Origin of the sequence: Microbacterium sp. ZW CA_36 (assembly GCF_044987475.1) — a bacterium.
Taxonomy (GTDB): Bacteria; Actinomycetota; Actinomycetes; order Actinomycetales; family Microbacteriaceae; genus Microbacterium.
The window spans coordinates 1-56,637 of record NZ_JBJDRL010000016.1; the positions used below are offsets into that span (position 1 = coordinate 1).

The 56,637-nt window shown below is 71.5% G+C and carries 52 protein-coding genes; 16 read left to right on the forward strand and 36 right to left on the reverse strand.

Features of this window, described 5'->3' with window-relative positions; all coding sequences use genetic code 11:
• From ACI3KX_RS09100 to purL, 4 genes are all read right to left on the reverse strand, one after another.
• On the reverse strand, positions 1–790 hold a 790-nt coding region (locus tag ACI3KX_RS09100; RefSeq protein ID WP_404909475.1), incomplete at its 3' end, for a hypothetical protein.
• A 39-nt stretch (positions 791–829) separates the two neighbouring features.
• Positions 830–1,636 (reverse strand): hypothetical protein, encoded by an 807-nt coding sequence (locus ACI3KX_RS09105; RefSeq protein WP_404909476.1) that lies wholly within the window; start codon positions 1,634–1,636, stop codon positions 830–832.
• 156 nt (positions 1,637–1,792) lie between these two features.
• On the reverse strand, positions 1,793–1,930 hold the full coding sequence (locus tag ACI3KX_RS09110) for a hypothetical protein (RefSeq protein WP_204260058.1): 138 nt from the start codon (positions 1,928–1,930) through the stop codon (positions 1,793–1,795).
• A 105-nt stretch (positions 1,931–2,035) separates the two neighbouring features.
• Positions 2,036–4,369 (reverse strand): phosphoribosylformylglycinamidine synthase subunit PurL, encoded by a 2,334-nt coding sequence (gene purL / locus ACI3KX_RS09115; protein WP_404909477.1) that lies wholly within the window; start codon positions 4,367–4,369, stop codon positions 2,036–2,038.
• A gap of 172 nt (positions 4,370–4,541) precedes the next feature.
• Between purL and ACI3KX_RS09120 the strand changes: the two genes are divergently transcribed.
• The 3 genes from ACI3KX_RS09120 to ACI3KX_RS09130 are packed head-to-tail and all read left to right on the forward strand — an operon-like array spanning position 4,542 to position 6,824.
• Complete coding sequence (locus ACI3KX_RS09120; protein WP_404909478.1) at positions 4,542–4,943, forward strand: ArsR/SmtB family transcription factor; 402 nt, start codon at positions 4,542–4,544, stop codon at positions 4,941–4,943.
• Position 4,944: 1 nt separating this feature from the next.
• Positions 4,945–5,925 (forward strand): SRPBCC domain-containing protein, encoded by a 981-nt coding sequence (locus ACI3KX_RS09125; RefSeq protein WP_404909479.1) that lies wholly within the window; start codon positions 4,945–4,947, stop codon positions 5,923–5,925.
• Between the two features lie 20 nt (positions 5,926–5,945).
• Positions 5,946–6,824 (forward strand): alpha/beta fold hydrolase, encoded by an 879-nt coding sequence (locus ACI3KX_RS09130; RefSeq protein WP_404909480.1) that lies wholly within the window; start codon positions 5,946–5,948, stop codon positions 6,822–6,824.
• Positions 6,825–6,897: 73 nt separating this feature from the next.
• Here the strand turns inward: ACI3KX_RS09130 and ACI3KX_RS09135 are convergent, their stop codons facing one another.
• Positions 6,898–8,019 carry a fatty acid desaturase family protein gene (locus ACI3KX_RS09135; RefSeq protein WP_404909523.1) on the reverse strand — a complete coding sequence of 374 codons (1,122 nt, stop codon included), beginning with the start codon at positions 8,017–8,019 and terminating at the stop codon, positions 6,898–6,900.
• A gap of 190 nt (positions 8,020–8,209) precedes the next feature.
• On the opposite strand from ACI3KX_RS09135, the gene ACI3KX_RS09140 reads away from it, so the two are divergent.
• Positions 8,210–9,112, forward strand: a complete 903-nt coding sequence (locus tag ACI3KX_RS09140) for a TerC family protein (protein ID WP_349425798.1) — start codon at positions 8,210–8,212, stop codon at positions 9,110–9,112.
• Positions 9,113–9,223: 111 nt separating this feature from the next.
• Here ACI3KX_RS09140 and ACI3KX_RS09145 read toward each other — a convergent pair whose 3' ends face one another.
• The 8 genes from ACI3KX_RS09145 to ACI3KX_RS09180 form a co-directional block, all read right to left on the reverse strand.
• On the reverse strand, positions 9,224–10,186 hold the full coding sequence (locus ACI3KX_RS09145) for a hypothetical protein (RefSeq protein ID WP_404909481.1): 963 nt from the start codon (positions 10,184–10,186) through the stop codon (positions 9,224–9,226).
• Positions 10,187–10,388: 202 nt separating this feature from the next.
• Positions 10,389–11,078 carry a response regulator gene (locus ACI3KX_RS09150; protein ID WP_363356245.1) on the reverse strand — a complete coding sequence of 230 codons (690 nt, stop codon included), beginning with the start codon at positions 11,076–11,078 and terminating at the stop codon, positions 10,389–10,391.
• A 10-nt stretch (positions 11,079–11,088) separates the two neighbouring features.
• The gene (locus tag ACI3KX_RS09155; protein ID WP_404909482.1) at positions 11,089–13,614 is read right to left on the reverse strand and encodes a DUF4118 domain-containing protein; all 2,526 of its coding nucleotides are present in this window, start codon (positions 13,612–13,614) and stop codon (positions 11,089–11,091) included.
• A gap of 89 nt (positions 13,615–13,703) precedes the next feature.
• A complete protein-coding gene (kdpC, locus tag ACI3KX_RS09160; RefSeq protein ID WP_404909483.1) occupies positions 13,704–14,315 on the reverse strand; it encodes a potassium-transporting ATPase subunit KdpC in 612 nt (203 codons plus the stop codon).
• A gap of 26 nt (positions 14,316–14,341) precedes the next feature.
• Entirely contained in the window at positions 14,342–16,516 is a 2,175-nt protein-coding gene (gene kdpB / locus ACI3KX_RS09165; protein WP_404909484.1) for a potassium-transporting ATPase subunit KdpB, read from the reverse strand.
• A gap of 3 nt (positions 16,517–16,519) precedes the next feature.
• Positions 16,520–18,202, reverse strand: a complete 1,683-nt coding sequence (gene kdpA, locus ACI3KX_RS09170) for a potassium-transporting ATPase subunit KdpA (protein WP_404909485.1) — start codon at positions 18,200–18,202, stop codon at positions 16,520–16,522.
• Positions 18,202–18,291 carry a potassium-transporting ATPase subunit F gene (locus ACI3KX_RS09175; protein ID WP_404909486.1) on the reverse strand — a complete coding sequence of 30 codons (90 nt, stop codon included), beginning with the start codon at positions 18,289–18,291 and terminating at the stop codon, positions 18,202–18,204. Before ACI3KX_RS09175 ends, kdpA begins: the two co-directional genes overlap by 1 nt.
• Positions 18,288–18,413 (reverse strand): hypothetical protein, encoded by a 126-nt coding sequence (locus tag ACI3KX_RS09180; RefSeq protein ID WP_349425805.1) that lies wholly within the window; start codon positions 18,411–18,413, stop codon positions 18,288–18,290. Before ACI3KX_RS09180 ends, ACI3KX_RS09175 begins: the two co-directional genes overlap by 4 nt.
• A gap of 164 nt (positions 18,414–18,577) precedes the next feature.
• On the opposite strand from ACI3KX_RS09180, the gene ACI3KX_RS09185 reads away from it, so the two are divergent.
• On the forward strand, positions 18,578–19,039 hold the full coding sequence (locus ACI3KX_RS09185; protein ID WP_404909487.1) for a histidine kinase: 462 nt from the start codon (positions 18,578–18,580) through the stop codon (positions 19,037–19,039).
• Between the two features lie 16 nt (positions 19,040–19,055).
• Positions 19,056–19,910 carry a DUF4097 family beta strand repeat-containing protein gene (locus ACI3KX_RS09190; protein WP_363356258.1) on the forward strand — a complete coding sequence of 285 codons (855 nt, stop codon included), beginning with the start codon at positions 19,056–19,058 and terminating at the stop codon, positions 19,908–19,910.
• 15 nt (positions 19,911–19,925) lie between these two features.
• Here ACI3KX_RS09190 and sufU read toward each other — a convergent pair whose 3' ends face one another.
• The 3 genes from sufU to ACI3KX_RS09205 all read right to left on the reverse strand — a co-directional run bounded on the left by sufU (position 19,926) and on the right by ACI3KX_RS09205 (position 23,774).
• Positions 19,926–20,399, reverse strand: a complete 474-nt coding sequence (gene sufU / locus ACI3KX_RS09195) for a Fe-S cluster assembly sulfur transfer protein SufU (protein WP_363356260.1) — start codon at positions 20,397–20,399, stop codon at positions 19,926–19,928.
• Positions 20,396–21,697, reverse strand: coding sequence for a cysteine desulfurase (locus ACI3KX_RS09200; RefSeq protein WP_404909488.1), 1,302 nt, complete (start codon positions 21,695–21,697; stop codon positions 20,396–20,398). The genes sufU and ACI3KX_RS09200 overlap by 4 nt, the downstream gene beginning before the upstream one ends.
• A 61-nt stretch (positions 21,698–21,758) precedes the next feature.
• Positions 21,759–23,774, reverse strand: a complete 2,016-nt coding sequence (locus ACI3KX_RS09205) for an APC family permease (RefSeq protein ID WP_363357037.1) — start codon at positions 23,772–23,774, stop codon at positions 21,759–21,761.
• Between the two features lie 209 nt (positions 23,775–23,983).
• Here ACI3KX_RS09205 and ACI3KX_RS09210 point away from each other — a divergent pair, with 209 nt between their 5' ends.
• Positions 23,984–25,081 (forward strand): VanZ family protein, encoded by a 1,098-nt coding sequence (locus ACI3KX_RS09210; RefSeq protein ID WP_363356264.1) that lies wholly within the window; start codon positions 23,984–23,986, stop codon positions 25,079–25,081.
• Positions 25,082–25,097: 16 nt separating this feature from the next.
• On the opposite strand, the gene ACI3KX_RS09215 is transcribed toward ACI3KX_RS09210, so the two are convergent.
• The 3 genes from ACI3KX_RS09215 to ACI3KX_RS09225 form a co-directional block, all read right to left on the reverse strand.
• Positions 25,098–26,324 (reverse strand): amidohydrolase, encoded by a 1,227-nt coding sequence (locus ACI3KX_RS09215; protein ID WP_404909489.1) that lies wholly within the window; start codon positions 26,322–26,324, stop codon positions 25,098–25,100.
• A 286-nt stretch (positions 26,325–26,610) separates the two neighbouring features.
• Positions 26,611–27,630, reverse strand: coding sequence for a LacI family DNA-binding transcriptional regulator (locus ACI3KX_RS09220; RefSeq protein ID WP_349425812.1), 1,020 nt, complete (start codon positions 27,628–27,630; stop codon positions 26,611–26,613).
• A gap of 74 nt (positions 27,631–27,704) precedes the next feature.
• Positions 27,705–29,387 (reverse strand): alpha-amylase family glycosyl hydrolase, encoded by a 1,683-nt coding sequence (locus tag ACI3KX_RS09225; RefSeq protein ID WP_404909490.1) that lies wholly within the window; start codon positions 29,385–29,387, stop codon positions 27,705–27,707.
• 242 nt (positions 29,388–29,629) lie between these two features.
• Between ACI3KX_RS09225 and ACI3KX_RS09230 the strand changes: the two genes are divergently transcribed.
• Complete coding sequence (locus ACI3KX_RS09230) at positions 29,630–30,148, forward strand: adenine phosphoribosyltransferase (protein WP_404909491.1); 519 nt, start codon at positions 29,630–29,632, stop codon at positions 30,146–30,148.
• Positions 30,149–30,420: 272 nt separating this feature from the next.
• On the opposite strand, the gene pucL is transcribed toward ACI3KX_RS09230, so the two are convergent.
• From pucL to ACI3KX_RS09260, 6 genes are all read right to left on the reverse strand, one after another.
• Positions 30,421–31,332: a factor-independent urate hydroxylase gene (gene pucL, locus ACI3KX_RS09235; RefSeq protein WP_404909492.1), complete on the reverse strand. Its 912-nt coding sequence runs from the start codon at positions 31,330–31,332 to the stop codon at positions 30,421–30,423.
• Positions 31,333–31,334: 2 nt separating this feature from the next.
• Positions 31,335–31,673, reverse strand: coding sequence for a hydroxyisourate hydrolase (uraH, locus tag ACI3KX_RS09240; RefSeq protein WP_404909493.1), 339 nt, complete (start codon positions 31,671–31,673; stop codon positions 31,335–31,337).
• 4 nt (positions 31,674–31,677) lie between these two features.
• The gene (uraD, locus tag ACI3KX_RS09245; protein ID WP_404909494.1) at positions 31,678–32,178 is read right to left on the reverse strand and encodes a 2-oxo-4-hydroxy-4-carboxy-5-ureidoimidazoline decarboxylase; all 501 of its coding nucleotides are present in this window, start codon (positions 32,176–32,178) and stop codon (positions 31,678–31,680) included.
• A gap of 57 nt (positions 32,179–32,235) precedes the next feature.
• On the reverse strand, positions 32,236–33,027 hold the full coding sequence (locus ACI3KX_RS09250; protein ID WP_363356279.1) for an ABC transporter ATP-binding protein: 792 nt from the start codon (positions 33,025–33,027) through the stop codon (positions 32,236–32,238).
• An 11-nt stretch (positions 33,028–33,038) separates the two neighbouring features.
• Entirely contained in the window at positions 33,039–33,926 is an 888-nt protein-coding gene (locus ACI3KX_RS09255) for an ABC transporter permease (protein WP_363356281.1), read from the reverse strand.
• A gap of 110 nt (positions 33,927–34,036) precedes the next feature.
• Positions 34,037–35,002 (reverse strand): ABC transporter substrate-binding protein, encoded by a 966-nt coding sequence (locus tag ACI3KX_RS09260; protein WP_363356283.1) that lies wholly within the window; start codon positions 35,000–35,002, stop codon positions 34,037–34,039.
• A gap of 229 nt (positions 35,003–35,231) precedes the next feature.
• On the opposite strand from ACI3KX_RS09260, the gene ACI3KX_RS09265 reads away from it, so the two are divergent.
• From ACI3KX_RS09265 to ACI3KX_RS09290, 6 genes are all read left to right on the forward strand, one after another.
• A complete protein-coding gene (locus ACI3KX_RS09265) occupies positions 35,232–35,861 on the forward strand; it encodes a cupin domain-containing protein (protein WP_363356285.1) in 630 nt (209 codons plus the stop codon).
• A gap of 153 nt (positions 35,862–36,014) precedes the next feature.
• The gene (gene allB / locus ACI3KX_RS09270) at positions 36,015–37,397 is read left to right on the forward strand and encodes an allantoinase AllB (protein WP_404909495.1); all 1,383 of its coding nucleotides are present in this window, start codon (positions 36,015–36,017) and stop codon (positions 37,395–37,397) included.
• A gap of 41 nt (positions 37,398–37,438) precedes the next feature.
• Positions 37,439–38,578: an acetamidase/formamidase family protein gene (locus ACI3KX_RS09275; RefSeq protein ID WP_404909524.1), complete on the forward strand. Its 1,140-nt coding sequence runs from the start codon at positions 37,439–37,441 to the stop codon at positions 38,576–38,578.
• Positions 38,571–40,199: an AtzH-like domain-containing protein gene (locus ACI3KX_RS09280; RefSeq protein WP_404909496.1), complete on the forward strand. Its 1,629-nt coding sequence runs from the start codon at positions 38,571–38,573 to the stop codon at positions 40,197–40,199. Before ACI3KX_RS09275 ends, ACI3KX_RS09280 begins: the two co-directional genes overlap by 8 nt.
• A complete protein-coding gene (locus ACI3KX_RS09285; protein ID WP_404909497.1) occupies positions 40,196–41,422 on the forward strand; it encodes a pyridoxal-phosphate-dependent aminotransferase family protein in 1,227 nt (408 codons plus the stop codon). The genes ACI3KX_RS09280 and ACI3KX_RS09285 overlap by 4 nt, the downstream gene beginning before the upstream one ends.
• Positions 41,419–42,732: an allantoate amidohydrolase gene (locus ACI3KX_RS09290; protein WP_404909498.1), complete on the forward strand. Its 1,314-nt coding sequence runs from the start codon at positions 41,419–41,421 to the stop codon at positions 42,730–42,732. Before ACI3KX_RS09285 ends, ACI3KX_RS09290 begins: the two co-directional genes overlap by 4 nt.
• 24 nt (positions 42,733–42,756) lie before the next feature.
• Here the strand turns inward: ACI3KX_RS09290 and ACI3KX_RS09295 are convergent, their stop codons facing one another.
• From ACI3KX_RS09295 to ACI3KX_RS09330, 8 genes are all read right to left on the reverse strand, one after another.
• On the reverse strand, positions 42,757–43,644 hold the full coding sequence (locus tag ACI3KX_RS09295; RefSeq protein WP_404909499.1) for an ABC transporter permease: 888 nt from the start codon (positions 43,642–43,644) through the stop codon (positions 42,757–42,759).
• The gene (locus ACI3KX_RS09300; RefSeq protein ID WP_404909500.1) at positions 43,641–44,450 is read right to left on the reverse strand and encodes an ABC transporter permease; all 810 of its coding nucleotides are present in this window, start codon (positions 44,448–44,450) and stop codon (positions 43,641–43,643) included. Before ACI3KX_RS09300 ends, ACI3KX_RS09295 begins: the two co-directional genes overlap by 4 nt.
• Positions 44,450–45,325 (reverse strand): ABC transporter ATP-binding protein, encoded by an 876-nt coding sequence (locus ACI3KX_RS09305; protein ID WP_404909501.1) that lies wholly within the window; start codon positions 45,323–45,325, stop codon positions 44,450–44,452. The genes ACI3KX_RS09300 and ACI3KX_RS09305 overlap by 1 nt, the downstream gene beginning before the upstream one ends.
• A 23-nt stretch (positions 45,326–45,348) precedes the next feature.
• The gene (locus tag ACI3KX_RS09310; RefSeq protein ID WP_404909502.1) at positions 45,349–46,464 is read right to left on the reverse strand and encodes an ABC transporter substrate-binding protein; all 1,116 of its coding nucleotides are present in this window, start codon (positions 46,462–46,464) and stop codon (positions 45,349–45,351) included.
• 133 nt (positions 46,465–46,597) lie between these two features.
• Positions 46,598–49,384, reverse strand: coding sequence for a molybdopterin-dependent oxidoreductase (locus tag ACI3KX_RS09315; protein ID WP_404909503.1), 2,787 nt, complete (start codon positions 49,382–49,384; stop codon positions 46,598–46,600).
• A complete protein-coding gene (locus ACI3KX_RS09320) occupies positions 49,381–50,220 on the reverse strand; it encodes an FAD binding domain-containing protein (RefSeq protein WP_404909504.1) in 840 nt (279 codons plus the stop codon). Before ACI3KX_RS09320 ends, ACI3KX_RS09315 begins: the two co-directional genes overlap by 4 nt.
• 160 nt (positions 50,221–50,380) lie before the next feature.
• On the reverse strand, positions 50,381–51,739 hold the full coding sequence (locus ACI3KX_RS09325) for an 8-oxoguanine deaminase (protein ID WP_404909505.1): 1,359 nt from the start codon (positions 51,737–51,739) through the stop codon (positions 50,381–50,383).
• Entirely contained in the window at positions 51,736–52,932 is a 1,197-nt protein-coding gene (locus ACI3KX_RS09330) for an XdhC family protein (RefSeq protein WP_404909506.1), read from the reverse strand. Before ACI3KX_RS09330 ends, ACI3KX_RS09325 begins: the two co-directional genes overlap by 4 nt.
• Positions 52,933–53,025: 93 nt before the next feature.
• Between ACI3KX_RS09330 and ACI3KX_RS09335 the strand changes: the two genes are divergently transcribed.
• Complete coding sequence (locus tag ACI3KX_RS09335) at positions 53,026–53,634, forward strand: NTP transferase domain-containing protein (RefSeq protein ID WP_363356311.1); 609 nt, start codon at positions 53,026–53,028, stop codon at positions 53,632–53,634.
• Between the two features lie 336 nt (positions 53,635–53,970).
• Here ACI3KX_RS09335 and ACI3KX_RS09340 read toward each other — a convergent pair whose 3' ends face one another.
• Entirely contained in the window at positions 53,971–54,915 is a 945-nt protein-coding gene (locus tag ACI3KX_RS09340) for a 2-hydroxyacid dehydrogenase (RefSeq protein ID WP_404909507.1), read from the reverse strand.
• Between the two features lie 108 nt (positions 54,916–55,023).
• On the opposite strand from ACI3KX_RS09340, the gene ACI3KX_RS09345 reads away from it, so the two are divergent.
• A complete protein-coding gene (locus tag ACI3KX_RS09345) occupies positions 55,024–55,455 on the forward strand; it encodes a DUF1761 domain-containing protein (protein WP_404909508.1) in 432 nt (143 codons plus the stop codon).
• A 39-nt stretch (positions 55,456–55,494) separates the two neighbouring features.
• On the opposite strand, the gene purQ is transcribed toward ACI3KX_RS09345, so the two are convergent.
• Positions 55,495–56,202 (reverse strand): phosphoribosylformylglycinamidine synthase subunit PurQ, encoded by a 708-nt coding sequence (gene purQ / locus ACI3KX_RS09350; RefSeq protein ID WP_404909509.1) that lies wholly within the window; start codon positions 56,200–56,202, stop codon positions 55,495–55,497.
• Entirely contained in the window at positions 56,199–56,447 is a 249-nt protein-coding gene (gene purS / locus ACI3KX_RS09355) for a phosphoribosylformylglycinamidine synthase subunit PurS (protein ID WP_194412072.1), read from the reverse strand. Before purS ends, purQ begins: the two co-directional genes overlap by 4 nt.
• Between the last annotated feature and the right edge of the window lie 190 nt (positions 56,448–56,637).

Here is a 56,637-nt window from a genome sequence, read left to right on the forward strand (position 1 = left end):
CCGTCGTGGTGGTCGCGGAGGGGGTGCCCGTCGTCGTGGACGTGGTCGGTCCGAGTTCGAGCATCACCTTGTTCTCGAGCACCTCGATCGCCTCGTCCGAGATCGAGAGGAGTCCGTCGAGCTCCTCGCGCACGCGCCGGTACGCGAGCTGGCGCTCCGCCGGCGTGGCTGCTTCGTCGATCGCGACGGTGAGGAGCTTCTTCGCGGTGTCGAGCCGCTTGCGCTCGACCTCGGTGAAGCTCGAGTCGCGCAGGCGCCGGGCATCGCGCTCGGCGACGTCGAAGGCCACCTCGAAGTCGGCCACCGCGTTGCGGTACTCGGCCAGCTGCTCCTTCGACAGGCGCGCCTTCGGCGATGGCGGGCGCAGGCCGTCGGCGATGCGCTTGGCACGGAGGAACGCTGCGGTGAGGGGCTGACGGCCATCGCTCATCGCCGGGAAGGCGATGATCTTCGCCACATCGAGCTCGTACTCGAGCCAGCGCGCGGTGACGCCGTCATGGGTCGCGAACAGCCGCTCGAGCTGCGTGACCTGGGTCTCGCGCGGAGCCGCCGTGGGCTCGGGCACCGCCGTCTGGCCGGTGATCGGTGGGAGGGATGCCGCGGCCACGGCCTTGCCGCGCGCCGCCGCCTGTGCGGCCTTGAGCTCGGCCTTCGCGTGCATGACTTCGATGCGGCGCTGGTGGCGCCGGCGGGCACCACGCTCCCAGGCGTTGCCGACCATGCCGACAACGCCGATCAGAGGAAAGACCAGCCACCAGAAGTCGCCGAGAAAATCGAGGATCGGCTGCACTCTGTCATGCTAACCGCCTGGTGCGCCGCTGTGTCGGGCTCAGGGCACCCTGTCAGCGCGCGGATCGCCGGCGCGCGGAGGCGGCATGCGTGCGATCAGCGTCGGCAGCCGGTCGGCGATCTCGGCGATGACCGCGGCCGCGGCGGTGAGCCCGGCGGCGGCCGGCGCCGCGGGCGACGCGGGGCGCGCCGCTCCGGCGACTCCGGCCTGGCGCTCGGCCTCGTCGAACGTGGACTCGAGATGGCGCACCGCCACGCGGTATTCGAGGTACTGCTGGGGCGTCGCGCGCTCGCGCAGCGTCGGGCGCTTGGCGAGAGCCTCGCGCTGCGCGCGCAGGAACGCGAGGGTCGCGGGATGCCGCACGTCGGTCATCTGCGGATACGCCAGCGCCTTGTCGACATCGGTCTCGTAGGCGAGCCAGCGGGTGTTGATCGCGTCGTGCGCGGCGTACAGCACGTCGATGGGGAGGGGATCGTGCGACGTCGCCGCGCGGTACTGGGAGTACCCCGCCTTCACGCGGGACCGGCTGGCCCGAAGGGCGAGCGAGGCCGCCTTCTCGGCCTGCTTGGCGGCCAGCAGCTCGCGGCGCGCATCGCCCGTCTGGAACGAGGGGGCGCCGGCGCGGGACTTCGCGGTCAGCATGTCGGCGCTCGCGGTACGCACGCGCGCTTTCGCGGCGACGAGCTCGCGGTAGGCGAGGGATTCCTCCTGGCGCGCGGCATCGAGCTCGAGCCTTCGGGCTCGGCGGCTGCGCGTCGTCAGGCCGGCATAGGTCGCCGCTCCGGCGCCGGCGGCGGCCGGAGCGATCCACCACCAGCTCGCCATGATCAGGAGGATCGGCTCCACGGTGCCATGGTAATCGCGATATAGCGCGGTTGTCGCCGGGAATCTCCTGACACCTTCACCGGCGTCGCCGAATCGCGCGAACCTCGCGGGATCGCGGGCGGAGGCTGCGGCATCCGCGATGTCCTGCGAACTCCGTGCAGGGCGACCCGCTACGGATCAGCCGAAGAGGAGCGCGAAGACCGTGGCGCCGCCGCCGACGAGGATGAGGGCGACGATCGTCACCCACGCGATGATCTTGACGCGCCGCTGCCGGGTGTCGTTGAAACCGCTGTACTCGTCGTCTTCCGGCGCCATGCGCTCAGTCTAGTGGGCGGGTTTGGGGCGTACCGCGCCCGTTCGGGGCGCACATCGCGCGCCCCGAACGGACGTCATGCGCCCCGAACAGCAGGTTCGGATCGGTCAGGCGGTGTGCTCGGTGATGATCGGGCCGAAGGCGTCGGGGAGGGTCGACGTCGACAGGCGGCGCAGCTCGGCGAGCGGCAGCGTGAACAGCCCCTGCACCTCGAGCGCCGGCTCGTCGCCGTCCGCGGCAGAGTCGGTCACGCCGATGCGCAGCACCGGGTAGCCCCGGCCTTCGCACAGGCCGCGGAACTTCACGTCGTCCTCACGCGGCACGGTCACGATGACGCGGCCCGTCGACTCCGAGAACAGGGCGGTCGCGGCATCCACTCCGTCCCGCTCCTGGATCTCGTTCAGCCACACCCGTGCGCCGACGCCGAAGCGCATGACGGCCTCCGCGAGGGTCTGCGCGAGGCCGCCCGACGACAGGTCGTGCGCCGACGACACGAGCGACTGCTGACCGGCCGCGTGCAGCAGCTCGGCGAGCTTCTTCTCCTGACCGAGGTCCACCGCCGGCGGGCGACCGCCGAGGTGGTCGTGGATCGTGCCGGCCCACTGCGAGCCCGAGAGCTCGGTCGAGGTGACGCCGAGCAGGTAGATGTTCTCGCCCGCGTCCTGCCACCCCGACGGGATGCGGCGCGCGACGTCGTCGATGATCCCGAGCACGCCCACGACAGGCGTCGGGAAGATCGGCTGGTCGCCGGTCTGGTTGTAGAACGAGACGTTGCCGCCGGTGACGGGGACGCCGAGCTCGAGACATCCGTCCGACAGACCGTCCACGGTCTGCGAGAACTGCCACATGACCTCGGGGTTCTCGGGCGAGCCGAAGTTGAGGCAGTCGGTGACCGCCGTCGGCACGGCGCCGCTGACGGCGACGTTGCGATACGCCTCGGCGAGGGCGAGCTTCGCGCCCTGGTACGGGTCGAGCTGGCAGTAGCGGCCGTTGCAGTCGGTGGCGATCGCGAAGCCGAGGCCCGAGTGCTCGTCGACGCGGATCATGCCGGCGTCGTCGGGGAACGACAGCGCCGTGTTGCCCATGACGTAGTAGTCGTACTGGTTCGTCACCCACGACGTGTCGGCGAGGTTGGGGCTCGCGACGAGGCGCGTGAACTGGTCGCGGAGGGTCCCGGCGTCGGTGGGGCGGGGGAGAGCGGATGCCGAGTCGTCGCGCAGCGCGTCGATCCACGTCGGGTACGCCACCGGGCGCTCGTACACGGGCCCGTCGACGGCGACCGTAGACGGGTCGACGTTCACGATCTCCTCGCCGTGCCAGAAGATCTGCAGGCGTCCGTCGCCGGTCACCTCGCCGAGCACCGAGGTCTCGACGTCCCACTTGCCGACGACCTCGAGGAAGGCGTCGAGCTTCTCGGGCGCGACGATCGCCATCATGCGCTCCTGGCTCTCGCTCATGAGGATCTCCTCCGGCGTGAGCGAGGGGTCGCGCAGCAGCACGTTCTCGAGGTCGACGCGCATGCCCGAGCCGCCGTTCGCGGCGAGCTCCGACGTGGCGCACGAGATGCCGGCCGCGCCCAGGTCCTGGATGGCCTCGACCAGCTCGTCCCGGTAGAGCTCGAGGCAGCACTCGATGAGCACCTTCTCGGCGAACGGGTCGCCGACCTGCACCGCGGGGCGCTTGGTCGGGCCGCCGTCGGCGAACGTGTCGGAGGCGAGGATGGATGCCCCGCCGATGCCGTCGCCGCCGGTGCGGGCGCCGAAGAGGACGACCTTGTTGCCGGCGCCGGTGGCGTTGGCGAGCTTGAGGTCCTCGTGGCGCAGCACGCCGACCGCCAGCGCGTTGACGAGCGGGTTGCCCTGGTAGACCGCGTCGAACACGGTCTCCCCGCCGATGTTCGGCAGGCCCAGGCAGTTGCCGTAGAACGAGATGCCGCTCACGACCCCGTGCACCACGCGCGCCGTGTCGGGGTTGTCGATGGCGCCGAAGCGCAGCTGGTCCATCACGGCGACCGGACGCGCCCCCATCGAGATGATGTCGCGGACGATGCCGCCGACGCCGGTCGCGGCGCCCTGGAACGGCTCGATGTAGCTCGGGTGGTTGTGCGACTCGACCTTGAAGGTCACCGCCCAGCCCTCGCCGATGTCGACGACCCCGGCGTTCTGGCCCATGCCCACCATGAGGCGGGTCTTCATCTCGTCGGAGACCTTCTCGCCGAACTTGCGGAGGTAGATCTTCGAGGACTTGTAGGAGCAGTGCTCCGACCACATGACGGAGTACATCGCCAGCTCGCCCGACGTCGGGCGGCGGCCGAGGATCTCGCGGATGCGGTCGTACTCATCGGGCTTGAGACCGAGCGCCGCGTACGGCTGCTCCTTCTCCGGCGTGGCGGTGGCGTTCTCGACGGTATCGGCGACAGCGGTCGAAGAGGGGGTGGTCACGCGGCTCAGCTCCAGAAATTTCGGGGGATGCCGGACCCGTCCAGTCTAGTTCGCCGCGAGAGCCTCCTCGCTGCTCGCCCGTCACCATGTGTGCTCTCGGCCCACCGCTCTGCGACAGGCGAACGGAGGAGGGGGTTGACGGATGCCGGCATCCGTCGTAACCTACAACCAAATGGTTGTAGGAATTGAGCTCAGCGATGATGACATCGACCGCGTGTTCCACGCACTCGCCGCGTCCACGCGGCGCGACATCCTGCGCCGCACGATCGAGGGCGAACTCTCGGTTTCGGCGCTGGCGCGCGACTACGACATGTCGTTCGCGGCGGTGCAGAAGCACGTGGCCGTTCTCGAGGCCGCAGGCCTCATCATCAAGCGCGCCGAGGGCCGCGAGCGTCTCGTCCGAGCGGATCCCACGATGATCGCCCGGGCACGGGCGCTCCTCGCCCGCTACGAAGAGCTCTGGCGATCGCGCATCGACCGGCTCGACGCCCTGCTCGCCGGACCGGCCGCAGCCCCGGAAGCACCCACCGATGACCCCGACAGCACTGATAAGACCGACACGCAAGGAGTATGAGATGCCCGTCACCGATGTCACCACCGACCCCGAAGCGCTCACCATGACGCTCACGGCGCAGTTCGCCGCGCCCGTCGAGCGGGTCTGGGACGCCTTCACCGATCCGCGCCAGCTCGAGCGCTTCTGGGGACCTCCCGGGTGGCCCGCCACCTTCACCTCGTTCGACTTCGCGCCGGGCGGGCGCGCGATCTACCACATGACCAGTCCGCGCGGCGAGAAGGCCTACGGCTCGTGGGAGTTCCTCTCCGTCGCCGAGCCGCGCTCGTTCGAGGTGCTCGACGCCTTCGCCGACGAGAACGGCACGCCGAACACCGATCTCCCGGTCTCGCGCATGGTGTTCAGCTTCGACGGCACCGAGCAGGGGTCCGAGCTGCGCAACGTCACCTACTTCACCTCCGCCGAGGCGCTGGAGCAGGTCGTCGGCATGGGCATGATCGAGGGCGCCACGATGGCGGTCAACCAGCTCGACCGCGTGCTCGAAGGACTGCGGGCGTACGCCGCCGGCAGGGGCACGCAGACCGAGATCCTCGACGACACCCACGTGCGGATCACGCGGCTCATCGAAGGCCCGATCGATCTCGTGTGGCGCGCCCACCAGGAGCCCGAGCTGCTCGAGAAGTGGATGCTCGGACCCGACGGCTGGCGGATGTCGGTGTGCGAGGTCGACCCGAAGGTCGGCGGTCGCTACCGCTACCAGTGGGAGCCCGTCGAGGGCGGCGAGGGCGAGGCCTTCGGATTCGACGGCGAGACCCTGCTGTCGGACGCGCCGCGCCGCGCGGTCACCACTGAGCACATGACCGGCACGGACTACCCGTCGACGCTCAACGACCTCAACCTGTACGAGGAGGACGGCGCGACCCTCATCACGCTGCTGATCGAGTACCCCGACAAGGAGACGCGCGACATCGTGCTCGCCACCGGCATGACCGACGGCATGGAGGCCAGCTACGCCCGCCTGGAGGGCGTGCTCGCCGGGGTGTGAGCGGAGCCTGGGAGACGAAGATGACAGAGAACACCGTCGCGCGCACCGTGTCCACCCACGTCGTGGGCGCCGGAGATGACGCGATCACCTACGACATCCACGGCGACCTGACCGAGGCGACCGTCGATCGGCCGGCGCTGTTCCTCTTCGCCGCACCGATGGACGCGAGCGGACTCGCACTCCTCGCCGCGCGCATCACGGATAGACCGGTGGTGACGTACGACCCGCGCGGCGCCGGGCGCAACCCCGTCGGCACCGCCGACATCACGGTCGAGCAGCACGCGTCCGACCTGCATCGCGTCATCGCGGCGCTGGGCGTCGGCCGCGTCGATGCCTTCGGAACCAGTGGTGGGGCGGTGAACCTGCTCGCGCTCGCCGCGGCCCACCCGGACGACGTGCGCATCGCCGTCGCGCACGAGCCGCCACTCGCCGAGCATCTCCCCGACCGCGACCTGGTGCTCGCCGTGGTCGCCGACATGAAGCGCACCTACGCCGAGCAGGGCGATGGCGCCGCGATGGCGAAGTTCATCCCCTTCGTGATGCTCGACGGACCGGTGCCTGACGGCTACCTCGACGGACCCGCGCCCGACCCCGCGATGTTCGGGATGTCGGCCGAGGATGACGGCGCCCGTACGAATCCGCTGCTGCGGAACATGCCGGCGACCCTCGCGTACCGCATCGACGTCGGCGCGCTGCGAGACCTGGGCGACCGACTCGTCATCGCGGCGGGCGTCGAGTCGGGTGACACACTCCCCGCGCGGGGCGCCCGCGCGGTCGCGGCGGCGCTCGACGTGGAGGTGACCGAATTCCCCAGCCACCACGCAGGCTTCACCGATCAGCCGGGGTACCCCGGTGATCCGGCGGGCTTCGCCGCCCGCCTTCGCGACGTCCTCGACTGATCGCCACTGCGGCCCGCAAAGAAGCGGGGGACGGATGCCGCAGCATCCGTCCCCCGCTTTCATGCATGTCTGCTCAGACGGTGCGGAAGCGGTTCACCATCGGGCAGTCGAACGGGTCGCGGGCCGAGAGGCCGACGCGGTTCAGGTATGCGATGACGATGCCGTACGACTGGATCAGGCTGGTCTCGGTGTAGGGCACGCCTCGCGTGCGGCACTGCTCCATGACGATCTCGCGGGTCTTCGCGAGGTACGGCCGTGCCATGCTCGGGAAGAGGTGGTGCTCGACCTGGTAGTTGAGGCCCCCCATGAGGGCGGTCGCCCACCAGCCGCCGCGGATGTTGCGCGAGGTGCGCACCTGCTTCGAGAAGAAGTCGAGCTTCGCGTCGGCCGCGATGATCGGCATCCCCTTGTGGTTCGGTGCGAACGAGGCGCCCATGTAGACCCCGAAGACGGCCAGCTGCACGCCGAGGAAGGCGAAGGCCATGCCGATCGGCAGGAAGAGGAAGAGCGGGGTGAGGTACAGCGAGAAGCGCAGTGCGATCAGCGAGAGCTCGATCCAGCGGCCCTTGACCTCGCCGCGCGAGAAGAGGTGCTTGAGGCCCAGCGCGTGAAGGTTCAGTCCCTCGAGCGTCAACAGCGGGAAGAAGAGCCATCCCTGCTTGCGCGTGATCAGCGCGCCGAGGCGGCTCACCTTCGCGGCATCCTCTTCGAGGAACCGGATGGTGTCGACCTCGATGTCGGGGTCCTTGCCAACGCGGTTGGGGTTGGCGTGGTGGCGATTGTGCTTGTTGTTCCACCAGGAGAGGCTGATGCCCACGATCCCCGCGGCTAGGAAGCGGCCGAGACGGTCGTTCGACGGTCCTGACACCAGGATCTGCCGGTGCGCGGCCTCGTGGGCGAGGAATGCCACCTGGGTGAAGATGATTCCGAGCGCGGCGGCGATCAGGAGCTGGTACCAGGTGTCGCCGAGCAGGATGAAGCCGGTGATCGCCCCGCCGAGCGCGAGCACCAGTGCCCCGCCGACGATCGCGTAGAACCAGCGCGCCCTCTGCAGCAGACCGGTCTCGCGCACGACCTGGGAGACCTCGGTGTAGGCCCGCGCGACAGGCGGGAAGGTCTCGGTCCCGGCATAGGTCTGGCGGACCGGGCCCAGACGGGCAGCCTCGGGTGCGACAGCGGTGATGGTGGCGATGATGGCACCTGCTCTGGTCGGATGCCGACCCTGGTCGACGCGGAGAGACAGGCGGATGCCGATCGCTAGGGCCCACACTACGCAGGTGCATATGGCCGCGGGGGAATAGGGTGACGATCCCCAGCATGTTCGGGGGCCATCCCCAGGAGCACCGTCTCAGCAGCCGGTGGACACGGCCGCATACGATAGCCGCGTGGACTTCTCCTTCGCTTTCACGCCCGATCTGATCGCGGTGTTCGTCACATTGTTCGTCCTCGAGGTGGTTCTCGGCGTCGACAACGTCATCTTCATCTCGATCCTCGCGTCGAAGCTGCCGAAGGAGCAGCAGGCGAAGGCCCGCAACCTCGGTCTGACGCTGGCGATGGTGATCCGCGTGATCCTGGTGCTCTTCGCCGGATGGATCATCACGCTCAAGGATGAGATCTTCGTGCTGTGGGGGCTCGGGTTCTCGTGGAAGGACCTCATCCTCATCGCGGGAGGCCTCTTCCTGGTCTACAAGGCCGTGACCGAGATCCACCACAAGCTCGAGGGCGCCGAAGAGGAGCACGGCGGCTCCGGGCGCAAGGCTGTCACCTTCGGGGCGGTGCTCGCGCAGATCCTCGCGCTCGACATCGTCTTCTCGCTCGACTCGGTGATCACCGCCGTCGGCATGACCGAGAACCTCGTCGTGATCATCACCGTCGTCGTGCTCTCGTTCGGAATCATGCTGTTCGCCGCCCGCTTCATCTTCTCGTTCGTCAACAAGCACCCCACGGTGAAGATGCTGGCGCTGTCGTTCCTCCTCCTCATCGGCGTGTTCCTGGTGGCCGAGGGCTTCGGCGTGCACATCGACAAGGCCTTCATCTACGCGCCGATGGCTTTCGCGATCCTCGTCGAGGCGCTGAACCTCACCTACGCGGCCCGCAGGGCCAAGCGCGAGCAGAAGCGCCAGTCCGCCGTGCAGCTGCGACCGCAGTACCCCGACGCCGACGAGTCGGTCGCCGTGGCGGCCGCGCTGTCGAAGGACCCGCACGCCGGCTCGGTGGGCCTGTCGTCCAAGCCCGTGGCGGGGGATGCCGCTCCCGGCGCCGACGAGGAGCGCCAGGGACTCGGCTGACCCGGGGCTCCGGGCTGCGGCGCTCGCGCTCGCGACCGCGGCAGTTTCCGGCGAGCGCGCTGTCGCGTGGCGCCGCGCTCGCAGGGAACTGCAGCGCCCGCGTGCCGGGGGCTAGCGTCCTGGGCGAGGCCGTGATGTCGGCAGACCGGCGCCGTGCAGGATGTCGTAGAGCATCCTCGGCGACCGCAGCGCGGGCAGCCGCCAGCGCGAGAATGCGGTGACCTGGCGGCGGAGCTCGTCCTCCCGATCCTTCTCCGCCAACAAGACCTCCTCCGGAGTCCGACCCTTCAGAAGCGCCGGATCGCGATACTTCCCCGCACCGTCGAACTCGCCGATGTGGCGACGCTGCGGCCAGAAGAAGTCGGTGAACGCCTCGCGGCCGTCCGCGAGCACGAACCGAGCCTGCAGTTCCGGTTCCGGGAAGCCCAGCAATGCGATCAGCACACGGCTCTGCGACTCGCGCACGCTGTCGGCGAGACTCGTCGCGAAGTCGGCGGCCCGGGGTGCGCGAGCCGAGCCGCGGCCTGTGACGCTGTGTGCGCGGTCCCGCAGCGCGGCGGCCTCGACCAGCGGCCCGCCCGGGCGTCTGCTCCACAGGGCCTGGTCCGCTGCCACGACGCCCTCGACGAATCGTGTGGACGCCAAGAGGTCGACCGCAGTCTGCAGCGGAGTCGTCACGCCATGCCGTTCCCACGGACTGGTCTCGATCTCCGACAGCGGTCGACCGTGGCGGCGGAACGCGCCGCTCGACCTCCCGCCCGAGGCGGCGTCGATGCTCACGTCGACCGTCGCCGGCCATCTCCCGAGCATGTCGATGCCATGGAGCGCTGCCGCAGCCCAGTGCGACACGACGAAGGGACTCGCCCCTCGGGCGCCGGCTTCCCACACCCGCTGTGCGTGCCGAGCCATCGGCGTCAGACGGTCCCATTCGGCGCGTTCGACGTAGGCACCCCGCGCGATGCGGACGATCTCACCGCCCGCCAGGCGTGCGCGCAGTCTCCGGTCGTTCACGGGCTCGCCGTCGTTCTCGCGTCGGCGGAAGACGGTGGTCAGCGGAGGTCTGTCGATCCACACCCCTCAAGGCTGCGCGCCCTGTGCGCTGAGCATCGCCGCGCAGATCCCATCGGTGGATGGAAGCGTCAGCGGCTGCCCGTGGGGAGGAGGCGCGATCGCGGCGGTTTCCGGCGAGCGCGCTGTCGTGGGGCGCCGCGTTCGCAGGGAACTGCAGCGCTCGCTTCGGTGGAGCGAGCGTCGCGGCCGGGTCGCTGCGGGGACGTCAGGCGGCGTCGGGAGTGTCGGTGAGCAGCCGGTAGCCCATCCCGGACTCCGTCAGCAGGTGCGCGGGACGGGCGGGGTCGGCCTCGAGCTTCTTGCGCAGCTGCGAGATGTACAGCCGCAGATAGCCGGTGTCGGCGACCTGCTCGGTGCCCCAGATGTCCTTGAGCAGCGCCTGCCGCGTCACGAGCGAACCGGGGTTGCGAGCGAGGAACTCGAGGATGCGCCATTCCGTCGGCGTCAGGTGCACGCGCTCGCCGCTGCGGGTGACGGTCTTCGTCGAGAGGTCGACGACGACGTCGCCGAAGGTCACGACGGGGACTCCGGATGCCGCGCCCAGGCGCCGCGACAGCGCGCGCAGACGCGCGAGCAGCTCATCGATCTGGAACGGCTTGGTGACGTAATCGTCCGCGCCGGCATCCAGCGCCTCCACCTTGTCGGCCGAGCCCGTGCGCCCGGACACCACGATGATGGGCGCAGTAGTCCAGCCTCGCAGCGCCTCGATGACCTGGACGCCGTCGAGCCGCGGCATCCCGAGATCCACCATCACGATCTCAGGGTGCTCCTTCGCCGCCAGCGCGACCGCCGCGGCGCCATCGGGCGCCGCCACCACCTCGTAGCCGTGGGCGGCGAGGGTGATGCGGAGGGCCCGGACGAGCTGCGGATCATCGTCGGCGATGAGGACCTTCACGACAGGAACTTCATGAGAGCGGCCTCTCTTCGGCGGGGATCGGGTCGGCCACGGGGAGCGCGATGACCATCGTCAGGCCTCCTCCGGGCGTGTCCTCGGGGGTGAGCGTACCGCCCATGCCCTCGGTGAAGCCCCTGGACAGGGCGAGTCCGAGACCGAGACCTGCGGTGTTGTCGGTGTCGCCGAGTCGCTGGAACGGAGTGAACATGTCGTCGCGGCGCTCGGGCGACACGCCGCTGCCGTGGTCCACGACGCGGATCTCGGCCGTGTGTCCGAGACGACTGGTCGCCACGCGGACGCGGGTGCCCCCGGGCGCGTGACGCGCAGCGTTCGACAGCACGTTCACGAGCACGCGCTGCAGCAGCACGGGATCCGCCGCCAGCGGCGGAAGGTCGGGATCCAGGGCGAGCTCGAACCTGTCGGGTCCCGCACCCAGTTCGTCGAGCGCGGCGAGCACGACGCCGGCGCTGTCCACGGACTGGAGCGAGACCGCGAGCACTCCCGCCTGCACGCGGCTGACGTCGAGCAGGTCGGTGACCAGCGCCGACAAGGTGGCGAGGGACTCGTCGGCGGTGGCGATCAGCTCGGCGCGGTCGTCGGGCGAGAGGTTCGGCTCCGCAGCGCGCAGGCCGCCGACGGCGGCCACCGCGGCGGCGAGCGGGCGGCGGAGGTCATGGCTCACCGCCGACAGGAGGGCGCTGCGCACCTGGTCGGTCTCGGCCAGGGCGCCGGCCGCGCGCGCGGTCGCGGTGAGATCGCTGTGCTCGAGGGCTGCCGAGAGCTGCGCGGCCACGGCATCGATGAGGCGGCGTGCGGAGGCGTCGAGCGTGTGGCCGTGCAGCTCGAGCATGGCGGGCGGGCCGCCGTTGCGTCGGGCCACCGTGACCGCGTCGTAGCGTCCGTCGCGCACGGGTTCGCCGTCGGTGGCGACGACGGTGCCGTCGGCGTCGACGAGTCGCACCCCGGCGAGCCCGAGCGATTCGCGGGTGCGGCTGATGAGTGCGGGCACCGCCGACTCGCCCCGCAGCACACTGCCGGCGACGTTCGCGAGCAGCTCCGCCTCGGCCTCCGCACGCCGTGCGGCGCGAGCGGCACGTGCGGCACGGTCGACGATGAAGCTCACGAGCACGGCGATCAGGACGTAGAGGATCAGGGCCCAGACGTTCCGCGTGTCCGCGATGGTGACGGTGTAGTACGGCTCGACGAAGAAGTAGTTGAGCGTGAACGCCGACATCACGGCGGCGAACACGGCGGGCCAGATGCCGCCGACGAGCGATACGAGCACGACGAGCAGCTGGTAGGCGAGCACGTCGCTGGTGATCGTGTCCTCGTTGCGGATCGAGACCAGCAGCCACGTCAGCAGCGGCCCGCCGACGAGCGCGAGCAGGAAGCCGAGCAGGCGGCGCTTGACGCTCAGGGCGCCGCCGGTGATGCGCGGCAGCCGGAACCGGTCGCCCGCGGCGGCGTGGGTCACCATGTGCACGTCGATGTCGCCGGACTCGCGGATCACCGTCGCCCCGATGCCGGGACCGGTCAATGCCGCCATCAGCCGGCCGCGGCGGCTCACGCCGATGACGAGCTGCGTCGCATTCACGGAGCGCGCGAAGTCGACGAGCGCACGGGGGACGTCGTCGCCGATGACCTGGTGGTACGTGCCCCCGAGGGACTCGACCAGCGCCCGCTGCACGGCGAGGGCGCCCGGATCGCCCGAGCGCAGGCCGTCCTGGCTCGAGACGTGCACCGCGAGCAGCTCGCCGCCCGCCGACCGCGCTGCGATGCGGGCGCCGCGTCGCAGCAGCGTCTCGCCCTCCGAACCGCCGGTGAGGGCGACGACCACTCGTTCGCGCGCCTGCCATGCGCCTTCGATGCCGTGCTCGGCGCGGTACGACCGCAGTGCGCTGTCGACCTCGTCGGCGAGCCACAGCAGCGCGAGTTCGCGCAGCGCGGTCAGGTTGCCCAGCCGGAAGTAGTTCGACAGCGCGGCGTCGATCCGTTCCGCCGGATAGACGAGCCCCGCCGACAGGCGGTCGCGCAGCGACTGCGGCGAGAGGTCGACGACCTCGACCTGGTCGGCGGCCCGGACGACGGCATCCGGAACCGTCTCCTGCTGGGCGACGCCCGTGATCTGCTCGACCACGCCGCCGAGCGACTCGATGTGCTGCACGTTGACGGTCGTGATGACGTCGATGCCGGCGTCGAGGAGGGCGTCGACGTCCTGCCACCGCTTGTGGTGCGGCAGCCCGGGGGCGTTGGTGTGGGCGAGCTCGTCGACCAGCGCGATCTCGGGATGCCGCTCCAGCACGCCCTCGAGATCCATGTCGGTCAGCTCCACCCCGCGGTGCGAGACGATGGCGCGAGGGACGACGGGGAGGCCGTCGACCAGCGCGGCGGTGGCGGCGCGACCGTGCGTCTCGACGACGGCGACGACGACATCCCGGCCGCCGTCCGCGAGACGGCGGCCCTCTTCGAGCATCTCGTACGTCTTGCCGACGCCGGGCGCCGCCCCGAGCAGCACCCGCAGCTTGCCGCGCTTCATGTGGTCACCTTATGTCCGCCGTCCTGCCCGATGTCCGCTCGCCTGTCACGATCTGTGCCCGCGGCCCGCCATCTGTGACAGGGGAGCGGTCACTGCGCCAGCGCATCGAGGGCGAGGTTGAGCTCGACGACGTTCACGCGGGGCTCGCCGAGGAAGCCGAGGTCGCGCTGCTGGATGTGCGACTCGACCACGCTGCGCACCTCGTTCTCGTCGATTCCGCGCGCGGCGGCGACGCGCGGCACCTGCAGCAGGGCGTACGCCGGGCTGATGTGCGGGTCCAGGCCCGAGGCCGATGCGGTGACGGCATCGGCCGGGACCTCCGACACGTCGACGCCCTCGAGCTCGGCGATCGCGGCCTTGCGCTCCTCGATCGCGGCGACGAGGTCCGCGTTCTCCGGACCCAGGTTGGAGCCGCTCGAGGCTCCGCCGTCGTAGCCGTCGCCGGCCGCCGAGGGGCGGGACTGGAAGTACTCCGGCAGCGCGTTGCCGTCGGCATCCGTGAACGACTGCCCGATGAGCGCGGAGCCGACCGGCTCGTCGCCGGCAGTCACGACCGAGCCGTTGGCCTGCCAGGGCAGCGCCAGCTGCCCGATGCCGGTGACCAGCAGTGTGTAGCCGACCCCCAGCGCGAGGGTGAACACGAGCATGGCGCGCAGCGCCACGCCCGTCGTGCGAACGGTGGTGCGGGTGGTGATGGACATGTGCGTCTCCTGTCGGGCTCGAAGGCTCAGAAGCCCGGGATGAGGCTCACGACGAGGTCGATGGCCTTGATGCCGATGAAGGGGGCGATCACGCCTCCCAGGCCGTAGACGAGCAGGTTGCGGCTGAGGATCTGCGAGGCGCTCGCCGGGCGGTATTTCACGCCGCGCAGCGCCAGCGGGATGAGGATCACGATGACGATCGCGTTGAAGATGATGGCGCTCGTGACGGCGGATGCCGGAGAGCTGAGCTGCATGATGTTCAGCGCGGCGAGCCCGGGGAAGATCCCCATGAACATCGCGGGGATGATCGCGAAGTACTTGGCGATGTCGTTGGCCAGCGAGAACGTCGTCAGCGCGCCGCGCGTGATGAGCAGCTGCTTGCCGATGCGCACGATGTCGATGAGCTTCGTCGGGTCGGAGTCGAGGTCGACCATGTTGCCGGCCTCCTTCGCGGCCGACGTGCCCGTGTTCATCGCCACCCCGACGTCGGCCTGCGCGAGCGCGGGAGCGTCGTTGGTGCCGTCGCCGGTCATCGCGACGAGGTTGCCACCCTCCTGCTCGCGCCTGATGAGCGCGAGCTTGTCTTCGGGCGTGGCCTCGGCGAGGTAATCGTCCACACCGGCCTCCTTGGCGATCGCGCGTGCCGTCAGCGGGTTGTCACCGGTGATCATGACCGTGCGGATGCCCATCTCGCGCAGCTCGGCGAATCGTGCGCGCAGGCCGTCCTTGACGATGTCCTTGAGGTGCACGACGCCGAGCACACGCCCGGTGCCGTCGGCCCCGAGCATCGCGACCACCAGAGGGGTCCCTCCTGACTCGGCGATGGCGTCGGTCTCGCTGATCAGCTGTGCGCGGGTCGCGGGCACCACGGGGGATCCGGATGCCTCCAGCCACGCGAGCACCGCCGAACCGGCGCCCTTGCGCACCTGCGTGCCGTCTGCCAGGTCGACGCCGCTCATGCGGGTCTGCGCTGTGAAGGGCACGCTGGTGGCGCCGTCGGGCGCGGTGACATGGATGCTGCGGACCGCGGCGAGCTCCACCACCGAGACGCCCTCGGGGGTCGGGTCGGCCAGCGACGAGAGTGCGGCGGCGCGGGCGAGTTCCTCGTCTGACGCGCCGGGCATCGTGACGAAGTCCGATGCCCGGCGGTTGCCGTATGTGATGGTCCCCGTCTTGTCGAGCAGGAGGGTCGTGACGTCTCCGGCGGCCTCGACGGCGCGGCCCGACATCGCGAGGACGTTGCGCTGTACGAGACGGTCCATGCCGGCGATGCCGATCGCCGACAGCAGCGCGCCGATCGTGGTGGGGATGAGGCACACGAGCAGCGCGACGAGCACCGGGATGCTGACGGGCGCCGCCGCGTACGACGCGATCGGGTTGAGCGTGAGCACCACGATCACGAACACGATCGACAGGCTCGCGAGCAGGATGTTCAGGGCGATCTCGTTGGGCGTCTTCTGGCGGCTCGCGCCCTCGACGAGGGCGATCATGCGATCGACGAAGGTCTCGCCGGGCTTCGACGTGATGCGCACCACGATGCGGTCCGACAGGACGCGGGTGCCGCCGGTGACGGCGCTGCGGTCGCCGCCGGACTCCCGCACGACCGGTGCGGACTCGCCTGTGATGGCCGATTCGTCGACCGTGGCGATGCCGTGCACGATGTCGCCGTCACCCGGGATCAGCTCTCCGGCGGTGACGATGACGATGTCGCCGAGCGTCAGGTCGGAGGACGCGGCCTCGACCGTCTCGGCATAGTCGGCCGCGGCATCCGTCTTCTCGTCGTAGGCGGTCACTCGGCGCGCCATGGTGGAGGTGCGGGTCTTGCGCAGCGTCGCCGCCTGCGCCTTGCCGCGCCCCTCGGCCACGGACTCGGCGAGATTCGCGAACAGCACGGTGAGCCACAGCCACACCGCGATGCCCCAGGTGAACCCGAAGGGGACGGCGGTGCCGCCCGAGGACTCGGGCCCCCCGAGGAACGGCTCGGCGATCGCGATCACCGTCGTCAGCGCCGCACCGACCCACACCAGGAACATGACGGGGTTGCGCCACAGCGCGGCCGGGTTCAGCTTGCGCAGCGCGCCCGGCAGGGCGGCCCACAGCTGCGCCCAGCTGAAGGCTCGAGCGCGGGAGGGCTTGGGGACGATGGTGCCCGGGATCGGGCCGGTGCCGGTGGAGGTTCCGGGAGTGATGGTGGTGGACATGAGTCAGACGAGCCCTTCCGCCAGGGGACCCAGCGTGAGAACGGGGAAATACGTGAGTGCGGTGATGACGACCGCGACGACGGCCAGCAGGCCGACGAACTGCGGACGATGGGTGGGGAGTGTGCCCATGGTGGAGGGCACGGACTTCTGGGCGGCGAGCGAGCCGGCCAGCGCCAGCACCAGCACGATCGGGATGAACCGCCCGAGCAGCATCGCGACGCCGAGCGCGGTGTTCAGCCACGGCGTGTTCGCCGTGAGCCCCGCGAAGGCCGACCCGTTGTTGTTGGCCGCCGAGGTGAACGCGTAGAGCACCTCTCCGAGCCCGTGCACGCCCGGGTTCCAGATCGACGTCGACTCGACGTCGTCGCGGATCCCGGGGATCGCGAAGCTCAGCGCGGTGCCGGTCAGCACGAGCGTCGGCGTGACCAGGATGTACAGGCTCGCGAGCTTGATCTGGGTCGGGCCGATCTTCTTGCCCAGGTACTCGGGCGTGCGTCCGACGAGCAGGCCCCCGACGAACACGGCGATGACGGCGAGCACGAGCATGCCGTAGAGGCCCGATCCGACGCCGCCGGGGGCGATCTCGCCGAGCATCATGTTGATCATCGGGATCATGCCGCCGAGGGCCGTGTACGAGTCGTGCATCGAGTTGACGGCACCCGTCGAGGTCAGTGTGGTGGCGCCGGCGAACAGCGTCGAGCCGAAGATGCCGAAGCGGACCTCCTTGCCTTCCATCGCCGAGCCCGCGAGCTGCGGTGCGGTGCCGAGGCCCAGCGACTCGAGCCAGGTCACCGCGGCGATCGACACGACCGCGATCGAGCCCATGGCGGCGAGGATCGCGTAGCCCTGCCGGTTGTCGCCCACCATGCGGCCGAACGCGCGCGGGAGGGCGACAGGGATCGCCAGGAGCAGCAGGATCTCGAGCACGCTCGACCAGGGAGTCGGGTTCTCGAACGGGTGCGCGGAGTTGGCGTTGAAGAAGCCGCCGCCGTTCGTGCCGAGCTCCTTGATCGCCTCCTGCGACGCGACCGGTCCGCCGGGGATCAGCTGCGTGCCGCCGGTGATCGTTCCCACCTCGGTGAAGCCGTTGAAGTTCTGGACCACTCCCGCGATCATCAGCGCGATAGCCGAGAGCAGGGCGAGTGGCAGCAGCAGCCGGGTGATGCCGCGCGTGAGGTCGACCCAGAAGTTGCCGATGGTCGCCGATCCGCGGCGTGAGAACCCGCGCACGAGCGCGATCGCGACCGAGATGCCGACGGCGGCCGAGACGAAGTTCTGCACCGCCAGTCCTGCGAGCTGCACCGTGTACCCCAGCGTCAGCTCGGGGGAGTACGACTGCCAGTTGGTGTTGGTGACGAACGACACCGCGGTGTTGAAGGCGAGACCCTCGGGCACGGCGGGCAGGCCGAGGGAGTAGGGCAGCACGCCCTGGAAGCGCTGCAGCGCGTACACGAAGAGCACGCCGACCGCCGAGAAGGCCAGGACGCCGCGGACGTAGGCCTGCCACGTCTGCTCGGACCCCGGGTCCACGCCCATCAGTCGATACGCGCCGCGCTCGACGCGCCAGTTCTTGTCGGCGGTGTAGATGCGGGCGATCCCGTCGCCGAGCGGGCGGTACAGGAGCGCGAGGATGAGGAAGACCGTGGCGATCTGGAGGATGCCGGTCCATACGGTGGCGGAGTCCATCAGAACCTCTCGGGCATCACGAGCGCGACGACGAGGTAGATGATCGCGGCGATGCCCAGGACGGCCCCCACGAGCGAGAAGACGATCACAGTCTCTCCGCTCCCTTCGCGATCAGGCCGACGAGCGCGAACAGCGCGAGCGTCGCGACGAGGTAGATGACATCGAGCACAGGGACTCCCCGGGTGGGTGCGATCCGGCGGCGACGCCGCACGGCGGTCCGCGGTGCAGCGGACCCGGATTCGATGCAACTCCCTCGCCCGCGTCGCGGGCGCCGTCCTCACGGAATCCGAACGTCCTGCGTGCGGGCCCTCACGATCCCCTGACACGGCGAGCATCGACGTTGACGTGACGTCAGAGTGGTGTCAGCATGACGTCATGCAGATCACTCCGCACGTCGAGGAGCTCCAGCGTCAGCTCGCCGCTGCCGCGTCCGCCGGCGGCGCCGAGACCGCCGAGATCGCGGAGCGACTCGCGGCGGCACTGGGGCCGGCGGCCCGCCTGGCCATCCTCGAAGCGCTGTCCGAGGCGGCGGGCGAGGTCACCCGCCAGCTCGCGCCCGGATCTGTCGACGTGCGCCTGCGCGGCCGCGAGGTCGACTTCATCGTCTCGCGCCCCGAAGCGGAATCGGCCGTCGAGACGGCCGTGGCCACCAGCGGACCCATCGCGCTGGCGACGGGTGCCACCGCGGGGCAGGCCGACGACGCCGATGACGCCACGGCGCGCGTCTTGAGCGAGTCCGGCAGGCGCAGCGTCGTGCGCGCCGTGATGACGTCGCTCGATCCCGCGCCCGGCGCTCTGGTGCACGCGAGCTCGTCGTACACCGGCTGGGTGCGCTGATGAAGGGGGTGCGCTGATGAGGACGTTCCCTGCGCCGGGTCCGGCGGCCCTGCGCATCGAGCTGCAGATGGGGCGCATCGACGTCATCGCGGAGTCGCGTCGTGACCTCGCCGTCGAGATCGGCCCCGCCAACCCGCACCGGGGCGGGGACCGCAGCGCCGCCGACGCCGTGCGGGTGATCCACTCCGGCTCCGACCTGCGCATCGTCGGGCCGACGCGCTTCACCCTCTTCGGCTCGGGCGATTCCGTCGACGTCTCCGTGCGCGTGCCCACCGGCTCCGACGTGTCGCTGGCGCTCAAGTACGGCTCGATCCGCGTCGCGGGGGCGGTCGGCACCGCGCGCATCGCCCTCGACTACGGCGACGCCACCCTCGAACGCACCGGTCGCGCCGACCTCGGTCTCGGCCACGGCGAGCTGCGCGTCGAGCACGTGCGCGGCGACGCCGATGTGAGCATCAGCTCCGGGCGTGCCCGGATCGGCATCGTGGACGGGGCCCTCCGCCTGAAGGGGTCGGATGCCGGCATCGACGTCGGATCCGTGTCGGGGGTCGCCGACATCGCGACGTCGAGCGGCGTCGTCCATCTCGGCGATCCCGGGCCGGCGCTGACCGTCCGCTCGGCCTACGGACCGGTGCGTATCGGCGACCTCAACGGCGGGACGGCGCGGGTCGAGGCGTCGTACGGCGCCGTGACGCTCGGCATCCGCTCGGGCACCGCCGTCTGGCTCGACGCGTCGAGCCGGCACGCGTCGGTGCGCAACGAGCTGGCCGCCGCCACCGGCCCGGTCGAGGGCGAGGCCTCGCTGGAGCTGTACGCGCGCACCGGCTACGGCGACATCACCGTGCACCGCACGCACCCGGTCGCCGGCTGAGGCCGGAACAGCCGGTCAGGCGCGCGAGACGGCGTCCTCGAACGCCACCCACGCGAGCATCGCGCACTTCACCCTCGCCGTGAACTTCGAGACGCCCGAGAGCGCGGCGGCGTCGCCGAAGACCTCCTCGTCGAGCGGGATCTCGCCGCGCGATCGCAGCGCCTCGCGGAAGCCTTCGACGAGCGCGGATGCCTCGGCCCGCGGCATCCTCTCCTCCTCCTCGATCAGCGCGGCGAGCATCGATGCCGACGCCTGCGAGATGGAGCAGCCGGCGCCGTCCCACGTCACCTCGTCGACGGTGGTGCCGTCGTCGGACAGACGCACGCGGAGTGTGATCTCGTCACCGCAGATCGGGTTGCGCTGATACGAGGTCGCGACGCGGCTGCCGGGAGCAGTGCCCTCGGCGGCTTCGTCGGCGAGTCCCTTGCCGTGCGGGCGCTTGGAGTGGTCGAGGATCAGCTCCTGGTACAGCGACTCCAGCCCGCTCATGCGCCGGCCCCGAAGAACGAGCGCACGCCCGACAGGGCGTCGAGGAACACGTCCACGTCGTCGGCGGTGTTGTACAGCGCCGTCGATGCGCGGACGGAGGCGGTGAGCCCGAACCGGCGGTGCAGCGGCTGCGCGCAGTGGTGCCCGACGCGCACCGCGACGCCGCGCGCGTCGAGGAACTGCCCGACGTCGTGCGCGTGCACACCGTCGACGTCGAACGACCACAGCCCGACCCGATCCGCGCCGGGCGCGTCGCCGAGCAGGCGGATGCCGGGGATCGACCGCAGCCCCTCGCCCATGCGGGCTTCCAGCTGCTTCTCGTGCGCGTGCACCGCGCGCATCCCGACGCCGTCGAGGTAGCGGACCGCGGCCGCCAGGCCGATCGCCTGCGACACCGGCTGCGTGCCGGCCTCGAACCGCTGCGGCGGCGGCAGGTACGCAGCCTCGTCGAGCGTCACCGTCGTGATCATCGAGCCGCCGGTGAGGAACGGCGGCAGCGCTTCGAGCACCTCGGCGCGCCCGTAGAGGCCCCCGATGCCGTACGGGCCGAGCATCTTGTGGCCCGAGAAGACGGCGACGTCGACATCGAGTGCCGGGAGGTCGAGCGGCAGGTGGGGAGCCGACTGGCAGGCGTCGAGCACGGTCACCGCATCGACGGCGCGGGCGAGGGCGACGAGCTCGTCCACCGGATTCACGATGCCCAGCACGTTCGAGACGTGCGTGAAGGAGACGACGCGCGTGCGCTCGCCGATGACGTCGGCGGCGGCATCCATGTCCAGCGTCCCGTCGTCGTGGACCGGGATGTGACGCAGCACCGCGCCGGTGCGGGCGGCCAGCTCCTGCCACGGGATGAGGTTGGCGTGGTGCTCGCTCTCGGTCACCACGATCTCGTCGCCCGGGCGCAGCGCGAACCGGGCGCTCTGCGGGGCGCCGCGACCCACCGAGGCGTTGCCGATCGCGTAGGCGACGAGGTTGAGCCCGGCGGTGGCGCCGCTCGTCCAGACGAGCTGCTCGGGCCGCGCGCCGACGAACCCGGCGACGGCGGTGCGGGCGTCCTCGAACAGCTCCGTCGCCTCGGCGGCGAGCGTGTGCGCGCCGCGATGGACGGCGGAGTTCGCGCGCGTCAGGAAGTCGACCTCGGCGTCGATGACCGCCCGGGGCTTCTGGCTCGTCGCGCCGGAGTCGAGGTAGACCAGGCGTTCGCCGTTGACGCGCTCGCCGAGCAGCGGGAAGTCCTCGCGGAGCGCCGAGGCGTCCGGGAGCACGGCCGGCGAGGGTGCAGGTGCGGGAGTGGTCACCCTTCAAGGCTACGCGGGATGCCGCCTCTCGGCGCCGGGGTCGCGCGGCGGCCTCCCGCGGTCAGGGTGTGGCGGCGGGCACCGACGGCTCGTCGGCGTCCGCCCTCTCGGGCGGCCCGGCCGGGCGGATGGCGCGCCGGGCCGCGCGGTGCACCTCGGGCACCGCCAGCCGTCCTGCGCGGTCGTCGCCGGGAAGCGCGCGGGAGCGCCGGCCGTAGATGAGCTCGGACGAGTCCAGCAGCCAGGGCACGAGCGTGATCGAGACGCCGTGCACGAGCATGAGCTGCTGTGCGATGCGCCGCGCCCGCCGGTTGTGCAGGAGCGACTCCCACCAGTGGCCGACGATGTACTGCGGCAGGTAGACGGTGATCACCGCCGATCCGTGCTGCTCGCGGTACTTCTTGACGAACTCGGCGATCGGGCTCGCGTAGGTGCGATACGGCGACTCGACGATCTTCAGCGGGATCGGCATGCGGTGCGCCCGCCATTCCGCCTCGAGGGCCGCCGCGTCCTCCTTCGTCACCGAGATGTGCACGGCGAACGTCTTGTCGTGCTTCGCGGCCAGCGCGTAGTCGACCGCCTTCACGACCGGCTTCTGCAGCTTGTTGACCAGGATCAGGGCGACATCGCCGGTCGAGCCGAAGTGGGTGCGGTCGTCCATGGCGATCTCGTGGTCGACGTCGCGGTAGTAGCGGTGCACGCCGATCATGAGGAACGACAGGATCGGGATCGCGAGGAAGATCAGCCACGCCCCGTGCGTGAACTTCGTGATGGTCACGATGATGAGGACGGATGCCGTCATCGTGGCGCCGAGCGAGTTGATGAAGAGGCCCTTGCGCAGCCCGAACAGCTCGGTGCGGACCGCCTTGCCGCTGCGCTCATCGGCGGGGAGGCTGCGGATGGCTTTCAGGCCGCGTCGCCAGTGCCGGATCATGCCGATCTGACCGAGCGTGAACGAGACGAAGACGCCGATGATGTACAGCTGGATCAGGTTGGTGAGGTTCGCCTGGTAGACGATGAGCACGCCGATGGCGACGAGACCCAGGATGATCATGCCGTTGGAGTACACCAGGCGGTCGCCCCGGGTGTTCAGGGCCTTCGGTGCATAGCCGTCGCGCGAGAGGACGGATCCCAGCAGGGGGAAGCCGTTGAACGCCGTGTTCGCGGCGAGCAGGAGGACGATCGCGGTCGCCGCCTGGATGACGAAGAACGGGACCGAGTTCATGCCGAACACCGCCGACGAGACCTGCGCCATGAGGCTCGGCTGCGGGTTCGAGCAGTCGAAGCCGATGAGGTCGCACGGGTTCTCTGCATAGTGCACGCCCGACACCAGGGCGATCGCGGTGAGGCCCGCGAAGAGCAGGATGGCGATCCCGCCCATGAGCGCGAGGGTGGTCTGCGCATTGCGCACCTTCGGCGTGCGGAACGCCGGCACGCCGTTCGAGACGGCCTCGACACCCGTCAGGGCCGAGCAGCCGCTCGAGAACGCCCGCAGCACGAGCAGGATGACCGCCGCCTGCGTGAGGTCCTGGGTCTCGACCGCGTAGTGGGCGCTCGAGGCCACGGGCGGGTTGCCCATCACGACCTGGAACAGCCCCACGACGATCATGACGCCGACCGACCCGATGAAGATGTACGTCGGGATCGCGAACGCCCGGGAGGCCTCGCGGACGCCCCGCAGGTTCATCACGACGATGAGGATGACGAAGCCCACTGCCAGCTCGACGCGGAACGGGTTGAGGCCCGGAAGCGCCGAGATGATGTTGTCGACGCCCGAGGCGACCGACACCGCCACGGTGAGGGCGTAGTCGACCGCGAGGGCGGAGGCCACGATCACGCCGGGGATCTCGCCGAGGTTCTTGCGGGCGACCTCGTAGTCGCCGCCGCCCGAAGGATAGGCCTTGATCAGCTGCCGGTAGCTGATCACGACGACGATCAGCAGCACCACGACCGCGGCCGCGATCCAGGGGGCGAACGCGAGGAACGCGAGGCCTCCGGTCAGCAGGATGAGCAGGAGCTCCTGAGGCGCGTATGCGACGGACGACAGCGCGTCGGAGGCGAAGATCGGCAGCGCCATCTTCTTGGGGAGCAGGTGCTCGTCGGTGTCGGTGGACGCCAGAGGGTCGCCCAGGATGAGGCGCTTCGCCTTCGGCGCCTCGTCCACCGACGGCTCGCGGCTTTCGTTCGTCACGGCGGGCCAGGTTACTCGTGAGGAGTTCGTGAGGACGCATCAGGACGGGCATCCTCACGAAATCCATGCAGCGGCCTCTCTGGGACACTCGAGGGGTGGAGGACCGGATCATCCTCGCCGTGCTCGCGATCACCCTCGGGGTGGTCGTCGGGGTGCTGGTGTTCGTGCCCTTCGTCGCGCTCAGCTTCCGCCGGCGCGGCGGCTTCGGCGTAGGACGGTTCCTGCTCTGGGGCGCCGCACTGGTCGCCGTGCTGGCGATCTGGACCTACACGCTGCTGCCGCTGCCCGACCCCGACGCGATCCGCTGCGCGGGCGTCAACGTCGATGTGACGGCGCTCGCGGCGGAGGTGCGGGGAGCTCTCGCCCGCAGGGGCGCCGCGGCGGCCACCGATCCCGCTGTCGCGCAGCTGCTGCTGAACGTGCTGCTGTTCGTGCCGCTGGGCTTCTTCATCCGCGTGCTCAGCGATCGCGGCGTCGGCACAGCCGTCGTCGTGGGCTTCGCGCTGTCGGCCTTCGTCGAGGTCACGCAGCTCACGGGCGTCTGGGGCCTCTATCCGTGCGCCTACCGGGTGTTCGACGTCGGCGATCTGCTCACCAACACCCTCGGCGCCGTCCTCGGCTCACTGCTCGCGCTGGCCGTGCCGCGCCGCCTGCGGGGATCGCCGCGACTGCCGGACGCCGGCGAGCCGCAGCCGGTCACGCGCGGCCGGCGTCTGCTCGGCATGGTGTGCGACGGGCTCGCCGCCTGGCTGCTCAGCCTGTCGGTCGTCGTGGTGGTGCAGCTGACGCTGTATCTGCTCGGCGCGGAGGCGGCCGTGCAGGACGGGTCGGCCGCGAGTCTGGTCGGCGGCGCGACGCCGATCGCGGTGTGGCTCGTCGTCACGCTCGCGACCGGAGGCACCGTGGGCGACCACGCGGTCCAGCTGCGCTTCGCGGGCGGGCCGCTGCCCGTCGGGCTCGCCCGCTTCCTCCGCTTCCTCGGCGGGATCGGCGGCTGGCTCGTGCTCATCGCCCTGCCGGGCGCGTGGACGTTCGTGGCCACCGTGTTCGCGGGCCTCTCGGTGGTGCTGGTGTTCACCACCGGCGGTCGCGGGCTGCCCGGCCTCGTCTCGGGTCAGCGTGTCGTCGACGCCCGCGAGCCCGAGGAGCCGGATGCCGGGCCGCCGGGCGCGGCGTCCGCATCCGGTGTCTGAGGAACAGCCGGCAGGATCAGTCCGCGGGCGTGTCCAGGAACTCGCGCGCGGCGACCACGAGAGCGTCGACGCCGCGGCTGAGCGTCGGCTGCAGCACCGGTGCGAAGAACGGCGAGTGGTTCGTGGGGATGTCGCGCTCGACGGTCCCGGCGGCGAACGCCTCGGCGAACGCGACCGGGTCGGCGCCGCCCCAGAACCAGAACACCAGCGGCACGCCGGCCTCGCGCGCGAACCACGACACGTCCTCGCTGCCGGTGAACATGCCGGGGTCGATGACCGTTCCCTCGCCGAACGCGGCATCGAACGCGAGCACGAGGCGTGCGGTGGCGTGGACGTCGTTGATGGTCGGCGGGAGGGTGTGGTCGGTGACGATGACCGGAGGCTCCTCGGCACCCGACGCCTGCGCCTCGGCGCGCACGATGCGCTCGACCTTCTCGAGCACCCGGGCGCGGGCCTCGTCGTCGGGGTAGCGCAGGCTCAGCTCGAGCTTCGCCTCGGCCGGGATGATGTTGTTCTTCAGCCCCGCGTGGATCGAGCCGACGGTGACGACCGCGACGTCGCGCGGGTCGACCTCGCGCGAGACGATCGTCTGCAGCCGCATGACGGTGGCAGCTGCCATCACGACCGGGTCGATGGTCGCCTGGGGCCGCGAGCCGTGGCCGCCACGGCCCAGCAGGGTCACCGTCAGCCCGTCGGATGCCGCCATCTGCGTGCCGCTGCGCACGCCGATGGTTCCCGCGGGAAGCGGCGTGACGTGCTGGCCGAGCACGATGTCGGGCCTCGGGAACCGGTCGAGCACGCCGTCGGCGATCATCGCCTGCGAGCCGGCGCCGTACTCCTCGGCGGGCTGGAAGACGGCGACGATCGTGCCCGACCACTCGTCCTTCGTGGCGACCAGGCGCTCCAGTGCGCCGAGCAGCGCGGTGATGTGCATGTCGTGGCCGCAGGCGTGCATCACCGGCACGTCGTTGCCGGACGGGTCGGTGCCGCGCGCGGTGCTGGCGTACTCGAGGCCGGTCTGCTCGGGCACGGGGAGGGCGTCCATGTCGGCGCGCAGCCACACCACGGGGCCCTCGCCGTTGCGGATGACGGACGCGATGCCGGTCTTGCCGATGCCCTCCTCGAACTCGACGCCGAGCTCCGTGAGGTGCTGCGTGATCACCCCCGCCGTGCGGGTCTCCTGGAAGGACAGCTCCGGATGCCGGTGCAGATCGATGTAGAGCGCTTCGAGGTCGAGGGTCATGGGGTCGAGCCTATCCGCGGGCACGACGCGGGCACCGCCCGGGACGTCCCGGGACGTCCGTGGACGTCCCGCCGAAACCGCGGGTACCGCCGCAACCGCGGGAACCGCGGGAACCGCGGGAACCGCCGCACATCGCGCACAACCGTTCACTTGCGCTGAACGTACGCCGAGAGCGGGCCCGGGCGTACGTTCAGCGCAAGTGAACGAAGGAGATGGGCGTGGATCGGCGCGCAGCCAGGAGGGCGAGACGTCGGGGCCGGGGAGTAAGGCGTCAGGAGGGGAGGCGTCAGGAGGGGAGGCGGGCGGTCGTGCCGCGCACGATGAGCTCGAACGGCAGCTCGCCCGGGCGGTGCGTCGGCGTTTCGGCATCCGTCGACTCCAGCGCCTCGAGGATCGCGTCCGCGGCGCGTTCGCCCTGCCCGAGGGGGAACTGGTCGACCGTCGTGAGGCGGAAGAACTCGCCGAGTTCGTGGCCGTCGATGCCGATCACCGACAGGTCCTCGGGCACGCGGTAACCGAGTTCCCGCGCGGCCAGGAGCGCGCCGATCGCCATCTCGTCCGAGGCCGCGAAGATCGCCGTGGGCCGGCCGCCGGGCTTGCCGAGCAGCTGCTTGGCGGCGCGGAAGCCGCCCTCGATGGTGAAGTCGGCGGGCTCGAACAGCGACGGGCTGACGGTGATGCCGGCATCCGCCAGCGCCTGCTCGAAGCCCTGCCGGCGCTGCGTGGGGATGTGGAAGTCGATGTCGAACTCGGGGCTCGCGCCGATGTGCGCGATCGCACGGTGTCCGAGGGCGAGCAGGTGCTCGGTGGCCAGGCGCGCGACCGCGACGTCGTCGACCGTCAGGGTGGTCAGGCGCGGGTTGGGTCCGCCGATGGCGATGACCGGCAGGTCGAGCGCAACGAGGCGCTCGGTCTCCTCCTCGCCGAGCTCCAGCGAGATCGCGATGACGCCGTCCACGCGCTGACGCCGGAGGAACGTGTCGAAGATGTCGTGGCGCTCGGCGCGATCGGCGGTGAGGCTGTACAGCGTGATGTCGTAGCCGCGGCGCATGAGCGCCGACGCGATGCCGCTCAGCACCGTCGAGAAGAACCAGCGGTCGAGGAAGGGCACCAGCACGCCGATGTTGCGCGTGCGTCCCGAGGCCAGGCTGGAGGCCGAGGCCGACACCACGTAGCCGAGGCTCTTGGCAGCTGCTTCGACCTTGGCCTTGGCCCCGGCCGAGACGTGGCCGCGTCCGCTCAGCGCGCGCGAGACGGTCGCCGTCGAGACGCCCGCCTGGCGGGCGACCTCGTCGATGCTGACCACGTCGTCACCTCTTCCTCGCGCTCACGGCGCTGCGTGCGCACTCCCGGCCCCGCGGAGCCGGGAGTCACGCCGGCTCAGTCGTTCGTCACCCAGACGGTCGTGTCGGCCGGGAGCTCCCCGCCTGCGACCGGACCGCTCGCCGCGATCACGATACCGCCCGGGAGCGCGATCGGCGTGGAACCGGTGTTCGCGACGACCGTGACATTCCCGTTGCGGAATGCGACGGCATCCGTTCCGTAGCCGTCGACCCACTCGAGCGAGCCGGCGCCCAGCGATCGCGCACGGCGCTCCGCGAGGAGGGTGCGGTACAGCTCGAGCGTGGATCCCTCGACGCCGGACTGCACGTCGCGCGCGAGCGTCGCCCACTCGGCCGGCTGCGGCAGCCACGACGCACCGCTCTCGTTGAAGCCGTAGGCAGGGGCATCCGCGTTCCACGGGATCGGCACGCGGCAGCCGTCGCGGCCGTACCGCTCGCCGTTCGTGCGGAACCAGGTCGGGTCCTGACGCGCGTCGCCCGGGATGTCGATGACCTCGGGCAGACCCAGCTCCTCGCCCTGGTACAGGTAGGCCGAGCCCGGGAGCGCGAGCATGAGCGTCGTGGCGGCGCGGGCGCGAGCCAGACCCACCTCGGGGATCGGCTGACCCGGGGACTCCGGGCCGATGCCGTGACCCTGGGGGTTCTCGGCGGTCAGCGCGAGGCGCGAGGCGTGGCGCACGACGTCGTGGTTCGACAGCACCCAGGTGCTCGGCGCACCGACACCGGGGAACGCCTGCAGCGACACGTCGATGACCTCGCGGAGGTCCGCGGCGTTCCACTCGGTCTGCAGGTAGGGGAAGTTGAAGGCCTGGTGCATCTCGTCCGAGCGCACCCATTCGGCTGTGCGCGCGGCGGTCGGCAGCCACGCCTCTGCGGCGAGGGCGCGGTCGCCCTGGTAGTCCTCGAGGATCTTGCGCCAGTCGCGGTACACCTCGTGCACGGCATCCTGGCCCCAGTAGGGCACGTTCTCCTCTTCGCCGCCCATCGACCCGGCCTCCGGGTCGGGGATGTAGTCCGGCAGGCCCTCGGCCTTGACGAGGCCGTGCGCCACGTCGACGCGGAAGCCGTCGACGCCCCGGTCGAGCCAGAAGCGAAGGATGCGGCGGAACTCCTCGCGCACCTCCTCGTTCGACCAGTCGAAGTCGGGCTGCGACGAGTCGAAGAGGTGCAGGTACCACTGGCCGGGGCGGCCATCGGCCTCGACGACGCGCGTCCAGGCGGGGCCTCCGAAGACCGACTCCCAGTTGTTCGGGGGCAGTTCGCCGTGCGCGCCCTTCCCGTCGCGGAACATGTAGCGCCCGCGCTCGGGGCTGCCCGGCGCGGCGGCCAGCGCCTGCTGGAACCACTCGTGCTGGTCGGAGGAGTGGTTGGGGACGAGGTCGACGATGACACGGATGCCGCGGTCATGGGCACCGGCGAGCATCGCGTCGAAGTCGGCCAGCGTGCCGAACAGCGGGTCGACGTCGCAGTAGTCGCTGACGTCGTAGCCGGCGTCCTTCTGCGGAGACCGCTGGAACGGGCTCAGCCAGATCGCGTCGATGCCGAGGCTCTTCAGGTCGTCGAGGTGCGACGTGATGCCCGGCAGATCGCCGATGCCGTCGCCCGATGCGTCTGCGAAGGAGCGGGGGTAGATCTGATAGATGACGGCGGTGCGCCACCACTCGCCGCCGACGGGGGCGAGGAACGCGTCCGTGCGCTCAGCGGTCTCTGCGGAAGTCATCCGGCCAGTGTACTGCAAGCGCTTACAGTGTGACGTCGAGCCGGCCGGCGATCCTCAGCTGAGGAACAGGGCCGATGTGAGGGCCGAAACGCCGTGCTCGGCCCCTCATTCCGGCCCTGTTCCTCAGTTGAGGAACGACGCGGGCGCCGGATGCGGCGCGGTGGTGGCGAAGCGCGGAGGCGTCGCGGTGGTGGCGAAGGCGCGGAGGCGGCGGGAATCGGGCCCGGGCGTAGGGTGGGCGGGTGCCGTCCGAAGCCCTCACACGCGCCGAGTCCCTGATCCGAACGATCCCCGATTACCCCGAGCCGGGGGTGCAGTTCCGCGACATCACGCCCCTGCTGGCGGATGCCCGGGCCCTGCGCACCGTCATCCACGCGATGATCGCGCCGTTCGAGGGCTCGTTCGACGTCGTCGCCGGCGTCGAAGCCCGCGGGTTCCTGCTCGCCGGTGCTGCCGCGATGGAGGCCGGAGCGGGCCTGGTGCCGATCCGCAAGGCCGGCAAGCTGCCGCTGCCCGCGGCATCCGTCACCTACGCGCTCGAGTACGGGACCGCGACGATCGAGGCGCACGACGACATCGCCGGAGGCAGCCGCGTGCTGCTGGTCGACGACGTGCTCGCCACGGGCGGCACCCTGGTCGCCGCGCACCAGCTCGTCGCCGAGCTCGGCGGCGTCGTCGTCGGCACGGCGGTGCTCATGGAGCTGACCGCGCTCGGCGGGCGCGAGGTCGTCGGCGACGTGCACACGGTCTTCACCGCCTGACCTCGTCACCGAGCCGACGGTCTGCGGCGGGTGCGGGGCGTTTCGTCTCGCTCGTTCCTCGCTCGCTCAACGACCGGAAGGCGCTGGGTGCGGGGCGTTTCGTGTCGCTCGTTCCTCGCTCGCTCAACGACCGGAAGGCGCTGGGTGCGGGGCGTTTCGTGTCGCTCGTTCCTCGCTCGCTCAACCACCGGAACACCGACCCCGGTCGTTGAGCGAGGGAGCGCCAGCGACCAAGACGAAACGCGACGAGCCCGGCGACGAGCCTCGACGACTCAGACGAAGCCCGGGAGATCGAGCCACGCGCCGGGCGCGGCATCCACCCCGTCCCGGACGACCGTCCCTTCGATGAGTCCGTAGGGGCGGTCGGCGGCGTAGAAGACCTCGTTCGGGTTCTCGAGCCCGAACGGCGACAGGTCGTACGCGAAGTGATGCTTGTTCGGCATCGCGAAGCGCACCTCGGCGATCTCGGGCCGGGCCTCGATCGCGGCCTTGCCCATCGCGAACAGCGTCTGCTGCAGGGCGAGTGAGTGCACGGTGGCGAACGTCGACAGCAGCACGGCGAGGACGTCGGAGTAGAGGCCGTTGTAGTCGATGCCCGCCTCGACCGCCTCGGGCAGGAAGCGCCACCGCCCCGTCACCGACGTCGCCATGATGCGGTCGGTCGCCTCGGGCAGGGTCGTGTACCGGTCGCGCGGGAACCCCGAGAACTCCGACCCCGTCGACTTCAGCACGGTGAGGTCCTTCACGCCGCCGGTGACGTGCGTCGCGCCGTCGAGCTTCTGCACGGTCGCCAGCCGCGTGCCGTGTCTCCGGCGCACGAAGGAGTGGTCGTGGGGCGCACCGTCGACGAGGATGCGCTCCCACTCGTACTGCTCGGCCTGCCAGAGGCCGCCCTCGATCCAGTCGAATGCCGAGACGAAGTGGTCGCCGAGCCTCAGCAGGTACTCCTCGGGTGAGGGGATGCCGTGCTCCTTCGCGAACGCGAACGCGGTGTTCTTCTGCGTGTCTGTGGCGACGATCATCGCGTTGTCGCCCTCGAGGAACGAGTTCGCGAGCGCCGCCCCCCGCAGCTGCGACGTGACGTTGAGGTCGACGATCTCGTGTCGCGGTGTGTCGCGGTAGATCCGCACGACGCGGTTCTCCGCCTTGCCGTACTTGTTGGCGCCGAGGCTCACCGAGACCATGACTAGCTCCCTCTGTAGGTCGAGTACGCGAACGGGCTGAGCAGCAGCGGCACGTGATAGTGCCGATCGGTGTCTTCGACGGTGAAGGTCACGGTGACGAGCGGGTAGAACGAGGCGATGCCGCGGTCGGCGAACCACGCCCCGGTGCCGAAGGTGAGCGCGTACATGCCGGGCTCGAGACGCTCGGGGCCGAGGGCTGCTCGTCCGTCGACGTCGGTGAAGGCCTGGGCGACGCCCGCGGTGCCGCCGCCGGGCAGGTGCCGGGCGAGCGACACGACGACGTTCTGGGCGGGGGTCCCGCTCGAGGCGTCGAGGACATGGGTGGTCAGGTGGCTGCTCATGCGTTCATCCTTGCGTCACGGCCGCCTGCAGGCGCAGCAGCGCGATCTCGGCGAGCTGGCCGGCGGCTTCCCGCGCCTCGGCGTCGTCGTCGTTGCCGAGCCGCCGCTCGAGCTCGGCGAGCATCTCCTCGGGGGAGCGGTCGGCCGCGCGGATGAGGAAGACGCGACCGAATCGCGCCTCGTAGGCCGCGTTGCCGTCGGCGATCCGGGCGGCGACGTCGGCGGCGGCATCCGACATCGAGGCCTGTTCGCGTCGGGATGCCACGGCCTCCGCGTTCTCTCCGGTCACCCGGGCGCCGATCCGGGGGTGCTGCGCGACCGCGGCGTCGAGGTCGGCGCGCGTCCACAGGGTGGCGAGCGCGGCGGCGCGCGCCGCCAGCTCATCGACGGTGCCGTACGGGCGGCCGCCGACGAGGGTCTCGACCCAGGAGGGGATGCCCGCCCACACCGCCACGCTCTCGTGTGCGGCCGCGGCGTCGAGCGCGTTGAACTCGTCGATGTTCATCGGTGTCCTCTCGGCCGCGGCGTCACTGCCACGCACAGCCGACGCAGCTGCGCCCGCTCACACATGGTCCACGACCGCGTGCACGAGGTCGGAGATCTCGCGCTTGTACTCGTTGAAGTCCGGGCTCGTGATGTCGCGCTCGGCGGGCAGGTCGATGCCGACGACGCGGCTGATGTGACCGGGCACGCCGTGCGAGGCGCCGCCGGTCATCACCACGACGCGGTCCGCCAGGAACACTGCCTCCTCGATGGAGTGCGTGACGAACACCACCGTGGTCTTCGTCTCGACGTGGATGCGCTTCAGCTCGGTCTGCAGATCCGACCGGGTGAGCGCGTCGAGGGCGCCGAACGGCTCGTCCATCAGCAGCACGGTGGGCTCGTTCGCGAGCACGCGGGCGATCGCGACGCGCTGCTGCATGCCGCCGGAGAGCTGGCCGGGGTACTTGTCGGCGAAGCGGGTGAGGCCGACGGTGCGGATGAAGCGCTCGGTGAGCTCTCGCACCCGTGCCCGGGGGACGCGGCGCCGGCGCGGACCGTACGCCACGTTCTCGTGGACCGTGAGCCAGGGGAACAGCCCGTAGTCCTGGAACACGACGCCCCGCTCGGGGCCGGGGGCGGTGATCGGCGCGCCGCCGACGGTCACCGTACCGCCGGTCGCGGGCTCGAAGCCGGCGAGGATGCGCAGCACGGTGCTCTTGCCGCAGCCCGAGGCGCCGACGATCGCGACGAACTCGCCGGAGGCGATGTGCAGGTCGACGTCGGCGACGGCCTGCACGCCCGCGCCCTCCGGGCCGTAGCGCTTGGAGAGCCCGCTGATGTCGACGTCGGCGGTGGTGGTGATGTCGCTCATGGCAGGTCCTGTCACTTGATCAGCGGGCGGCCGCGGGTGAACAGCTGGAAGGCGCCCATCAGGATGCGGTCGGAGAGGAACCCGGCGACGCCGACGACCATCATGCCGACCACGACCATGTCGGTGCGCACCACGTCGCGGGCGAGGATGATGTTCGCGCCGAGGCCGACATTCACGCCGACGCCCTCGCCGAGCACGAGCACGACCCACGAGATCCCCAGTCCCACGCGCATGCCGTTGACGACGGCCGGCGCGGAGGCCGGGACGACGACCTGGGCGAGGACCTCCCAGCGCCGGGCGCCCAGCATCCGTCCGGCTTCGATGAGGCGCGGCGGAACCTCTTTCGAGCCGCTGATCGCGCCCAGGACGATCGGGAAGAACGCCGACAGCGCGATGAGGAAGATCGTGGCCTGGTCGCCCCAGCCGATCAGGAGGCCGACGAGCGGCACCCAGGCGGTCGCGGGAATGGGGCGGAAGAGGTTGATGAACGGGTCGAAGAGCGCGTCCATCGTGTAGTAGCGGCCCATCAGGATGCCGAGGGGCACGGCGATCGCCGATGCGATGACGAATCCGACGAGCACGCGGAGCGAGGACGTGCCGAGGTTGATCCACAGATCGCCCGAGAAGGCATCGTCATGGATGCCGCCGAACGCGTAGTCCCAGAGGGATGCGACGACGTCGGCCGGGGAGGGCAGGTACCCCATCCGGATGCCGACGATGGGGATCTCCCACGCCTGCTCGCGGCCGACCTGCCAGACGACGAGGAACAGGATCGGCACGATGCTGCCGAGCAGCACGCGGTTCAGCGCGGAATGCCGGGCCAGGGGGCGCGGCCGACGGCGCGGCGGTGCTGCTGCCGAGGCGTCGGGGGCGAGGTCGGTCACGGTGGCCTGGGTCACGATGACCTCCTTTCGAACGGATGCCGGATGGGGCGGCGGGGCGGTGAGGCGGCGAGGGGTGCGAAGCGAAGGTGGTGGCGGCGCGGGGGGCTCGCCGCCACCACCCCGCGTCACGGGGCGAACGTCGTGTCGACGATGTCGCCGGCCGTGGGCGCGTCCGTGATGAGGCCGATGTCGGCCATCGCGGTCGCGAGCGCCTCGAGCTGGCCGACGTACTCGTCCGACAGATCGGAGCGCAGCCAGAAGTTCTCGAGGGCCGAGGTGAAGACATCCTCGTCGCCGCCGAACTCCTCGACCATGCCGGGGAGCCACTCGTCGATGTTGTCGGCCATGTACGCGGTCGTGGCGGCGTGGGTGTCGACGACCTTCTGCACGAGCTCGGGGTTCTCCTCGATCAATGCGCCGGTGGTGATCAGGCCGATGTTGACCTTGCCGATCTCGGTCGAGTAGGGATCGACAACCTCGGTGCCGCCGTTCGCCTTCGCGATCGACACGCCGATCTCGACGCCCATGAAGGCGGCGATGTCACCGGCGCCGAATGCCGCAGCCATCTCGGGCACGGGGATCACGGTGAGGGCGAAGTCCTCGGGGGTGAGGCCGGCATCCTCGATCAGCAGCCGCAGCGCGACCTCCTGCGCCGAGCCCTGGACGATGCCGATCTTCTCGCCCACGAGCTCCTCGAGCGACGACTCGCCGTTGCCGATGAAGCCCGAGCCGCCGTCCGCGGCGCTGGCGACGACCGTGAGGTCGCGATCCTGCGAGATCGAGGCGATCGTGGGGGTGACGCCCGAGATGGCGAAGTCGATCGACCCCGAGACCAGGGCGTCCGACAGCGCCGGCGTCGTGTCGAGTGTGACGACCTCGAACTCGACGCCGTCGACCGCGTAGTCGTTGTAGAGGAAGGGCTGGTAGAAGTGCGGCTGGCCGCGGAGCGTGCCGATCTTGACCGTGACGGTCTCGTCGCCCGACGAATCGTCGCTCGCGGCGGAGGGGGAGCCGCTGCAGCCCGCGAGCGCGAGCGCGGCGGCGGTCGCGAGGGCGGCGACGGCGGTGAGGCGATGAGACAGAGGGCGCATGGGCGGGACTCCTGGATCGGCTCCGGCGGCAGCGCGGAGCGGGTGGGGATGCTGTGTGGGACTGGCCTCATTCAAGGACGCCCGTTCACTCGCGGTGTGAAGTCCGTGTAACGAGTGCGTTAAGTCATCGCTTAACGGGCGGAACGATCGTCCCCGGAGCTCGACCGGGCATCTCCGCAGGCGGCCGCGCGGCATACGATGTGGCGCACAGTCGAGTGAGGAGGCGTCGATGGGTGAGGTGCCCGCGCAGATAGGCCCGCGGCTGCGGACGCTCCGCGCCGCCACCGGGAGGTCGCTGTCGTCCGTCGCGCACGAGCTCGGGATCTCGTCGAGCGCGCTCTCGCAGATCGAGACGGGCGCGATGCAGCCCTCCGTCAACCGGCTGATCGAGCTCGTGGGGGTGCTCGGCGTGCCGGTATCGGCGATCTTCGACGACACCGGCGTCTTCGCACCGCGCGTCGACGCCGATCACCCCGACGTGACGGAGGCGCTCCCGGGGGTGCTCGTCGCGCACGCCGGCGACACCCATCCCGCGCAGCTCGACCAGGGCGTCACCTACCGCCGGCTCTCCCCGGCGCAGCTGCCGGGCGTGGACTGGTTCGAGTCCACGTATCCGCCGGGTTCGGCCTCCAGCGTGGACGGGGCCATGCTCGTGCACGCGGGCTACGAGAGCGGCCGGGTCGTCAGCGGCGAGCTGACGTTCGAGTTCGGCGACGGCTCCGTGCGGCTGGGACCGGGAGGATCGCTCTCCTTCTCGGCGTCGCGTCCGCATCGGGTCGTGAACGACACCGCGGAGCCCGCGGTCGCCATCTGGCTCACGCTCACCGACGTGACGGCGCACGATGCCGGTGCGTCATAGCGGTGTTACACACGGGAAACCCGAGTGCGAGAGGTTAAGCGATAGCTTCACACCACGCGCCGGCCGAAGCACCGGCATCCACTTTCACCGACATCGTCTGGAGACCGTCATGACCGCTCCTGCCTGCTCGCCTCGCGGGACGACCGGCACGCGATGACGCCCGACCGCCTCGTGATCCGAGCGGGACGCGCCCTGATCGAGGGCTCGTTCCGACCGGCGGCGATCGTGGTCGAGGGCGGCCGCATCGCCGACGTGCTCGACGTCCGCGCGCGTGTGGCCGGCGCGAACGCCTCCCTCGTACCCGACGACGCCGTGCTGCTGCCCGGCCTGGTCGACTCCCACGTGCACGTGAACGAGCCGGGGCGCACCGAGTGGGAGGGCTTCCGCTCGGCGACCCTCGCCGCGGCCGCGGGCGGCGTCACGACCATCGTCGACATGCCGCTGAACTCCATCCCGGCCACGACCACCACCGCCGCGCTGGCGGTGAAGAGGGCCGCGGCCGCGCCGTCGGCCTTCGTCGACGTCGGCTTCTGGGGCGGCGCGGTGCCCGAGAACCTCGGCACGCTCGACGCGCTGCACGACGCCGGCGTGCACGGCTTCAAGTGCTTCCTGTCGCCATCCGGAGTCGACGAGTTCGGCCACCTCGACCGCGTCCAGCTCGCGGCCGCGATGGAGGAGATCGCGGCGATCGGGTCGCGGCTCATCGTGCACGCCGAGGATCCGGCCCTGCTGCATGACGCCGGGGCGCTCGGCCGTGGCTACGACGCGTTCCTCGCGAGCAGGCCGGCCGCGAGCGAGGCATCGGCCATCGGGGCCGTCATCGCAGAGGCCCGGCGCACGGGCGCCCGCGCGCACATCCTGCACCTCAGCGACGGGCACTCGCTCCCCGCGATCAGGGCCGCCAAGGCCGAGGGCGTCGCGCTCACCGTCGAGACGTGCCCGCACTACCTGACGATCGCCGCCGAGGAGATCCCCGACGGCGCGTCGGAGTTCAAGTGCTGCCCGCCCATCCGCGAGGCCGCCAACCGCGACCTGCTGTGGCAGGGGATCGTCGACGGCACCATCGACGCGATCGTGAGCGACCACTCGCCGTCCACCGTCGATCTCAAGCGCTCGGGCGGCGGCGACTTCGGCCTCGCCTGGGGCGGCATCGCGGGACTGCAGGTGGGACTGTCGGCGGTGTGGACCGAGGCGCGAGGTCGCGGCATCCCGCTCGAGGCGATCCTGCCGCTGTACACGACCGGTCCGGCGCGCGTGGCCGGGCTCGTCGGCGCCGGCGTCATCGAGGTGGGCGCGGTCGCGCACCTCACGGTGTTCGGCGTCGACGACCCCCTCGAGATCCGCGCCGAGGAGCTGCTGCACAGGAACCCGATCACCGCGTACGACCGGCGCCGGCTCACCGGTCGCGTCCGCCGCACCTGGCTGCACGGCACCACGGTCTACGACGTGACCGAGGGTGGGGCGGGCGAGGCGCCGCACTTCCGCGGGGCGCCATCGGGCCGGCTCCTGTCGGCGCGCGAGGGGGTGCGCGCGTGAACCGCCGCGACGAAGCGCCCGGCAGGGGATTCGCGGGGCGCATCCACGACGAGCTCCCGACGCTCCAGCCGGACACCGGCGACATCCCCGGCGACCACTACCTCCGGTCGACGCCGGCGACGGTGATGTGGGGCCGGCTTCCGTGCCGCACGGATGCCGCCGTCCTCACGATCGCGCCGGGAGACACCGTGACGGTCGACACCGTGAGCCACGAGGGGATCCTCGAGGACCAGGGCAAGGACCCTGCGGCGTTCTTCGCGTCGCACGGGGTGGCCGAGGGATCCGTTCTGGAAGACGCCATCGAGATCGCGGGAGCGCTGGCCCGCGACCCGCTCGCCGACGGACCGCACGTCGCCACCGGGCCCATCCGCATCGAGGGCGCACTGCCGGGCGACCTGCTCAAGATCACGGTCGAGCGCCTCGATCCGCGCGTGCCGTACGGCGTCATCTCGAACCGTCACGGCAAGGGCGCTCTGCCGGGCGAACTGCCGCGCGGCGAGCACAGCGTGAGCGTGTTCACCCCGATCGAACGGCGCGGCGGCCGATGGGTGGGCGTGCTGCCCGTGGTCGAGGGCGGAGAGCGCGTCGTCGAGTTCCCCCTCGCGCCGTTCCTCGGCACGATGGGCGTCGCGGTCGACGCCGACGAGCGGCCCCATTCGGTGCCGCCCGGCACCCACGGCGGCAACATCGACATCAAGCTGCTCGTCGAGGGCGCGGTGCTCTACCTGCCGGTGCAGGTGGAGGGGGCGCTCGCCTACGTCGGCGACCCCCACTTCGCCCAGGGGGACGGAGAGGTCGCGCTCACCGCGCTCGAGGCGTCGCTGCGGGCCACGATGCGCTTCGACGTGGTGCCGCGCGCCGAGGCGCTCGCCGCGTTCGGCGAGGTCGCCGGTCCGCTCGTTCGGACCGAGGAGTACCTGGTGCCCACCGGCATGGACCGCGACCTCGGCGTCGCGATGCGCAACTGCGTGCGCGCCGCGCTGTCGCTGCTGCACGCGCGGTACGGCATGGACGAGCACCTGGCCTACGCGTACCTGTCGGCGGCGACCGACTTCGACATCTCGCAGGTCGTCGACATCGTGTGCGGGGTGCACGCGCGGATCCGCGAGGCGGACTTCGCCGCGATCGCCGTCCGGCCGCCGGCCGCGGATCCCGGCACCGAGGCGGTTCCTCATGACTGAGCCGGCGCGACCCGCCGTGATCCCCGGAGCGGAGGCGGTGCCGCTCGATCTGCGCGCGGCGTTCGAGCGGTACGAGGCGGCGATCGTCGCCGACGACGTCGCTGTGCTCGACGAGACGTTCGCTCCGGGCCCGGACACCCTGCGCGGCGACGCGGCGGGTCTGCTCGTCGGGCACGACGCGATCTCGGCGTTCCGCGGCACGCGGGGCGGTGTCGCGCCGCGCACGATCGAGCGCATCGAGCATCGGGCGCTGGGGACGGATGCTGCGCTCCTGGTCTCGGTGTCGCGCTACGCCGGCGGGGGCACGGGGCTGCAGACGCAGCTGTGGCAGCGCATCGACGGCGAGTGGCGCATCAGCGCCGCGCACGTCAGTCCGCGCGCGCAGCCGCTGGACCGGGCGGTGTGGCGCACGGTCGGCGATCCGCTGTGGCAGGGCGCGTGGGAGGGCCCGCTCGCCGGCCTCACGGCGGCGGTCAAGGACCTGTTCGCGATCAAGGGCTATCGCATCGGGGCGGGCAATCCGACGTTCCTCGACTCCGCGCGCGTCGAGACCACGACCGCGCCTGCCGTGAGCGACCTGCTCCGGGGCGGGGCATCCCTTCGCGGCATCGCGCGCACCGACGAGTTCGCCTACTCGATCGCCGGCGACAACGTCCACTACGGCACGCCGGCCAACGCCGCCGTCCCGGGCGCCCTGCCCGGCGGCTCGTCGAGCGGGCCCGCGACCGCCGTCGCGACCGGCCAGGCCGACATCGGCCTGGCGACCGACACCGCCGGTTCGGTGCGGGTACCCGCCTCGTACCAGGGGCTGTGGGGGCTGCGCACCACGCACGGCCTCGTCCCACGCCAGGGACTGCTGCCGCTCGCGCAGTCGTTCGACACCGTCGGCTGGCTCACACGTGACGGCGACACCCTCCAGCGCGTCGTCGACTGGTGCCTGAGCTTCGACGGGTCGGAGTCGACCGAGAGCGTCTTCGGAGCCTCGGATTCCGACCTGCCGTGGCGCTTCGCCGTGCCCGACGAGGCGCTCGCCGCGGTCGATCCCGCCACGGGCGCCGCCTTCGACGCACTGCTCGTGCGGCTCGCCGCGTCGTCCGAGCCGCCGGTGCTCTGGCGCACGCCGATCGGCGATCTCGACGAGTACCTCGAGCCGTTCCGCACCGTCCAGGCCGCCGAGGCCTGGCGCAACAACGGTCCCTGGCTGCGTGAGCATCCCGCAGCGGTGGGCCCGGCCGTCGCCGAGCGCCTGCGCGTCGCTGCCGCGGTCACCGCCGAGGACGAGGCATCCGCCCGCCGACGACTCGAGCCGCTCCACGAGCGCATGCGCGAACTGGTGCGCGGCGCGGTCCTGATCCTGCCCACGGTGCCGGGGCCGGCGCCCGCGCGGGGACGAAGCGGCGCCGAGGTCGACCGCGTGCGCGTCGCCACGCTGCGGATGACCACGCCCGCGGCGGTCGGAGGCCTTCCCGCCGTGTCGGTGCCCCTGCTCACGGTGCCCTCGCCCCTCGGCCCCGCGCCCGTCGGGGTCAGCCTCGTCTCGCGTGAGGGCACCGACATCGCGCTCGTGCGCCTCGCCCGTCGCCTCGCCGCGACCGTCTCCCACCCTGGAGCGACACCATGATCCCCGGTCCGATCGACCCGCCCCCGCGCCTGCTGATGGGCCCCGGACCCATCTCGGCGTACCCGAGCGTGCTGCGCGCCATGTCGGCGCCGCTCGTCGGGCAGTACGACCCGTTCATGACGGCGACGATGACCGAGACGCAGGAGCTGTACCGCGGCGTGTGGGGCACGCGCAACGAGGCGACGCTCCTGGTCGACGGCACGAGCCGCGCCGGCATCGAGGCCGCGATCGTGTCGCTCGTGCGACCGGGCGACCGCGTGCTCGTGCCGGTGTTCGGCAGGTTCGGGCACCTGCTGGCTGAGATCGCCGAGCGGGCGATGGCCGAGGTGCACACGATCGAGACGGCGTGGGGGCAGGTGTTCCCGGCATCCGTCATCGAAGAGGCGATCGTGCGCGTCAAGCCGGCGCTCCTCGCCCTCGTGCAGGGCGACACGTCGACGACGATGAACCAGCCGCTCGACGAGATCGGCGCGATCTGCGCACGCTACGGGGTGCTGTTCTACAGCGACGCGACGGCTTCGCTCGGCGGCAACGCCTTCGAGACGGACGAGTGGGGGCTGGATGCCGCGACCGCCGGTCTGCAGAAGTGCCTGGGCGGCCCGTCGGGCTCGGCGCCGATCACGCTGTCGGAGCGCGCGGTCGAGGTGATCCGCTCCCGCGGGCGCGTCGAGGCCGGGATCCGGGAGGAGGGCGACCCCGATGCCGCCGATTTCGTGCGCTCGAACTACTTCGACCTCGGCATGATCCTCGACTACTGGGGACCGCGGCGCCTCAACCACCACACCGAGGCGACCTCCATGCTCTACGCCGCGCGCGAATGCGCCCGGGTGCTGCTGCTCGAGGGGCGCGACGCCGTCATCGAGCGGCACCGTGTCGCGGGGGCGGCGATGCTGGCCGGCGTGCAGGGGCTCGGCCTCGCGGTGTTCGGCGACGTCGCGCACAAGATGAACAACGTGGTGGCGGTCGAGATCCCGGCCGGCGTGCCGGGCGACGCCGCGCGGTCCGCGCTGCTGCAGGACTTCGGCATCGAGATCGGCACGTCGTTCGGTCCGCTCCACGGCCGGGTGTGGCGCATCGGCACGATGGGCTACAACGCCCGCGAGGACGCCGTGCTCACCACCCTCGCCGCGCTCGAGGCGGTGCTGCGCCGGTTCGGCGCGGCGGTGCCCACGGGCGGCGGGACGGATGCCGCGGCCGACGTCCACCGAGCAGCACGGGCATGACCGCTCGCCTCGCCGGAATCGAGCGCGATCGCATCGCGGCTGCCACCCGCCGGGTGATGGCGCGGTGCGACGAGCTCGCACGGGTGTCGGCCACCACGGGGGCGATCGAGCGCGTCTACCTCTCGCCCGAGCACGCCCGCGTGAACCGCCTCGCCGCGGAGTGGATGCGCGAGGCCGGCCTGACGACCCGGCAGGACGCCGCCGGCAACCAGGTGGGGCGCATCGACCCGCTGCGGGCGACCGGGCCCGATCCCGACGCGCCGGCGCTCATGCTCGGCTCGCACCTCGACACCGTGCCCGACGCCGGCCGGTTCGACGGGATCGCCGGCGTGCTGATGGCCCTCGAGGTGGTGCGCCTGCTCCGCGCGCCGCACACCGAGGGCACGGCATCCGGGATCGCGCTCCCCTTCGCGCTGGAGGTCGTCGCGTTCTCGGACGAGGAGGGCACGCGCTTCGGCAAGGCGCTGCTGGGCTCGTCCGCCGTCGCCGGGCGCTGGGACCCCGACTGGTGGAACTTGACGGATGCCGACGGCACGACGCTGCGGGAGGCGTTCCTGGAGTTCGGGCTCGACCCCGGACGCGTCGGCGAGGCCGCCCGGCACCCCGCCGAGCTGGTGGGGTATCTCGAGGCGCACATCGAGCAGGGCCCCGAGCTCGACCGACGGGGCGAGTCGCTGGCGGTGGTGTCGTCGATCGCCTCTGCGCGACGCTTCCAGCTCGTGGTCGAGGGCGAGTCCCGGCACGCCGGCGGCACGCCGTACGACATGCGCCGCGACGCGCTGCTCGGAGCATCCGAGGCGGCGCTCGCCGTCGAGCGGATCTGCCGCGCCGAGCATCACATCATCGGCACCGTCGGGCAGTTCGAGGCGTATCCGGGGGCCGTGAACGTGGTGCCGGGCGAGGCGCACCTGTCCCTCGACCTGCGCGGCGAGTTCGACGGGTCGCGGGACCGCGTGTGGCTCGAGATCGAGAGGGAGCTGGACGCGATCATGGGCCGGCGTGGTCTGCGGTGGACGGCGCGGGAAGTGCACTCGGCGCCTGCTGTCTTCTGCGATCCGCTCCTGCAGGACGTGGTGCGCGAAGGCATCGCGTCGACGCTGCCGGCGGATGCGGACGACCCCGCCGTGATCTTCAGTCGCGCCGGTCACGACGCCATGGCGATCGGCGCGATCACCGGGGTGGGCATGCTGTTCCTGCGCAACCCTGACGGCATCAGCCATCACCCCGACGAGTCGGTGTCGGCCGGTGACGTCGCGCGCGGCATCCAGGCGCTCGCCGAGGCGGTGCTGCAGCTCGCCGCCGACCGCTGACTCGACGGACGTGCTCCGGCGTCCTCAGCGACTCGAGGTCGTCATGCCCATGCGTGCGAGCACGATGTTCTCGATCACCTGCACGACGTTGTAGAGCAGCAGCGTGATGATCGTGATGAGCGCGACCGACGCCCACAGCTCGTCGAAGCGGGCGGACGCGCTGAACTTCTGGATCATGCCGCCGATGCCCTGACCGGTCGACAGCCACTCCGCGAGGAGCGCACCGGTGACGGCGCCCGGCACCGAGACGCGCGCCGCGGCGAAGAGCGAGGGGAGGGCTCCGGGCACGTTGACTTTGCGCAGCTGGGTCGCCCGGCCGCCGCCGTAGACGTGAACCACGTCGAGGCTCTCCTTCGAGGCCCGGCTCAGCCCGAACATCATCGACGCGAGGGCCGGGAAGAGCACCACGATCGAGCCGATGACGGCGACGGATGCCGCGGTCCCGCGTCCCGTGATGAGGATGATCACGGGGGCGATCGCGACGAGCGGCACCGACCGCAGGAGCAGCGCGAGCGGCATGACGCCCATCTCCACGGAGCGCGACAGCGAGAACGCGAGCGCGAGGACCAGGGCGACCACCATGCCGACGACGAACCCGAGGGCCGCGTCGGAGAGTGTCTGCGCGAGGAGCGGCATCATCTCGGCGCGGTTCTGAGCCGCCTCCTCCGAGGTGAAGAAGAACTCCCAGACGTCGGCGGGGCCCTTCGCGACGTAGGGCGAGATGCCCGTGAGATTCACGACAGCCCACCACAGCGCGAGCACGATGACGAAGGTCAGCAGGGCGTTGAGCAGCGACCTGCCGATGGTGCGCGAGATCGCGCCCGCCCGCGCGGCGGCCGCACCCGGTGGGGCGGGCGGGGCGGCGGACGTCATGGCGTCGCCAGGTGCGGACGTGTCTGTCGTGGTGCTCATGCCGCCACCGCCCTTCCGGACACCCATGGCGTGACCGCGCGCGAGATCAGCCCGACGAGCGCGTAGCCGATGAGCGCGACGATCGCCGACAGCAGGAACACCGCCCACACGCGTGCCGAGTCGAGGTCGCCCTGCAGCCGGATGAGCGTGATGCCGACGCCGCGGTCGGTGCCCCCCATGTACTCGCCGAGGATCGCTCCGAGGAAGGCGGACGGAACCGCGATCTGCAGGGCGTTGAGGATGGCGGGCAGCGCCGCGATGAGCCGCACCTTGCGCAGCTGCGTGAACCGCGATCCGCCGTAGACGCGCACGACGTCGAGGCTGGCGCGATCGGAGGAGCGGAACCCGAGCAGCGCCCCCACGACGGTGGTGAAGAACACCGCGAGCGCCGCGAGGAAGATCGCGGTCGCGCTCGGGTCTCCGGCGCGCTTCGCGCCGCCCAGCACCACGATGGCGATGCCGCCGACGGCGACGACGGGCAGGCAGTAGCTCACGACCGCGATCTGCACGACGACGGTCTCGATGCGGGGGGCCAGCAGCACCGTCGCCGCGAGCAGCAGTGCGAGGGCGTTGCCCCACGCGTACCCGATGAGGGCCTCGGTCACCGTCACCTGGAAGACGCTCCAGTACGCGGCGAGACCGTCCTGCCAGATCGTCTGGAACACGACGAACGGCGGCGGCACGGGAGTGAACGTCGTCCCCGGCGGCGGCTGGAAGATCGTCACGGAGAACAGCCACCACGCCGCGATCAGCGCCACGGCGCCGATGACGCCCGCGAGCCACCCGGGGATGCCGCGCCCGCGCATCAGGACTCCGCGGCGGCGCGGCCGTCGGCGCCGAAGAGCAGCTCGGAGGCGCGGTCGACGAGCTCGTGGAACTCGGGGGAGCGCTGCATGTCGGGCGTGCGAGGATGCGGCAGGTCGACGTCGATGATCTCCTTGATGCGGCCGGGTCGCGGCGACATCACCGCCACGCGGTCGGAGAGGAAGATCGCCTCCGCGATGCCGTGGGTCACCAGCAGCGTCGTCGCGGGCTTCTCGGTCCAGATGCGCAGCAGCTCGAGGTTGAGGTTCTGACGGGTCATGTCGTCGAGCGCGCCGAACGGCTCGTCGAGGAGGAGCACGGAGGGCTTCAGGGCGAGCGCCCGGGCGATCGACACGCGCTGTCGCATGCCGCCCGACAGCTGCGCGGGCTTGGCCTTCTCGAAGCCGGTCAGGCCCACCAGGGCGATGAGCTCGTCGATGTACGCCTTGTCGACGCGGCGGCCGGCGATCTCGAAGACCAGTCTGATGTTCGCCGAGACCGACCGCCACGGCAGCAGCGCGTGGTCCTGGAACGCGATGCCGAGCTCGCTGTCGCGACGCAGCTGGGCCGGAGTCTTGCCGTCGACGAAGACCTCGCCGCCGGTCGGTGTCTCGAGGTCGGCGAGGATGCGCAGGATCGTCGACTTCCCGCAGCCCGAGGGACCGAGCAGAGCCAGGAACGAGCCCTTGTCGGTGTGCAGGTGGGTGTCCTGCAGGGCGGTCACGGTCTTTCCGCGACCCGTCTGGAACGTCTTGCTGAGTCCGTCGATGCGGATGCCGGAGCCCGAGGCCGGCACCGCCGGCGGGGTCTGCCCCGCCGGCGGTGCGGTGACCGCGGCATCCGTCGTGCGGGTGCCGTTCAGGTGCGTGTCGGTCATGATGCTCTCTGATCAGAGGAGGACTACGGCAGGTAGTCCTTGAGCTCGGGATTCTCTTCGTAGATCTCGTCGATGATCGTCGTGTCGAAGAGGTCGTCCACCGACACGTCCCAGCCGGCCGCAGCGAGCGAGGCGACGGTCTGCTCCTTCAGGTCGTCCGAGATCGTGAACAGGCCGTTGGCCTCGGTCTCCTCGGTCGAGATGAGCAGCTTCTCGGCTTCGAGGCCCTTGCCGGTCTTGACCGGGTCGAGGGCTCCGAACACGGCCTCGAGGCCGTCCTCCGACTCGGAGGCCGCCTGGTTGTAGTACGTCTCGATGAGCGAGACGGTGTCGTCGGTCGACTCCGTGAACACGTCGGTCCAGCCCTTGATCTCGGCGATGAGGAACGCCTTGAGCAGCTCCTTGTTCTCGGCGAGGTACTGGTCGGTGACGCTGAAGGTCTCGGCGACGTACGGCACGCCGTTGTCGGCGTACGAGAGGTTCGTGATCTCGTAGCCGGCGAGCTCGACCGTGAGGGCCTCGTTGGTCAGGTACGCCATGAAGCCGTCCACCTCGCCGTTCATCAGCGGCGTCGGGTCGAAGTCGACCGGCACCACCGTGACGTCGGCCGGGTCGATGCCGTTGGCGTTGAGGAGGGCGGCGAACACCGAGGCGTTCGAGTCCTGGACGCCGATGGTCTTCCCCACGAGGTCTTCGGGCGTCGTGATGTTCCCGCCGTCGGCGAGCGAGAGGATCGTGAACGGGTTCTTCTGGAACGTCGCGCCGATGATCTTGAGGGGCGCCTCCTCCTCGGCGATCGCGGCGCCGATCGAAGCCGCGTCGCTGAGGGCGACCTGCACCGTTCCGGACAGCAGCTTGGCCACGCCCGTGTCGGGACCGGAGATGCCGATCACGTCGTCGAAGCCGGCCTCGTCGTAGTAGCCGTTCTCGTAGGCGTAGAACTCGCCCGCGAACTCCTCGTTCTTGATCCACGAGTACTGGACGCTGATCTCGCCGTACGACGCCGCCTCTTCGCCGCCGCCCGCGGCGGGCGTGGAACCGCCCGATGCGCAGCCGGCGAGGACGAGGGCGGCTCCGACGAATGCGGCCGCGGCGGCCGCGAGCCGGCGCGGCCGGCTCAGGTTGCTGTGTCGTGCCATCGGGTGTGGCTCCCCTTCTGATGCAGTGTGATCTGAGCGACGCTATGGGGTGCACGTTTCGCCTCGTGCCCCCTGGTGTTTCCGGGTTGTGACGAGGCGTCGGGACGCGCGACGGCGGCTGTGCGGCGGTGGATCAGGGCAGCGCGGATGCCGCTGCCGCCACGGGTGCGGCTTGCGCTCCGCGCTCCTGCAGCAGGCGCCACACCCGCTCACGGGTGAACGGCTGGTGGTACGGACGACCGCCCACCGCGCGGGCGATCGCGTTGCCGACCGCAGCCGCGACGGGGTTGTACGGCGACTCGCTCATCGACTTCGCGCCGAAGGGCCCGACGGAGTCGTGGGTGTCGGCGAGCAGCACCTCTGTGATCGGGACGTCGGCGAACTGCGGGACGCGGTAGAGCCGGAACGCGGGATTGGCGACCGCCCCGGTCTCATCGACCAGGACCTCCTCGTAGAGTGCGCTGCCGAGCCCCTGCGCCGCGCCGCCCTCGATCTGGCCGCGGCACTGCGCGGGGTTCATCACGAATCCCGCATCGGCCGACTGGACCGACTGCAGCACCCGCACGGTGCCGGTCTCGGGGTCGACGGCCACACGCACGGCGTGCACGTTGAACGACAGGCTGCGCTCGTCACCGTGCTCGCTGCCGGTGCCGACGATGCCGTCGACGGTGCGGTGCGCGGGCGCGGCGGCGCGCACGAGATCGGCGTACGGCACGAGGCGGCCGCCCGCCTGCACGCCGCCGGGAGCCAGCTGTGCGGCATCCGCTCCGGTGACCCGGCGGGCGGTGTCGAGCATGCGCGTCTTCAGCTGGCGGCATGCGGCCGTGAGCGCCTTGCCCGCGCCCGTCACCCCGGCCGACGCGAACGCGCCGGTGTCGTACGGGACGAGGTCGGTGTCGGCGCCCCGCAGCACGATGCGCTCGGCGGAGGCCTCGAGCACGGTCGCGCCGATCTGGCGCATCACGGTGCTGGTGCCGTTGCCGAACTCGGCGGTGCCGACCGCGAGGGCGATCGTGCCGTCCGTGCGCAGGGTGGCCGACGTGTGCGCGTGGTGGCCGCCGGGAGCCATGGCGGCGATGAACGACAGGGCCATGCCCTCCCCGACGAGCCAGCCGTCGGGCGCGTCGACGCCGTTCCCGCGGCCGAGCGCATCCTGCGCGAGATCGAGGCACTGGTCGAGTCCGTAGCTGCCCCACACGAGGTCTTCATCGTGCTCGTCGTGCACGGTGAGCAGCGGATCGCCCTCGCGCACGGCGTTGCGGCGACGGAGGTCGAACGGGTCGATGCCGAGTCGCTCGGCGAGCATGTCGAGCGCTGACTCCACGCCGAGGATCACCTGGCCGAGCCCGTACCCGCGGAACGCGCCCGACGGCACGTTGTTCGTGTAGACGACCTCCGCGTCGACGCGCTTGACGGGACAGCGGTAGACGTTGATCGACTCGGCGCAGCCGTGGAACATCACGCCGATGCCGTGGTTGCCGTACGCGCCGGTGTCGCTCAGCACATCGAGCTTGATGGCCGTGAGCACGCCCTCCGCCGTCGCCCCGAGCGTCACTGCGACACGGAACGGATGCCGCACCGAGGCGCGACGGAACTCGTCGGCGCGGGTGAACTCGTACGCGACCGGGCGTCCGGTGCGCAGCACCGCGAGAGCGACCAGGTCTTCGGCGAACATCTCCTGCTTGCCGCCGAAGCCGCCGCCCACGCGCGCCGCGTGCACGCGGATGCGCTGGCGCGGCAGCTCGAACAGGCGCGCCAGCTCGTCGCGCACGAGGAACGGCACCTGGGTGCTGGATCGGATGACCAGCCGGCCCTCCGCGTCCATGCGGCCGATCGCGCCGTGGGTCTCGAGCTGCGCGTGCGACACGCGGCTGGTGCGCCAGGTGCCCGACACCGTCACGGCGCTCGACGCGAGGGCCGTGTCCACGTCGCCGCCGATGCCGTCGTGGAGCGTCGCCAGCACATTGCGGGATGCCTCGGCCACGCGGTCCTCGACGGTCCGGTCGGGGTGCAGCACGGGTGCGCCGGGACGCCGTGCTTCCTCGGGGTCGAAGACCGCTTCGAGCAGGTCGTACTGGACCGCGACCAGGCGGCAGGCCGCGTCGGCGGCCTCCGCCGTCTCGGCGACCACCGCCGCGACCCGCTGTCCGACGAAGCGCATGACGTCGTCGAGGATGCGGGTGTCGTCGGGGTCGTCCTCGCGGTGCTCGTGCCGCGCCGTCGAGAACCGGCGGGCGGTGGCGTTCTCGTGCGTGAACACCGCGATCACGCCCGGTACCGCGCTCGCCGCCGTGGTGTCGATCGCGACGATGCGCGCGTGGGCGTGAGGCGATCCGACGACCCGCAGGACGAGCGCGTCCGACACGTCGGTGTCGAACGTGTACGGCTCGAGCCCCTGCACGATCCTGCGGCTCGGCTCCGGCCGCACCGACTGCCCGACGCGTCCTTCGACCGGCTCGGCGGCCGCGCCGCCGGTCTCGCGCACGGGGCCGAGCACCGACGCCTCGATGGCGTCGCGGATCGGCCGGTACCCGGTGCACCGGCAGAGGTTGCCCTTCATCCGGCGGTCGAGGTCGGGGAGGTCGTCGGCGGTGAGTGTCGAGGCGGTCACTGCCACGCCCGGGGTGCAGAACCCGCACTGGAAGCCGAAGTGCTCGACGAGCGACTCCTGCACCGGGTGCAGGTCGTCGCCGTCGGCGAGGGCGGCAGCCGTCGTGACGGAGGCGCCTTCGACCCGCACCGCCGGGATGATGCAGGAGTGCACGGGGACGCCGTCGAGGATCACGCTGCACGCGCCGCAGTCCCCGGCGTCGCAGCCCTTCTTGACCTCGTGGTGCCCGCTCTCGCGCAGCAGCGTCCGCAGGCACTGCCCGGCGCGCGGCTCCGCCTCGAGCGGCTCCCCGTTGACCTCGAATCTCATGCGGCCCGCTCCTGTCGCACCAGCTCGTCCCGGATGCGCCGCGCCAGCACGGCGCTCACCCCGCGGCGCCAGTCGGCCGAGCCGAGCGGATCGGAGTAGTAGCCGGGGGTGTCGTGCACGGCCGCAGCGAGGGCCGCGGCATCCGGAACCTCGGCGAAGCGGAAGACAGCCGGACGCACCGTCGCCGCCGTGACGGTGAAGACGCACCCGCCGTCGTCGTCGATCCTGCCGGTGACGACCGCGCCGGAGCGCCCGTGCTCGGCGAGCGCGATCTTTCGCAGCAGCACGCGCGAACGCAGCGCGCGGGCGGGAAGGTCGATCGCCCGCAGCACCTCGCCCGGCGCGAGCGCGTTCTCGCCGTTGCCCGTCACGAGGTCGGCCACGGCGATCGTGCGCGAGCCGCCGCCGGGCGGCCAGACCTCGGCCGTGCCGTCGAGGGCGACGGCGAGCGAGATCATCGCTCCCGCGGCGAACGACCGGCACACGTTGCCGCCGACGGTCGCGGTGTTCCAGATCTTGAACGACGCGAGCAGCGCCTTCGCGGCGTCGGGGATGACGGATGCCGCGGCCCATGCGTGCGGCACGCTCACCTCGCCGCGGCCCTCGGCCCATGCGACGAGGTGCGCGATCGTGCAGGTCGCGCCGATGCGGAGGCCGTCCGCGGCGACTTCGAGTGCGGGCCACCCCATGGTCGTGAGGTCGACGAAACCCGTCGTGTGCGGCTGCGGCTCGCTCATGAGCCAGGTGCCGCCCGCGAGGAGCGTCTCGCCCGGAGCCAGCCGCAGGTCGCGGCGCGAACGCGCCCGGCGGTACGAGGTGACCGAGGTCAGGTCCACGCGCGTCTCCTTCCGCTGTGACGGCCGGCCACCCTCGACTCGACGCGTCGGAGGCCGCTGGTCCGCCAGTCAAGCAACCTGCGGTTTCCACGGTGTTTCGCTCGATTGCGGGCATGCGGCAGTCGCCGCCCGGGCGCCGGGTCGCCGTGGGCGTCGCCGGTCAGAGCCGCTCCGCGAGGGCCACGGATGCCGCGGCGACCTCGCGCGCGAGGCGCGCTTCGTCGGCCGTGACGAGCGTCGCGTCCTCGACCACCGCCCTGCCGCCGACGTACAGGCGCTTCAGCGGCGGCAGCGCCCCGAGGCCGAGTGCGGCGACCGGATCGAGGATGCCCGCGTGCTCGACGCGATCGACCTGCCACACCGCGACGTCGGCGAGCTTGCCGGGCTCGAGGGAGCCGATCTCCTGCTGCCTGCCGAGCACCCGCGCGCCGCCCATCGTCGCGATGCGCAGGCCGTCGCGCACGCTCATGGACTCCGATCCGGTGCGGAGGCGGTTCATGAGCACCGCTTCGCGGATCTCGGCGCCGAGCTGTCCCGACTCGTTCGACGCGGAGCCGTCCACACCCAGCCCGACCGGCACGCCGGCATCGAGCAGCGCCCGCACCGGCGCGATGCCGGCGGCGAGCCGCGCGTTCGACGAGGGGCAGTGCGCGACCCCCGTGCCGGTCGCGGCGTATCGCTCGATCGCGGGGGCGTCGAGGTGCACGCCGTGCGCCATCCACACGTCATCGCCCAGCCACCCGAGCTCTTCGAGGTGCTGCGTCGGGGTGCGGCCGAAGTGCTCGATGCAGTAGGCGTCCTCCTCGACGGTCTCCGAGGCGTGCGTGTGCAGTCGGACACCGAGCGACCGGGCCAGCACCGCCGACTCCCGCAGCAGGTCGGCGGTGACCGAGAACGGCGAGCACGGCGCGATCGCGATCCGCACCATCGCGTCGAACGAGGGGTCGTGGTAGCGCTCGACCGCCTCCTGCGACGCCCGCAGGGCGGCATCCGTCGTCTCCACCGCGAAGTCGGGCGGGAGCCCGCCCTGCGAGCGGCCCAGATCCATCGACCCGCGCGTGGCGTGCAGCCGCACTCCGACGGTCGACGCGGACTCGACGAGCGCGCCGACGATGTCGCCCGATCCGTGCGGGAAGACGTAATGGTGGTCGCCGACCGTCGTGCAGCCCGACCTGGCGAGGACGGCCATCGCTCCCGCCGCCCCGGCTCCGGTGAGGTCCGCATCGATGCGCGCCCAGAGCGGGTACAGCGCCGTCAGCCAGTCGAACAGGATCGAATCCTGGGCGTACCCGCGCGTGAGCCACTGGTACAGGTGGTGGTGGGTGTTGATGAGGCCCGGGGTCACGAGGCATCCGCGCGCGTCGACGAGCTCGGCGCCCTCGCGCAGGGGGTCGGGCGCGCGCCCGGCGCCGACCGCGACGATCCGTCCGCCCTCCATCACGACGTGGCCGCCGGCGTACTCGGCGCCGACGGCGTCGACGGTCGCGACATGCGCGTTCTCGATGACGGTGCGGGTCATGAGGCTCCTGCCTGAAGTGGGATGCCGCAGCCCGAGGTCGCGGCCGAGCCGGTCGGCGCGTCGGCCGTTGTCGCGGGGGTGCGGCGGTGGAGCGATCCGCTCCGCTCGCGCAGGGGCAGCCCCGATCCGCCGTGACGGGCGGCGACGATCTCGGCGAGGACCGAGATCGCCGTCTCGTCGGGCGATGCGCCGCCGAGATCGAGGCCGAGCGGCGCACGGATCCGCGCGATGTCGGCCTCGTCGACCCCGGACTCGCGCAGCAGCTCGGCGCGGCGCGCGACCGTGCCCCGGGCACCCATCGCCCCGACGAACCCGATCGGCAGCGACAGCGCCGCTGCGAGGGCCGGCGCGTCCACGCGCTCGTCGTGGGTGAGCACGCACACCGCGGTCCGGGCGTCGAGCGCCGCGACGTCGAGCCCGGCGAGATGCTCGTGAGGGATCGCCGCGACCAGTTCGGTCGCGGCGGGGAACCGCTCACGCGTGACGAGGGCCTCCCAGACGTCGCACACCGTGACGGCGAAACCCGCCGCGGCCGCGACGCGGCACAGAGCAGCGGCGTGCTCGCCGGCGCCGACGATGATGAGCCGGGGCGCCGGTGCGTGCGAGAGGACGAGCACGTCGTGGCCGTCCTGTGCAGTCGCGAGCACGGCTGTCTCCCGGCGGGAGATCAGGTCGCCGATCTCCGGGACCTCGCCACGGCGACGGTCGCCGCCGGCGACCGCTGAGCGCGGCGCGGGCACGCCGGGCATGGTGCCGGCGACAGCGACGCGCAGCGCGGTCTCGTCGAGCACCGTGCCTGCGCGCGGTCCTGCCAGCACGATGCCGACGGTGACTCCGCGGCCGGCGACGACCGACTCGAGGGCTGCGATCACGGCGGGCTCGGGCGACACCGCGTAGGCGGCCACGTCGACGCTTCCCCCGCAGGCGAGGCCGGCGGCATGGGCGGCGTCGTCCGAGAACCCGAGCCGCGCCGTCAGGGGTCTGTCCCCCACGCGCGCACCGTGCGCCAGCACCACCGCGTCGCCTTCCACGCAGCCGCCGGAGATCGACCCGAGCACGCTCCCGTCTGCGGTCACGGCTATGGTGGCGCCCGGGCCGCGAGGGGCGCTCCGCGCCACCCGGGTGACGGTCACGGCGGCGACAGGCGCGCCACGCCGCAGCAGAGGCAGCAGGTCGCGCGCGCGTTCGAGCATGCGCACACGCTAGGCCCGCCGTGTTTCGGGCGCACTACGCTCAGGAAACGCCCGCGGCGCCGCCGCGGCATCCCATCCGAGGTAGGCGGAGTCGTGCGCATCTGCGGAGTCGTGCTGGCGGCGGGCGCCGGGACCCGATACGGGTCGCCGAAGGGTCTTGCGCGCACGGCGGACGGCGAGCCCTGGGTCGCTCGAGCGGTCCGCACGCTTCGGGAGGGAGGCTGCGACGAGGTGCTGGTCGTCGTCGGTGCGCGCGGCGACGAGGTCGCCGCACTCGTGCCGGACGACGCCGGGGTGGTCGAGGCGGGCGACTGGGCCGACGGACTCTCGGCGTCTCTGCGGGCGGCACTCCGAGCGGCCCAGGGAGCCCGGCACAGCGCGGAGGGTGCGGCATCCGCTGATCCGGGGTTCACGGCTGCTGCGGCGTTCGACGCCGTCGTCGTGATGCCCGTCGACGCTCCCGATGCGCCGGCATCCGTCGTTCGTCGAGTGATTGCGACGCTTCGTCGGGAAGCGCCCCTCGTTCAGGCCGTCTATGGCGGCGTGCCTGGGCATCCCGCGGGGATCACCCGCTCGCACTTCGCCGCGCTGTGCGCCGCGCTGGATGGTGACCGCGGCGCACGACCGTATCTCGTCACCCAGGGCGTGGTCGAGGTCGAGTGCAGCGATCTCTGGTCGGGCGCCGACATCGACCACCGGTGACGACACGCGGAGCGCCCGCTCACCGGTCGTTGAGCGAGTCGAACACGTCGCACCACCGGTCGTCGAGGGAGGGAGCGCCAGCGACCGAGACGAAGCGCCTCCAGCCATGCCGCTGCGCCGGGTGCGGCGCGTTTCGTCTCGCTCGTTCCTCGCTCGCTCAACGACCGGGGCAATGGACCGGTCGTTGAGGGAGGGAGCGCCAGCGACCGAGACGAAGCGCCTCCAGCTGTGCCGCTGCGCCGGGTGCGGCGCGTTTCGTCTCGCTCGTTCCTCGCTCGCTCAACGACCGGGGGTTCCCGCGCGTTTCGTCTCGCTCAACGACCGGGGGTGCCCGCTTCAGTCGCCGAGGACGACGTTGATCGGCGGCTCGCCGGCGACGAGGCGCTCGATCTGCGTGCGCACCAGCTTCGCGACGCGGGGGCGCATCGCACTCGAGGCGCCGCCGACATGCGGCGCGATGAGCACGCCGGGAAGGCTCCACAGCGGGTGCCCGTCCGGAAGCGGCTCGGGGTCGGTCACGTCGAGCGCGGCGCGGATCCGTCCGCGACGGATGTGGTCGACGAGCGCCTCGGTGTCGATGAGCGAGCCGCGCCCGACGTTGACGATGAGCGCGCCGTCGGGCAGCGCGGCCAGGAACGCATCGTCCACGATGTGCCGGGTGGCGTCGCCGCCGGGCAGCGTCAGGATCACGATCTCGGCGCGGGGGAGCAGTTCGGGCAGCTCGTCCACCCCGTGCACATGGTCCACGCCGTGCGCGCCGTCCTCGTCGCGGGCGCGGGAGGCCACCGCCGTGAGCTCCACCTCGAACGGCGCGAGGCGCGCGGCGACCGCCTTGCCCACGCCGCCGTAGCCGAGCAGCAGCACGCGGCGGTCGGCGAGGCTCTGCGCGAAGACGGGCGCCCAGCGCCCCGCCGCGGTGTCGACCGCGAACGCGTCGATGTGCCGCTGCGCCGCGATCGCGAGGCCCACGGCCAGTTCGGCCGTGGAGGTCTCGTGCACGGATGCCGCGTTGGCGAAGCGCAGGCCCGCGGGAAGGATGTCGGCGACGCCGTCGAAGCCGATCGACTGACCCTGCACGAGACCGACGTCGACGCCCTCGAGGCGCTCGAGCACGCGCGCCATCGACATGTACGGCGGCACGACGATGTCGAACCGGTCGCGCGGGGCGGGGCCGTCCATCGGCCACACCACCAGCTCGACGCCGGCGGGGGGCTCCCCGAGATCTGCGGCGAGTTGTTCGGTCGGGACGCTGACGACGAGGGTGCGGATGTCACTGCTCACACCATCCACGCTACCGGCGAGGCGACGGGCCGGCGTCGCCGGACGGCGCTACGCTCTCGCCCAGCGGACACCGCGGTCCGAGCGGCGCCCCGGAAAGAGGAGGCGGACGTGGTTCCCGAGATCAACTACTGGGCGGTGCTCATCGCGACGGCGTCGAGCATGGTCGTCGGCTCCATCTGGTACACCCCGAAGGTGTTCGGCACCCGATGGGCGAAGCTCGCGAACGTCGACATGGACCGGCCCGGAGCGACCGCCGTCGTGCCGATCGTCGTGACCGTCGTCGTCAGCTTCGTGACCGCGTGGGTGCTCGCCGGCGCCTCCTCGATCGCGTGGCACTTCTACGGCGGCAGCTACCTCTGGTCGGCGCTGGTGACCGGCGTCATCCTGTGGGCCGGCTTCACTGCGGCGAGGTTCATCACGCACGACGCCTTCGAGGGCCGGCCGTCCTCGCTGACGGTGCTGAACATCGCGCACGAGCTCGTGACGATCGTCGTGATGGCGCTCATCATCGGCGTGTGGCCGCCGGCGGGCACCGTCTGACGCGCGCGCTTCCGGTCGCTCGCCGGCGGATGCCGGTGGTCAGGCGGCCTGTGCCACCACGGCCGCGATGGCCGAGGTGAAGAACGACAGGCCGTCGACGCCCGACCGCATGGCAGCCGCGGTGTCGGGACCGAAGCCCGGCTCGACCGCGTGCTCGGGGTGGGGCATGAGGCCGACCACGTTGCCGCGCTCATTGGCGATGCCGGCGATGTCGCGGAGCGATCCGTTGGGGTTCACCCCGACGTACCGGAACACCACGAGACCCTCGCCCTCGAGGCGATCGAGCTCGTTCTCGGAGGCGATGTAACCGCCGTCGGCGTTCTTCAGCGGGATCACGATCTCCTGGCCGGAGGCGAATTCGTGCGTCCATGCCGTGTCGTTGTTCTCGACGCGGAGGCGCTGGTCGCGGCGGATGAACTGCTGGTGCGCGTTGCGGATCAGGCCGCCGGGGAGCAGGTGCGCCTCGACGAGCATCTGGAAGCCGTTGCAGATGCCGAGGATGGGCATGCCCTGCGCTGCGGCATCCTTCACCTCCGACATGATCGGCGCGAGCGCCGCGATCGCGCCTGCGCGCAGGTAGTCGCCGTAGCTGAAGCCGCCCGGCAGCACGAGTCCGTCGACGCCGTCGAGGTCGTGCGAGCCGTGCCAGAGCGCGACGGGCTCGCCGCCGGCGATCTCGATCGCGCGCTGAGCGTCGCGGTCGTCGAGCGACCCGGGGAAGGTGATGACCCCGATGCGGGCGGTCATTCCACGACCTCGATGCCCACGACGTCCTCGATCACCGCGTTCGACAGGATCTCGTCGGCGATGCGCTGCGCCTCGGCGAGCACCTCGTCGGTGACCTCGCCCTCGACGGTGAGCTCGAACCGCTTGCCGATGCGCACCGCGCTGAAGTCGGAGACCCCGAGCCGGGCGAATGCGCCCGAGACGGCCTTCCCCTGCGGGTCCAGAAGCTCGGCCTTGGGCATGACGTCGACGACGATGGTGGGCATCCGAATCCTCCTGGCGGCCGCGGGCCGCAGCTATCGGTCGTTGAGCGACGAGCGCAGCGAGGAGTCGAAACGCCGGATGTCGCGGGCAGGGGTCTCCTCCAGTCTACGGGCCCCGGCATCCGTCGTATCGACCGCCTGCCGCAGAGCTCGTGACGCAACCGTGATCAAACCGTGGGAGCGCTCCCTTGAC

What these genes read in the sequence shown, in the direction of transcription:
- ACI3KX_RS09285 (WP_404909497.1), top strand. Translation starts at nt 40,196, where the DNA reads ATGATCCCCGGTCCGATCGACCCGCCCCCGCGCCTGCTGATGGGCCCC.
- ACI3KX_RS09250 (WP_363356279.1), bottom strand. Translation starts at nt 33,027, where the DNA reads ATGAGCGACATCACCACCACCGCCGACGTCGACATCAGCGGGCTCTCC.
- ACI3KX_RS09295 (WP_404909499.1), bottom strand. Translation starts at nt 43,644, where the DNA reads ATGAGCACCACGACAGACACGTCCGCACCTGGCGACGCCATGACGTCC.
- ACI3KX_RS09280 (WP_404909496.1), top strand. Translation starts at nt 38,571, where the DNA reads ATGACTGAGCCGGCGCGACCCGCCGTGATCCCCGGAGCGGAGGCGGTG.
- ACI3KX_RS09155 (WP_404909482.1), bottom strand. Translation starts at nt 13,614, where the DNA reads ATGAAGCGCGGCAAGCTGCGGGTGCTGCTCGGGGCGGCGCCCGGCGTC.
- ACI3KX_RS09260 (WP_363356283.1), bottom strand. Translation starts at nt 35,002, where the DNA reads ATGCGCCCTCTGTCTCATCGCCTCACCGCCGTCGCCGCCCTCGCGACC.
- kdpC (WP_404909483.1), bottom strand. Translation starts at nt 14,315, where the DNA reads ATGTCCATCACCACCCGCACCACCGTTCGCACGACGGGCGTGGCGCTG.
- ACI3KX_RS09125 (WP_404909479.1), top strand. Translation starts at nt 4,945, where the DNA reads ATGCCCGTCACCGATGTCACCACCGACCCCGAAGCGCTCACCATGACG.
- ACI3KX_RS09205 (WP_363357037.1), bottom strand. Translation starts at nt 23,774, where the DNA reads ATGGCGCTGCCGATCTTCGCCTCCGACGCGCTGTCGTCCGTCGCATAC.
- ACI3KX_RS09265 (WP_363356285.1), top strand. Translation starts at nt 35,232, where the DNA reads ATGGGTGAGGTGCCCGCGCAGATAGGCCCGCGGCTGCGGACGCTCCGC.
- purQ (WP_404909509.1), bottom strand. Translation starts at nt 56,202, where the DNA reads ATGACCGCCCGCATCGGGGTCATCACCTTCCCCGGGTCGCTCGACGAC.
- uraD (WP_404909494.1), bottom strand. Translation starts at nt 32,178, where the DNA reads ATGAACATCGACGAGTTCAACGCGCTCGACGCCGCGGCCGCACACGAG.
- kdpB (WP_404909484.1), bottom strand. Translation starts at nt 16,516, where the DNA reads ATGTCCACCACCATCACTCCCGGAACCTCCACCGGCACCGGCCCGATC.
- ACI3KX_RS09325 (WP_404909505.1), bottom strand. Translation starts at nt 51,739, where the DNA reads ATGACCCGCACCGTCATCGAGAACGCGCATGTCGCGACCGTCGACGCC.
- ACI3KX_RS09300 (WP_404909500.1), bottom strand. Translation starts at nt 44,450, where the DNA reads ATGCGCGGGCGCGGCATCCCCGGGTGGCTCGCGGGCGTCATCGGCGCC.
- ACI3KX_RS09330 (WP_404909506.1), bottom strand. Translation starts at nt 52,932, where the DNA reads ATGCTCGAACGCGCGCGCGACCTGCTGCCTCTGCTGCGGCGTGGCGCG.
- ACI3KX_RS09130 (WP_404909480.1), top strand. Translation starts at nt 5,946, where the DNA reads ATGACAGAGAACACCGTCGCGCGCACCGTGTCCACCCACGTCGTGGGC.
- allB (WP_404909495.1), top strand. Translation starts at nt 36,015, where the DNA reads ATGACGCCCGACCGCCTCGTGATCCGAGCGGGACGCGCCCTGATCGAG.
- uraH (WP_404909493.1), bottom strand. Translation starts at nt 31,673, where the DNA reads ATGAGCAGCCACCTGACCACCCATGTCCTCGACGCCTCGAGCGGGACC.
- ACI3KX_RS09185 (WP_404909487.1), top strand. Translation starts at nt 18,578, where the DNA reads ATGCAGATCACTCCGCACGTCGAGGAGCTCCAGCGTCAGCTCGCCGCT.
- ACI3KX_RS09120 (WP_404909478.1), top strand. Translation starts at nt 4,542, where the DNA reads ATGGTTGTAGGAATTGAGCTCAGCGATGATGACATCGACCGCGTGTTC.
- ACI3KX_RS09225 (WP_404909490.1), bottom strand. Translation starts at nt 29,387, where the DNA reads ATGACTTCCGCAGAGACCGCTGAGCGCACGGACGCGTTCCTCGCCCCC.
- ACI3KX_RS09190 (WP_363356258.1), top strand. Translation starts at nt 19,056, where the DNA reads ATGAGGACGTTCCCTGCGCCGGGTCCGGCGGCCCTGCGCATCGAGCTG.
- pucL (WP_404909492.1), bottom strand. Translation starts at nt 31,332, where the DNA reads ATGGTCTCGGTGAGCCTCGGCGCCAACAAGTACGGCAAGGCGGAGAAC.
- ACI3KX_RS09215 (WP_404909489.1), bottom strand. Translation starts at nt 26,324, where the DNA reads ATGACCCTCGACCTCGAAGCGCTCTACATCGATCTGCACCGGCATCCG.
- purS (WP_194412072.1), bottom strand. Translation starts at nt 56,447, where the DNA reads ATGCCCACCATCGTCGTCGACGTCATGCCCAAGGCCGAGCTTCTGGAC.
- ACI3KX_RS09315 (WP_404909503.1), bottom strand. Translation starts at nt 49,384, where the DNA reads ATGAGATTCGAGGTCAACGGGGAGCCGCTCGAGGCGGAGCCGCGCGCC.
- ACI3KX_RS09305 (WP_404909501.1), bottom strand. Translation starts at nt 45,325, where the DNA reads ATGACCGACACGCACCTGAACGGCACCCGCACGACGGATGCCGCGGTC.
- ACI3KX_RS09110 (WP_204260058.1), bottom strand. Translation starts at nt 1,930, where the DNA reads ATGGCGCCGGAAGACGACGAGTACAGCGGTTTCAACGACACCCGGCAG.
- ACI3KX_RS09290 (WP_404909498.1), top strand. Translation starts at nt 41,419, where the DNA reads ATGACCGCTCGCCTCGCCGGAATCGAGCGCGATCGCATCGCGGCTGCC.
- ACI3KX_RS09310 (WP_404909502.1), bottom strand. Translation starts at nt 46,464, where the DNA reads ATGGCACGACACAGCAACCTGAGCCGGCCGCGCCGGCTCGCGGCCGCC.
- sufU (WP_363356260.1), bottom strand. Translation starts at nt 20,399, where the DNA reads ATGAGCGGGCTGGAGTCGCTGTACCAGGAGCTGATCCTCGACCACTCC.
- kdpA (WP_404909485.1), bottom strand. Translation starts at nt 18,202, where the DNA reads ATGGACTCCGCCACCGTATGGACCGGCATCCTCCAGATCGCCACGGTC.